Here is a 47,805-nt window from a genome sequence, read left to right as displayed (position 1 = left end):
CATGCCCAGATCAACCCGCTTCGCGAAGATCATTTCGCTGAGAAAACCTCACTGACCGGAGAACCACGACAAGGGTCGTCCACACGAGTTACCTTTCGAAAGCGCGGCGGAGCACGCCGGAGTAAACGCCACGCCCCCTGATCATGACCCGAATGATTTTCACCTCAGGCCCTTCATGTAAAGCATCACGCGAGTAGGTGACGAGTATGCGTATCGCCAACTTGAACACGTACAAACTCTCCGCAGCCGCACGCGGCAGCACCGGGTGGCGCGCCAGGATCACGACGATCCAGGAAATCGGCCCGGACATCCTCGGAATCCAAGAAGTGCGCGTGGACGAACGCACCATCCCTCGGAATGACTGGGACGATCAAGCAGCCAGCCTCATCCGGGACCTCGCCGAGGAATGCGGCTTGAGCGCTGCCACTGGTGCCACCGGCGGGTGTCCGCACGGCATCGCCATGGCGGCCAACTGGCATCGGGCCTGGTACACGGCTCTGCGGTGGAACCCCGACACGGTCGCCCTGGTCGCCGACAGCTACCGCCCGTACGGCGCACCCGACTTCTGACACGGCTGCACGACCGGCCGTTTCGACGTCGGAGCACGAGAACCTATCCTCGTCGCTTCCTATCACGGGGATCCGTTCCGCCCGAATGCCCGTGCCGGGGAGGCGCTGCGACTGAAAGGGCTTTTCCGTCAGACCGGAGGAGTCAAGCCCGGCTTCTGCATCGGTGATTTCAACTCCGTCTCCGCTGCCGAAGTGGACGACGGCCGCGGCGGGCGCCGGTACTACGACGACGAGCCGTACCGCGACCAGGACCACGACGATCTCGAATTCCAGGTCCAGTCCGGAACGATCGGCCGACAGCAGCTCGCGGACCGGGAGCCGACCCAAGCCCTCCTGCGCCGCGGTTACATGGTCAACGCGGCGGCCCACCTGAACGCGCCGTGGCAGCCCACGGTCGGCCACTGGGAAGACGGCCGGGGAGACCCCGACCCCTGGGGCCCGCGCCGCATCGACTTCATTCTCGCCACCCGGCCAGTGGCGCCCGCGCTCACCGGCTACGCCACTCACCGAAGCGCCGCCGCGCGGGAGGCGGCCGATCACCTGCCGGTGATCGCCGATTTCAACCCCCAGGCACATCCGGCAGAACTCCCGGGTGGCCTCCTCCTCGGAGGTGAACCAGCTCGAGTACACGTAGCCGGTGCCGAAACGACCGAGCATCGGGATCTTCCAGGACCAGCCCGAACTCATCGCTATCGAGGAGGTGAACGGTTCGACGCCGTGCTCGTCGTCGTGCTCCACCCTGGTCGCCACCGCCCGGTCGTTGAGCAGGTGGTCGCTCATGTCCAGGAACGGCTCTTTCATCACCTGGTTGATCAGGAGGCTGCGGAAACCGGAGCAGTCGATGAAGAGGTCCGCCTCCAGCCTGCGCCCTGCTTCCGTGGTGACGGCGACGAGGTGACCGCGCTGATCGGTCTCCGCCGCGACGAACTTGTCCTCGATGTGTGTCACCCCTTGCTTGGCGGTGGCGAACCTGCGCAGGAAGCCGGCGACGAGGTCGGCGTCGAAGTGCCAGGCATAACTCGCCACTCGGCGGCCGTCCAGGAAGCGGGGGGACAGTTTCCGGTCGAAGAGCGCCGGCTGCGGGTAGCAGGCGCGGTCGAACGGCTCATCGGTCAGTCCGTGGAGTTTCCTGTACGTCCAGTAGTGCGACAGCGGCAGGTCGTCGTGGGTGGGAAGCAGGCCGAAGAGGTGGTCGAACTGGTCCCCGTACCGCCCGTACGGCCGCGGGGCGGCCGTACCGGCGCCCGGGGTGCGCCAGTTGATGAACCTGATGCCCATCTTGTAGCTGGCGTTGCACTCCGGCATCCACTCCTCTTCGGTCAGGCCCAGGTGGTCGAAGAACACCCGCTGGAGATTGGGGATCGTGGCCTCGCCGACGCCGATCCTCGGGATGGCCGGCGCTTCCAGCACGGTGATGCGGACGGTGGAGCCGAGCGCCTTGCCGAGGTAGGAAGCGGCCATCCAGCCGGCCGTACCGCCTCCGAGCACGAGTACCTTCCTGATCAGATTGTCGCTCATGCGCGTCCAATGTCTCGATGGGATCGAACGGAGCCGCCTGCCGTTCCTCTGGACGCCCGCCCGGTCAGCCCGAGCCGGCGGAGCACCGCGCCACCCAGGTCACTGGCGGGATCGTCGAGGTCGAAGGTGATGTCGAAGTGGTTCCGGTGCGTGATCACCAGATCGTCGACGGCGGCCGTCCGAGGCGTGACCGCCTCGACGAGCTCGCGGTGCTGACGCGCGAACTCGTCGGTCTCGGCGCCGCCGCGCGCAACGACCAGCGGTGGCAGCCGGTCCGGAAGGTGGTGGATCGGGCTGAGCCGGGCCGCTGCCTCGGCGTCGAGCCCCAGCGGTTCGTTGACGTAGGTGAGCCGGACGGGCTCGAGGTCGTACACGCCGCTGAGCAGGACCGCGCCGGCGATCACGTCCGCCGGACGGGTGCCCCCGGGTATCCAGCCGTCGAGCAGCGCCATCAGCGCCAGGTGAGCGCCGGCGCTGCTGCCGGCGAGCACGATCCGCTCGCTGTCGACGTCGAGGTCCTGGGCGTGCTCCACCAGCCACCGGACGGCGCGCCGTACCTGGCCGACGATCTCGTCGAGCGGGTACCGCGGAGCCAGCCCGTAGCCGATCGCCGCGAACGCGGCGCCCGACGGCACGAGCCAGCGCGCGGGGAACGAGGAGTCGTCCTTGCCGAGTTCCTGCCAGTAGCCGCCGTGCACGAACACCAGGAGCGGCGCCCGCGGGCCGCGCGCCGGGAAGAAGTCGAGGGTCTCACAGGGCAGGGGGCCGTACGGGAGGCCGGCGTACACCGGCAGTTCTGCCCTCGTGCGCGCGCTGCGCGTCGCGTACGCGGCGAGGAAGACGGACATGTCGTCCACACAGGAGCTCGGGGAGTACTGCCGGTCCAGCTCGGCCCGGTGGTACGGGCCGTAGACGAGGAAACTCAATGATCGCCCCCACATCGCCCAGGGTTGGCGTCAGATTGCGGTGCGTGCGGCCAGCAGCTCGGGAAAGAAGCGGTGTTCGGCTTGTTGCCGAGCGCGAATTCGAGTTGCCGGTACATGTAGGACTGGACACCCGAGGCCGAGCCCAGTTGGTCGCGGAAGGCCGCGAACTCCGTCGGCGTGATGGTGCTCAGCGACTCCCACGTCGTCGTGAGCACCCGCTGGACGCCCTCGACCCGCCGCAGGTGACGAAGGGCCTCGTCGAGGTCGTCCGCCAGCAGCAGGTCCCGTATCCGGTTGACCTCGGTGAACAGCAGCTTGAACAGCAGTTCCTGGATCTGGCCGGTGATGTAGAACGGCAGTTCGGCGGGTTCGCCGGTGCGCGGGTGCTGGAGACCGAGCAGGACGTCCACGTGGTGGTACCCGATGTAAGCCGTGCTCTCGGAGTCGTTCGCGGCAGCGGAGTCGAGCATCGGCTCGCCGCCGGTGCTCTCCGCCCGTCGCCGTCGTTCCTCCTCGGTCAGCGGGGCGTAGGAGCGTGGGGCCGTACGCTCCGGCGTCATCGCGACATCAACTCCCGTCGTGTGTGGGCCGGCAACGCCGGACCGAGGGGCCGGTGAGGTGGACGAAGCCACGAAGCCCTGGCCGGAGCATCACACGCCGGCGCGGAGACCGATCGGCGATCTTTCGCTTCTCATTCACCGGCGGGCTTCCGGTCCTCGTCGCCCCCCGTGTCCGCCTGTCCTGGGGCACCGGCGGTGATCAGCCCCGCCAGCTCGGCGATCGTCGGACCGGCGTAGAACTCCTGCGGGTCGATCTCGACGCCCGTGCGGGCGCTGATCTCCACGATGATCCGGACGGCCATCAGCGAATGACCGCCCAGCTCGAAGAAGTCGTCGTCGACTCCGACGGGGGACGTCCGGGTCAGATCGCCCCACATCTCGGCGAGCCACTGTTCCACGGGAGTGCCGGGGCCGCGGTAGTCCGAACTCAGGTCCCCCCGGCCCGGCGGCTCGTACGCGCTCAACGCGTCCCGGTCGACCTTGCCGTTCGCCGTCAGCGGCACGGCCTCCAGCCACACCAGGGTCCCCGGGACCATGTACGGGGGGACGAGGGTTCCCAGGTGCGTGCGCAGGTGCTCGGAGACCAGCGGTTCGTCGGCCACGTAGAACCCGACGAGGGACCGCTCGCCCCCCGACGGCGTGGCGACCACCACGGCGTCCGTCACGTCCGGGTGCGCCCGCAGGGCGTGTTCCACGTCGCCCGGTTCGATCCGGAAGCCGCGGACCTTGATCTGCCGGTCCTCCCGTCCATGGAAGTCGAGCACCCCGTCCGCACCGCGGGATCCGAGATCTCCGGTGCGGTACATGCGGCCCCCCGGAACCGCCGAGAACGGGTTCGCCACGAACCGCTGGGCGGTCAGCGCCGGATCGTTGAGGTAGCCGTGCGCCAGACCGGCGCCGGCGGCGCAGATGTGGCCCTCCTGCCCGTCCGCCGCCATCCCGACGGCGTCGTCGAGCACGTGGACCTCGGTGCCGTCGATCGCCGGTCCGATCGGCACCCGCGGCGCCGTGACCGGCTCGACGAGGGCCGCGCAGCAGGTGAACGTGGTGTTCTCGGTGGGGCCGTAGCCGTTGATCAGCGTCGTGCCCGGGAGATCCGCCATGGCGGCGTTGACCGACTCCACCGACAGCACGTCGCCGCCCGCGAGCAGGAACCTGAGGCCGCGCAGCCGGGGCGTGAGACCCGAGGCGACCAGGTGGTGGAACAACCCAGCGGTCAGCCACAGGATCGTGGCGCCCTCGGCGCTGACCAGGTCGGCGAGGCCCCCCCAGGGGAAGCTGGTGCGCCGACGCCACCACCAGCCGTCCGCCGTTGAGGAGGGGCCCCAGATCTCCAGGTCGAGGCGTCGAAGGCGACGGGGGCCAGCTGCAGGAAGACGTCGTCGGACCTGATCGGCAGATGACCCGCTCCGACGACCAGCCGCACGATCGCCCGGTGCGGCACCATGACGCCCTTCGGTGTTCCGGCCGACCCGGAGGTGTAGGCGATGTAGGCCGTGCTCTCCGGCGACGTACGGGCCGTGGGGCGCGTCGCCGGCCGTCGCGCAGCGCAGGCCCGCAGCTCCGGCAGCGGGCACCACGGCGGCTCCCCGTCCGTGGCGGACGGCGGCTCGTCGTTGGTGACGACCAGCGCCGGACGGGCGTCGAGCAGGACCGCCGTCCGGCGCTCCGCCGGCAGGTGGTGGTCGAGCGCCAGGTAGACGCCCCCCGCCTTGAGGACGGCCAGCAGGGTGACGACGAGATCGGCGGAGCGGCGCACGAGCAGTGCCACCGGGACCTCGGCGCACACCCCTCGGGCGCGCAGTTTGTGAGCCAGCCGGTTCGTCCGGCGGTCCAGTTCCGCGTAGGTGAGCCGGCCGCTGGCGTCGCACACCGCGATCGCCTCCGGACGCCTCGCCGCCTGCCGTTCGAAGACCTCGACGACGGTTACCGCAGTACCGGACATGCAGGGTCCCTTCCTCGTGCGCCGGGCGGCCCGGTCCTCGCTGCGGGGCGTACTCCCGAAACGCCCGGCGCCACGCGGAGTCCGTCGTGACGAGGTCGACCCGCCGTCGCGGGGACACCGCGTCACTCGCCGTGCAGTGGGGTGATGTTGTGGGTGAACCGGAACAGGTTGTGCGGGTCGTGCAGCGTCTTGACGCGTCGCAGCCGCCCGTAGTCCTCGGCCGCGAAGAGTTCCCGCACCTGTTCCTGGGAGACCGGGGCGCCGTCGTTGTAGAGGGAGTTGAGGCTGCGGCCGACGGTCCAGGGCTTCAGGGCGTCGTAGACGCGCTGATGGACCGGCCGGGCGACCGTGGACGGCGCGGCCGTGCCTCCGGTCATCACGCGCAGCAGGTAGGCGGCCTCCCGGCCGCCGACCGCGCCCGCGTCGGGGGGCTGGCGGGCGAAGGCCCCGCCGAGGTGGCGGATCTCCAGGATGCAGGGCACGGCCGCATCGGGCCCGGCCACGTCCACGACGGTCCGTAGCGCCGCGGGGTCGAGTTCGCGCAGCAGGACGTTCCCGCCGAAGTAGGCGTGCGGGACGCGCGGGTCCTGGTAGATGGTGCCCGCCTGCGTGTACGGCATCTCCCGGACGGTGTCGGACAGCCGGGGGCCGAGCGCCCGCAGGGGCGCCACGAGCCGTTCGCCCTCCTCGGCGGAGCCCGTGAAGGCGATCCGAACGTGTGCGGCGTAGCGTCCGTGCAGCGGCTCGGGGACGGACGGCCACGGCGGGCAGGTCATGAGGCAGATCGAGGAGGTGAGTTCCTCGGGCAGCGTCAGGGTCCACGCCCGGTAGGCGTCCAGCAGGTCGAGGGGGTGGTCCGCGGAGAAGTGGAGGGCGCCGCCGTAGAGCCGTGTCACCGGCACGAGGGCGGTCTCGACGGCGGTGACGGCGCCGAAGTTGCCGCCGCCACCGCGCAGCGCCCAGAACAGGTCGGGGTCGGAGCCGGCCGTGACGTGACGCAGCGCGCCGTCCGCGGTGACGATGTCGACGGCGCGGACGTGGTCGCTGGCGTACCCGGTCAGGCGGCCGAGCAGGCCGATGCCGCCGCCGAGGAGGTAGCCGACGACGCCGACGTGTGGGGCCGAGCCGTTGACGGGAGCCAGACCGTGCGGGGCGGCCCGCTCGATGACCTCTCCCCATACCACGCCGGCCTGGGCCGTGACGGTTCCGGCCGCCGCGTCCACCGCGACGGCCTTCATCCGGCGGGTGCTGATGAGGACGCCCTCGCCGTCCAGGGCGGTGACGATGCCGTGTCCGGTGGACTGCACGGCGACGGGCAGCCTCCGCTCGGCGGCGAAGCGGACCGCGGCGCGCACGTCCTCGGGGCGGGTGGCGCCGACTACGGCGGCGGGGCGGTGCCGGAGGCCGGTCTGGAAACCGGAGCGTTCCTCGTCGTACTCCCGGCTGCCGGGCAGGAGGACGGGTCCTCGCACCTCGGCGGCCAGCGTCTGCACGTCCACGCTCATCCGTTGTTCTCCTTCCGTGGACGGCGTGGCCACCGCCCCGCGAGTGCCGCTCGGCCGACAGGTCCGCTACCGCAGGGACGAGTTCTCCTGCACCCAGTGGAAGCCGCGGCTGACCAGCGGGAAGGTGGTGAGGTCGCGGCGGCGCAGGTGCAGGCGGTGGTGGTGGCCGTCGACCTCGCCGTCCAGGATCAGGAGATCGTCGGCCGGGCGCTCGAAGGCGAACGTCACCTGCCACTTCGGATCGGCCATCTTGGTCAGGGCGACCGAACGGGCGTTCATGTCGATCGACGCCATGCAGGGGGCGAGCGAGTCGTCCATGTGCTGGATGGCCACGGCGTCCACGGAGTCCACGACGATCCGGCGCCAGCGCCGGTCGTCGGTCGTCACGGGCGGGAGCTGCTCGCCGTCCACGGAGAAGCCGGTGACGTCCCAGACGCCGTACAGCTCGGGCTTCTCCCGGCCGCCCCCGTGGTTCTTCCAGAACGCCCAGTCGTTGCGCAGTTGCGCGCCGAGGAGCAGGAGTCCGGCCCCGGCCTGGAGGGCGGTGGCGATGCGGTTCGCCCGGCGGGAACGGAAGAGATCCGTGGGGGCGGCCGCGGGGAGCGGGCGCTGCGTGAACGCGGCGTCGGCCAGGCGAGGCGTGTGCGGGGCCAGCAGAAGCAGGCCGAGCAGGAGCAGGTGGAAGGAGTGGACCTTGACGGGGACGTCGAAGGTCATGTTGAGCAGCAGGACCTGCGCCATCTCCACCGCGCACAGCAGCGCGCCCAGCGGCGCGGTACGCGGCACGATGAGCAGCAGCCCGCCCGTGATCTCGGCGCAGCCGAGCAGTATCTGGTACGGCTTCGAGGATCCCGTCTGCGCCCACAGCAGGCTCATCGGGGTGAGGCCGCCGAGCGGCTCGACGAGCTTGGACGGCGGCAGCTGGAACTGGAGGGGGACGGCCTTGGCCGCGCCGTAGGAGAACATCTGTCCCGCGAGGCAGAAGCGGGCGGCCAGGCGAAACCACTTGTCGAGGGCGGCACGGTCCGTCCGGCGCCGGTCGAGCACGGACCAGACCGGGGTGGCCGCAGCGGCGCCCGCGAGCCAGCAGACCTGTCCCGCCCAGGTGTGCGGGTCGTCGCCGCCGTCGAAGCGGTCGCCCAGCTCCCTGCCGAGGACCCGGACGGACATCCAGTTCCGCACCGGGCGTATCGCCCAGCGTTTCGCCCAGGCGTCGGCCGCTTCCTGCAGATGCCCCATTCCGCCCCCGCGCAGGGCCAGATAGACCTGCGGGCTGGTCAGGCAGTACAGGCCGGCGTAGACGCAGCCGAACCGGTAGGCGGTGCGGGCGGCCCCGGCCCAGTTCGGCGGGGCCGGGGAGGTGCCGGCCGGCGGGAAGGCGCGTCTGGTCGCCCGGCCGGCCGGTGAAGACACAACGGTCCGCAGCCACTTGTCTACTCGCACCTTCATCATTGATCACCCTCTCAGGCGCCGTCTTCGGTGGTCGCGGTCAGCTACGGCGGAAACGTCCGAGCCAGGCGTGCACGTCGAGGAGTTCCGACGTGGTCGGGATGATGCCGCGCAGGAGAGCCTCGTCGATCGACTCGACCGTCCAGCCGTCGGCGAAGCCGTCGCGTAGGTGGTCGGCGGAGCGCTTGAGGGCGGGCGGCTCGTCGTCGTCCGGGAGCGGTGCCGATATATCCTTTATGGCCTCGGCGAGCCGCACCTGCATCTCCGCGGAACCCCGGTCGCTGATCGAGAGGATGTGCACCACCGCCCCCGGGCGGCAGGCCCAGTGCAGGGCCGCCGCGTAGGCGCGCAGCGTGTCGCCCTCGAAGGTGTGGGCGAGTCCGGAGTCGATCACGGTGTCGAAACACCCTTCGTATCCCTTGAGGTCGAGGGCGTCGGCGACTTCGAAGACGGCGCCGAGCCCGCGGGCGGCGGCCTTATCCCGGGCGAGGGAGATCGCCGTCGGGGACAGGTCCAACCCCGTCACCGCGTAGCCCTTGCCCGCCAGGTGGAGGGCGTCCTCACCGGTGCCACAGCCGGCGTCGAGCACCGTGCCGCGGACGAGCCCCGCTTTCTCCAGAGCGACGTAGGCGGGTTGGGGCGCCCCGATGTCCCACGGCGGTCGCTCGCCGAACGGGCTCTCCCCGCGGTAGACGGCGTCGAACACCTCGGTCATCGCCGCGGGACCGTCGGGTGCACCGGCAGTTTCAGTCATGGCTGCCATGATTGCGTCGCGCCCCGGCGCCTCCTCGCTCTCTTGCGGACTTCTGTCACGGAGGCGTCGCCCGCCGGTCAGCGGGAGCCGTACTTGCGGACCGCGAGCGGGGCGAACACCGCGATCAGGCCGACCGACCAGGCCACGGTCTGCAGGACGTAGCTGGTCGCCGGGCCCCCGGTGAACAGTGCGCGCAGCGCGTTGACCGCCGCCGTCATGGGGCTGTGGGCGGCGTACGCCTCCAGCCAGCCCGGCATCGTGCCGGTCGGTACGAACGCCGAGGAGATCAGGGTGAACGGGAAGATCCACACCCCGCCGACCGCCTGGGCGGCTTCCGCGCTGCGCACCAACAGCCCGAGGTAGGCGGCGAACCACGACACCGCGTAGCCGAACAGCAGCAACAGCAGCAGGCCGACCAGCGCGGGCACGAGGCCGTTACGGAACCGGAAGCCGACCAGCAGGCCCACTCCCACGGTCACCCCGGCCACGCCGACGTTGCGGAAGATCTCCGACAGCGTGCGTCCGATCAGCACGGCGGTACGGCTCATCGGCATCGACCGGAAGCGGTCCATGAGGCCCTCGTGCATCTCGGCGGCGATCCCGATGGTGGTACCGGCGGCGGAGCCGTAGAGCGCCATCTGGACGAGGATGCCGGGCAGCAGGAACTGGGCGTAGCGTTCGCCGCCGACGTCGATGGCCCCGCCGAAGACGTACGTGAACAGCAGGATGAACATCACCGGCTGGACCAGTGAGAACATCACCAGTTCGGGGCTGCGCAGTACGTGCCGTACGTTGCGCAGGGTCATTTGCCACACGTCGGAGAACCACCACGCGAGGGCGTTGCCCGACGGCGTGTACGACGTGCCGCTCTCCCGGGTCACAGTGGTGGAGGTCATGGCCGCTCGGTTTCCTTCCCACTGATGCGCCGGTCGGTGCTGTGATCGGCGGATCGGCCCGTCACGGCGAGGAAGACGTCATCGAGGGTGGGCCGGCGGAGCGCCACGTCACCTATCGCGATCCCCGACTCCTTGAGCAGGTGAAGCAGGTCGGGCAGTGTGCCGCCGTCGGACAGCGGCGCGTGGACCTGCATCTTCTCGGGGTCGGCGACCGGGTCGGTGCCCAGCCGCTCCCGCAGGATCCGGACCGTCCGCTCCATGGCTCCCGTGTCGAGGAGTGTGATGCCGACCCGGTCGGGGCCCGCCTGTGCCTTCAGCTCGTCCGGGGTGCCGCTGACGATGACCGTGCCCCGGTCGATGACGGAGAGGGAGTCGGCAAGCTGGTCCGCCTCCTCCAGGTACTGCGTGGTGAGCAGTACGGTCGTTCCGTCCGCGACCAGTTCGCGCACGAGCCGCCACACCTCCATGCGGCTGCGCGGATCGAGGCCGGTGGTCGGCTCGTCGAGGAAGACGAGCCCGGGCCGCGCCATGAGGCTGGCCGCGACGTCCAGCCGGCGCCGCATCCCGCCCGAGTACGTCTTGGGCTGCCGGTCGGCCGCGTCCTCCAGGCCGAAGCGTTCCAGCAGTTCGCTCGCGCGTGCCCGGCAGTCGTACTTCGACAGCCGGAACAGCCTGCCGATCATGTGCAGGTTCTCGCGCCCGGTGAGCAGTTCGTCGACGGCGGCGTACTGGCCGGTGAGCCCGATCATCGACCGGACCCGCCGGGGGGCGCGGCGCACGTCAACGCCGAACACCTCGGCCACTCCCTCGTCCGGCGCGATGAGGGTGGCCAGGATCCGGACGGTGGTGGTCTTGCCGGCGCCGTTGGGGCCGAGCAGGCCGTGCACCGTGCCCTTGGGTACCGTGAGTTCGAGACGGTCGAGTGCGGTGAGCGAGCCGAAACGCTTGCACAGTCCGACCGTTCTGATCGCTGCTGGCATCTGCCGTGATTCCTTTCCTGGTCCGACGCGCCCTGGGCTGGGGGTCGGCGACCCGGTTCAGTGGTGCACGACACCGAGCAAGGCCGACATGTGGATGGCGTCGGCGACCGCCGCGCCCGCCGCGGTCGACGCGGTGACCGACTGTTTCCAGCGACTGGTCAGGTCCCCGGCCGCGTACAGGCCCGGCACGCTGGTGCACTGGGAGGCGTCGACGCCGACGAAGCCGGCGTCGTCGACCGTCAGCTTCAGTTCTTCCGCCGCCCGCTGCACGACGGGCTGCTGCCGCTGTCGCGGCGTCCACACCAGGGTCTGCCGCTCCAGGACCCTGCCGTCGGCCAACTCGATGCCGTACAGGGACCCTTCACGGTGGTGCAGGCGGCGGACCGTTCCCGTGACGACGTCCCCTCTTCTGCTGCGCGCGGTCGCGCGAGCGGTCTCCAGGCCGGGCATCGACTCCTGGCAGATCGCGATCGTGTCCTCGCTCCAGGCGCGGAAGGCAACGGCCGACAGTCCCGCGAGTTCCGCGTTGTCGGCGACCGTCGCCCAGCGCCGGCCGGCGTTCTCCTCACCGAGGCAGAACGGGCAGTGGATCACGCTGCGGCCCCAGCACTCCGCGAAGCCGTCCACGTCGGCCGGATGGACGTCGACGACACCGGTCGCGATCAGGACGGTTCGGGCCTCGACGGTCTCACCGCCGCCGAGGGCGACCCGGAAGCCCCCGCCGGGAGCGGAGGACACGCTGTCGGCGTCGTCCTCCAGCCGCTCCACGGTCGTGTACCGGGAGAGTTCCCGCCAGGCGCGCTCCCGGAATTCGGCGGGAGTGACGCCGTCCATTCCGATGTGGCCGTGAACGCCTGTCGACGCGCTGTTGCGCGGTGCCCGGGGGCTGTCCACGACGATCACCGGGTGTCGGTATCTGGCCAGGCCGAGTGCCGCGGTGAGCCCGGCGGGGCCGGCTCCCACGATCACGGTGGTGTGGTCGGCGTGCGAGGACATCGGTCTGATCCCTTCCGTCGGGTGGCATGGACGGGGTCCGTCCACCGTGGGAGCGGTCCGGCAGGTGCTCGGTGTGGGAACGCCGGAATCGGCTGTCGGCGGGCGGAAGCCGTCGGCCCGCATTGTCGTCGCCGCCGCGGTGGTGGGAAGGTGCGGGCGAAAGAGGTGAGCCAGACAGTCGTGCGCCTGCGCGGCACGGGCGATGCCGGCTTTCCGCCCGGGCACGAGCCGGCCGCGGTCGACGCCCCCGCCCCGAGTCACCAGGCGGGGGCAGGCGCAGGGCCGCGTCGGGTCAGGCGCCGACGTACTGGGCGAGGTGCTCGCCGGTGAGGGTGGAGCGGGCGGCGACAAGATCGGCGGGCGTGCCCTCGAAGACGATCCGGCCGCCGTCGTGTCCGGCGCCGGGACCGAGGTCGATGATCCAGTCGGCGTGCGCCATGACCGCCTGGTGGTGCTCCACGACGATGACCGTCTTGCCGGCGTCCACCAACCGGTCGAGCAGGGCGAGCAGTTGCTCGACATCGGCCAGGTGCAGGCCGCTGGTCGGCTCGTCGAGGATGTAGACGCTGCCCGCTCCGCCCATGTGGCCGGCGAGCTTCAGCCGCTGCCGCTCGCCGCCGGAGAGAGTGGTGAGCGGCTGGCCGAGGCTGAGGTAGCCCAGGCCGACCTCGGCGAGCCGGTCGAGGACGGTGCACGCGGCCGGTGTCCGTGCCTCACCGCTGCGGAAGAACTCGGCGGCCTCGGCCACTGGCATCGCGAACACCTCGCTGATGTCCCGGCCGCCGAGCCGGTACTGGAGCACCGAGGACTGGAACCGCTTGCCCTCGCAGTCCTCGCAGGTGGTGGCGACGCCGGCCATGATCGCCAGGTCGGTGTAGATGACCCCGGCGCCCTTGCAGGTGGGGCAGGCGCCCTCGGAGTTGGGGCTGAACAGGGCGGGCTTGACCCCGTTGGCTTTGGCGAACGTCTTGCGGATCGGTTCGAGCATGCCCGTGTAGGTGGCCGGGTTGCTGCGCCGGGAGCCCTTGATGGGCGACTGGTCCACCGTGACGACGCCGTCGCGGCCCGCCACCGAGCCGTGGATCAGGGAGCTCTTGCCGGAGCCCGCGACTCCGGTGACCACGGTGAGCACGCCGAGCGGGATGTCCACGTCGATGTCACGCAGATTGTGGGCGTCGGCGCCGCGCACCTCCAGCACACCGGACCGCTCGCGCACGGTCGGCTTCAGGGAGGCCCGGTCGTCCAAGTGCCGTCCGGTGACGGTGCCGGCGGCACGCAGGCCCTCGACCGTGCCCTCGAAGACCACCTCGCCGCCCTTGGTGCCGGCGAGGGGGCCCAGGTCGACGACGTGGTCGGCGATCACGATCGTCTCCGGCTTGTGCTCCACGACCAGCACGGTGTTGCCCTTGTCGCGCAGGCGCAGCAGCAGGTCGTTCATCCGCTGGATGTCGTGCGGGTGCAGGCCGACGGTGGGCTCGTCGAAGACGTAGGTGACGTCGGTGAGCGCAGAGCCCAGATGGCGGACCATCTTGACACGCTGGGCCTCACCGCCCGAGAGCGTGCTCGAGGACCGGTCGAGCGAGAGGTAGCCCAGGCCGATCTGGACGAACGAGTCGAGGGTCTGGCCGAGCACCGTGCACAGCGTCCTGACCGACGGGTCGGTCAGACCGCGGACCCAGGCCGCGAGGTCGCTGATCTGCATGGCGCAGGCGTCGGCGATGCTGATGCCGTCGATCTTCGCGGACCGGGCGGTCTCGCTGAGCCGGGTGCCGTGGCACTCGGGGCAGGCGGAGAACGCCACCGCCCGTTCCACGAAGGCACGGATGTGCGGCTGGAGCGTCTCCTTGTCCTTGGACAGGAACGACTTGCGCACCCGCGCGAGGAGGCCCTCGTAGGTGGTGTTGACGCCCTTCACCTTGACCTTGACCGGGTCCCGGTGCAGGAGGTCGTGCCGTTCCTGTTCGGTGTAGTCGCGGATCGGCTTGTGCGGGTCGAGGAAGCCCGACTCGGTGAACGACTGCACCACCCAGCCGTCGGGCTTCCAGCCGGGGACTGTGATCGCGCCGTCCGCGAGCGACTTGGAGTCGTCGAACAGCTGGGCGGGATCGATGTCCGAGACGGTGCCCATGCCCTCGCACCGCAGGCACATGCCGCCGACGACGCTGAAGCCTTTCTCGATCTTCTTGCCGTTCACCACGAGGACACCCGACGCGTCGGCCGAGGCGACGTTGAAGGCGAACGCCTTCTGCGAGCCGATGTACGGCTTGGCCAGCCGGCTGAAGAGGATGCGCAGCAGGGTGCCCGCGTCGGTGGCGGTGCCGACCGTGGAGCGCAGGCTGGTGCCCATCGGCTGCTGGTCGACCAGGATCGCGGTGGTCAACCCGTCGAGCAGGTCGACCTCGGGCCGCGCCAGGGTGGGCATGAAGCCCTGGATGAAGGCGCTGTACGTCTCGTTGATCAGCCGTTGCGACTCCGCGGCGATCGTGTCGAACACCAGGGAGCTCTTGCCCGAGCCGGAGACTCCGGTGAACACGGTCAGGCGTCGTTTGGGGATCTCCACGTGCACGTTCTTGAGGTTGTTCTCACGTGCCCCGTGCACACGGATCATGTCATGGCTGTCGGCGGCACACAGCGCAGCGGGCTGGGTGTCCGTCTCCGTGCCGACCGTCATGGTGTCCCTCCCGTGTGTCGGACGCGGCACGCCTTCGTCATGCGACGTGGTGACGAGTTCCTGAACGTCCCGGTTCATGGGCTCAAGCGTATATCTGCAAAGTCGGTTGAGAGTTGTGGTGAAGCAACGCGGATTTTTCTGGATAGAGTCTCAAACCGTGAAGTACCTGCGTCCATACGACCTCGCCCGTGAGCACGGCATTTCCACCCAGGCGGTCCGCAATTACGAGCGGGACGGGTTCATCCCGCTCGCCCGGCGGACCGCGTCCGGCTACCGCACCTACACCGAGGTCCACGCGGCGGCCCTGCGCGCCTATCTGGCGCTCGTGCGGGCATACGGATACGCCACGGGCGGCGAGATCATGCGGTCGCTCAACACCGGCGACCTCGACGCCGCGCTGACCGCCGTCGACCGCGGCCACGCCCAGCTGCTGCGCGACCGGAGCACGCTGGACGCGGTGGGGCGGGCGGTGGAGCACCTCACGCGTGGGCCGGCCCTCACCGAGCACACCTCCTCCGCCAGCGGCGAGCCGCTCAGCATCGGCGAACTCGCGCGCCGCCTAGGGGTGACCGCGGCGACCCTGCGGAACTGGGAGGCGGTGGGCATCCTCACCCCCGCCCGGGAGCCGGTCACCGGCCACCGTTCGTTCGGCGCCACGGACGTACGCGACGCCGAACTGACCCATCTGCTGCGGCGCGGGGGCTACCCGCTGGAACACATCCGCACGGTGGTCCGGCAGATCCGCACGGCCGGCGGCACCGAGGCGCTGTCCGCCGCCCTCGAGGACTGGCGGCGACGGCTCACGGCCCGTGGCGTGGCCATGCTCGACGCGGCGGCCCGTCTCGGTGGGTACGTGACCCTCCTGGACATCGCCCCGGCCGGACCGCTGGCCGCCGGGGAACCCGCTCCCGCGCCGGAATCCCCATCGACGGTTTGAGACCTCCCGATCCGGCGGATCCAGTCGCGGCGCCGACGGCACCGCCGTAAGCCTCAACGAGTCTTTCAATGATTCGATTGACAGACATGAGAAAGGACTTCCACGGCCTTCCCGTGGCCTCGTGCGCCGTACTGGCGCTCTGCGAGCCCACCCACCGGGAACCCGCCTTCGGGTGGGTACGCAACGAGTTGTTCGCCCGGCTGGCCCGCCTCGGTTTCCGCTCGATCGCCCTGGAGACCGACCGCGTGGCCGCGCTGCGCGTCGACGACTTCGTCAAGGGCGGCGACGGCGATCTCGACGAGGTGGCGCGGGAGGGTTTCTCCCACGACTTCGGCGACCTGGAGACCAACCGGTGCCTCGTCGCCTGGATGCGCGACCACAACGCGGGCCTGCCGCCGGAGGAGCAGCTGACCTTCCACGGCTTCGACCTCCCGACGGAGACCACCAGCGCCCCCAGCCCGCGGCGCTGTCTGGAGCAGGCCCGTGACTACCTGGGGCTCGACCTCGACCTGACCGGGCTGTCCGGCGCGGACGAGCGGTGGAGCCGTACGGAGGCGGTGATGGACCCGGCCATGTCGGTCGGCGCCACGCCCGAGGCCGAGCGGCTGCGGTCCCTCGCCGACGACATGCTCCCCCTGCTTCACGCCAACGCCGCCAACCGGATCGCGCAGACCTCGCGCGCGGAGTGGCTCCGGGCCAGGATCCACCTCACCGCCGGCCTCGGTCTGCTGCGCTACCACCGGCAGGCGGCCCAGCGCATGGAGAACAACGCCCGGCTGTCCCGGCTGTTCTCCACCCGGGACGCGCTCATGGCGCAGAACCTACTCGACATCCGCAGCATCGAGGGCCGCCGGGGCGCGACGCTGGTCTTCGCCCACAACGTGCACCTCCAGCGGACCCCGAGCAGCTGGAGCATGGGAGACCTGCGGGTCGACTGGCCCGGGGCAGGCACCATCGTGGCACCGCTGCTGGGCGAGCAATACGTCTTCGTCGCCGGCAGCCTGGGCGGCAGCGAGGCCATCGGGCTGGGCGACCCCGAGCCGGGCACCTACGAGAGCGTTCTGCAGGACCGCGTGACCGATTGGGCCCTGGCCTCCACCGGCACGGTCACCGCCGCCCGGACCCGAACGGACACCACCCCGCAGCAGGGCTACTTCCCGCTCGACCAGGGCCTCTGGGACACCGCCGACGCGGTCCTGCACGTCCGTGACGGCGCCGCCGTCACCGGGTCGGGGGACCTCCTGCGCGCCCTGGCCGGTGCCGGGAGCGCGCTCTGACAGAGACGGGAAGGATTCGCGGGCTCCCCGGGCGCCGGGGATTAGATTCGCCGTCGATCAGGGAACCTCCCGAAGGAGCTGACCGCACTTGAACACGGTTCCTGAACTGTTCGAGTCAATCGTCGCCCGACGGGGCACGGAGCCCGCGCTCATCGACGCGGAGGGCGCCCTCGGGTACGCGGAGCTGAACACCCGGATCAACCGGCTCGCCCGCAGGCTCATCGCGCACGGTGTCGGTCCCGACTCGCTCGTCGCGGTCGCGATGCCCAAGTCGCGGGAACTGATCGTGGCGATCATGGCGGTGCTCAAGGCCGGCGGCGCCTACCTCCCGCTCGACCCGGAGTATCCGGCGGAACGCCTGGCGTTCATGGTGTCCGACGCGCGGCCGGTGCTGCTGCTGCGGTCCTCCTCGGTGGCGCCGCTCGACGCGAGCCCGGAGGAACTCGTCCTCGACGACCCGGCGTTCCGTGCCGCGTGCGCGGCCGGGCCGGGGCACGACGTCTCCCAGGACGAGCGCCGCTTCGTTCTGCACCCCGATCACCTGATGTACGTCATCTACACCTCGGGGTCGACCGGAACGCCCAAGGGTGTCGCGGTGCCGCACGGCGGGGTCCGCGACATGGCCGCCACCCAGGCAGCCTTCCTGCGGGCGGGGCCGGGCGACCGCGTGCTCCAGTGGGCCTCCATCAGTTTCGACGCCGCCTTCTGGGACGTGTGCCTGGCGCTGCTGTCCGGGGCGGCCCTCGTGACAGTGCCTGCCGAGGACCTGCTGCCGGGCCATCCGCTGTGGAATACCTTGCTCAAGTACGACATCACCCACGCCACACTGCCCCCCGTGGCGCTCAGCGAGACCGACGCCGAGGACGTACTGCCCGGCGGGATGATCATGTCCACGGGGGACAGCTGTACGCCGCCCCTGGTACGCAAGTGGTCCCGGGCACGGCGGATGTTCAACGGCTACGGCCCGACGGAGGTGACCGTCGGGGCGACGATCGCCGGACCGGTGCGCGACGCCGGTGACATCGGGATCGGCACGCCGTGGTCCAGCAAGGAGGTGCACGTGCTCGACGAGCGGCTGCGCCCGGTGCCGCCCGGCACGGAGGGCGAGCTGTACATCGCGGGCACCGGGCTGGCGCGCGGCTACCTCGACCGGTACCCGGCGACCGCGGTGAAGTTCGTGGCCGACCCGTTCGGGCCGCCCGGTACCCGGATGTACCGCACGGGCGACCGGGGCCGCAGGGGGCCGGACGGCGAGCTGTTCTTCGCGGGCCGCGCCGACGGCCAGGTGAAGCTGCGCGGTTTCCGGGTCGAACTCGGTGAGATCGAGGCCCGGCTCGCCGCCCATCCGGCGGTGGACGTCGCCGTCGCCGTGGTCCGGGGCGAGCTGGCCGACGCGCATGTCGTCGGCTACGTCACCACCACGGGGCCGGTGGAGCCGGCCGATCTGCGCGCCCATGTCGCCGAGTCGCTGCCCGCCCACATGGTGCCCGCACGGGTCACGCTGCTGGAGCGGTTCCCGACGCTGGCCAACGGCAAGATCGACCGGGGGGCCCTGCCGCAGCCGGACGCGGGCGTACCGGGACTCCCGGACGGCGGGCGGGCGCCGGAGGCCGTCGAGGCGGACGACCGGGCGGCCGTGGTCTGCGCGATCGTGCGGGACATCCTCGGGATCGCGGAGGCGACGGTCGCCGACAACTTCTTCCAGCTCGGCGGGCACTCCGTGCAGGCGACCAGGCTGGTCGCCCGGCTCCGGGAGCGGTTCGGGGTCGCGCCGTCGATCCGGACCGTGCTGGAGGCGGCGACGATCGGCGAGCTGGCCGCGGCGGTCGAGAGCCGGCTGCCCGGCTGACGGCCGTCAGCGGAAGGCGACCGGCAGACTGGCGTAGCCGTTCAGGAAGTTGGAGTAGACCGGGGCGGGCTCGCCGCACACCTCGATCTCGGCGACCGACTCGGTGAGCGCGCTCAGCAGTGCGCGCAGCTCCGCCCGGCCGAGGAACGCGCCGACGCAGAAGTGCGGGCCGTGGCCGAAGGAGAGGTGCTTGTTGGGCGAGCGGGCCGGGTCGAACCGGCGCGGCTGGTCGAACACCTCCTCGTCGTTGTTGGCGGAGATGTTCCACAGCGTCACGATGTCGCCCGCGCGCACCCGCCGGCCGCCTATCAGCATGTCGCGGGTCGCGGTGCGGGCGAAGTGCCTGGCCGGCGTGGCCCAGCGCAGCACCTCCTCGACCGCCGTGTCGACCGCGGCCGTCCCCTCGCGCAGCGCCCGCCACTGGGCGGGGTGCTCGGCGAACGTTTTGACCGCGCAGATCGCGGAGACGCGGGAGGACTCGTCGCCGCCGAGCACGAGGCTGTAGCAGTTGAGCGCGGCTTCCTCCAGCGTCAGCGGGCGGCCTCCCGCCTCCGCTGTGGCGATCATGCTGATCACGTCGTCGCCCGGGTCTCGGCGGCGGTGCCGGGCGAGGTCCATGAAGTAGCCGATGATCTCGTTGCGGGCCTCCAGGGAGTCCAACCGGTCGGACTCGGCGTCGTCCGAGGAGAGGGCCAGCTTGTTCCAGCGCAGCAGCTTTTCGCGGTCCGCCTCCGGAATGGAGAGCAGATCGCAGATCGTGTTCATCGGGATGTGCTCGGCGACCGCCGCCGCGAAGTCGAACTCACCCTGCCGGGCGACGGTCCTGATGAGCCGTGACGTCCGTTCCCGCACCCTCTCCTCCACCGCGCCGAGGACGCGCGGGGAGAAGGCGCGCAGCATCAGGTTGCGCAGCTCGCGGTGGCGGGGCCGGTCGGTGACCGCGAGCATCTTGCCGCCCGCCGAGTCACCGCCGCTCAGCAGGACGTCCAGTACGGTCCCGCGAGCGGAACTCAGGGAGCGCACGTCGGCGTAGCAGGACAGCACGTCGGCGTGGCGGGCGACGACCCAGAAACCGGGATCTCCCTCGTGCCAGTACACGGGCCGGTGCTTGCGCACATCGCGCCAGAAGGTGTGGGCGTCGTGTCGTACGAAGGCGGTCGCGTCGGTCAGGTCCAGCTCGGTCGGGGTGGTCATGCCGAAATCGTCACATCGGCGGCGCCCACGCCGGGCAGCTCTTGCGCAGGTCTTTCGTCGTGAATGAGAGACGAAAGAATGCTGATCAGGCACTTCCTTCCCGTGCCAAGCTCAGGAACGTGGGTCGTTGGACGCGCCGGATCGTCCGGCTGCGGCCGGTAGACCACCTATGACGAGGAGGCGGCGTCCTGAGTACCTTGACGTATGGGGACTATCTCCACATGGAGACCCTGCTCTCGCTCCAAGAGCCGAAGGCCCCGAACACAGCCGGCCGCGCGGTCGTCCTGGCCGAACAGTTCTTCATCATCACCCACCAGTCCTGCGAGCTGTGGCTCAAGCAGCTCGGGGCTGATCTGGACGCCGCTGCCGAGGCGCTCCTGCCGCCCTGCGATTCGCACGACCTGGAGCTGGGGCTGGAGTTCCTGCAGCGGTCCGGTGAGTTGATACGGGTCCTCCAGCAGCAGTTGGCGGTGCTGGAGAAACTGCCACTGCGCTACTTCGCCAAGTTCCGGACCTATCTGGACACGGCGAGCGGCGCGCAGTCCGCTCAGTTCCGGCGGCTGACGGCGCTCCTCGGCAACAGCCATCATCAGGGCAGCCTCTACGAGGCGTTCGCGGCGGCGGCCGAGTACCACGGGCAGTCCGTGCACGACGTCCTCCGGCGCGGCGTGGAGTGCGGCGTGCTGCACCGCCTCGCCGAAGCACTGGTGGATCTGGGCAACGGCTACTGGCACTGGAAGGTGGCGCACCTGGCGCTGGTATCGAAGATGATCGGGGAGCAGGACGGGACCGGCGGCTCGAGCGGTGTCGACTTCCTCGCCCGCCGCGTCACCCGGCCCTTCCCCGAACTTCGCCGCCTGCGCGGGAAGGTGCACCACTCGTAGCCTTCCGGCCGCCGACGAGTACTCATGGATGAGGGGCTCCTGCGCCCGGGCGTGGATGGCGCGGTCCACACCGGGCCCAGGAGGCCCTCACGTGATCGTGCGTCCCGCACGTGTGTCACCGCCGTGCCGGGGCAGCCACCTAGCGTGATTCGATGTCCAGGGCGTAGCCGCGGCCCCAGGCGGTGCGGATCACCAGGTCGGTCGGTGTCAGACGGCGGCGCAGCCGCATGATGTGGAGGTCGAGCGAGTTCCTCGTCGGCCTCTGCACGCGTTCCGCGAGCCGTTGTGACAGTTCGTGTCTGTACACCACCTCCCCGAAGTGCTCGATGAGCAGCTCCATCAGTTCGGTCTGGACGCTGGAGACGGTGATGGAGTGCGAACCGAAGGTGAGTGTTCCGGCGGAGTCGAGGGTCGGTGTCTGTCGGCTGTCGAGCCGGTTCTGGAGGGCCCTGACCCGGGCGTCGAGATCGTCCCGGGAGATGGGCGCCCGGACCCAGTCCTCGAAGGGGTCGTTGCAGACCGGCGGGCGGGCACCCGCCTCCACCACGAGGAGACGGGGCACTCCGTCCCTCCTACATCGGTTCCGAAGGTCCGTTTGTGCCGGCCATCGGACGAACATGACATCGCTGGTCGTGCATTTCACAGCGTGCGCCTCCCCGTCGACGCAAAGAGATGATCACTGTCGTCGTCGGCCGACGGCGTTCTCGCGTCGGCCGAGCAGGCATAACAGACCGCAGGCCGTGGTGGTGTGGTTCGGTGCCACGGCCTCGCCCCGCAGCGGCGCCCCGTTCTCCCGCGCCGGCACCCGGAGCCGCGCCTCACGGCGCAGCGCTAGCCGTTCATCGCTTCCCGGAGACTGCGCGGTCGCATGTCGGTCCAGTGCTCCTCCACGTAGGCGACGCTCTCCGCTCGCCCGGCGGGACCGAATACGCTGCGCCATCCGGCGGGCACCTCGGCGAAGGCAGGCCACAGGGAGTGCTGGTCCTCGTCGTTGACCAGCACGTGGAACTGGCCGTTCTCGTCGTCGAACGGGTTGGTGCTCACCTTGCGTCCTCCCGAGGTCGTTTCAGCTCGTACGGGTTCGAACAGGGTCACTGCTGTCCGCTCTCAACTGCGCTGCCCGCAGAATCCGGTTGATGGTGCGGCTGATCTCAGCCGCGTTCCGCGGCCAGTACATCTCGTTGTGAGCGCAGGCGATGTCGACGCGCTGCACACGTCCGTCGACGTGTTCCTGCCAGAGCACGTCCAGGTCCTCGTCCAGTTGCCGCTTGTCGTGGGTCTCCGGGTCGAGGAGTGCGTTGAAGAAGACGACGTCACCCCGGTACCGCGGTGAGGTGAACCGCCGCATCTGCTCCATCTGTCCGATGAAGATCGAGGAGGCGGTGGTGACGAGCGAGGGGTACTCCTCCATCCCTGCCAGGTGTCCCATGTAGTTGGCGAGGTAGCGGCGGACCATGGACTCGTCCAGCGCCTCCAGGTCGGCGAAGTGGCTGGAGGGCGCGGCGTCCAGCAGCGCCAGGAGGGCCACCTCGTGTCCGCGACGCTGGAGTTCGGCCGCCATGGCGTGCGCGAGGGTGCCGCCGAAGGACCAGCCCAGCAGGTGGTAGGGGCCGCTCGGCTGGACCTGGAGCACCTGCCCGAGGTAGTCCTCGACCATCTCCTCGACGGAACCGGCCGGCTCGGTGGTCCCGTCGAAGCCGCGTGCCTGGATGCCGTACAGCGGCCAGGCCGGGTCGAGGTGGCGGGCGAAGCCGAGGTAGGGCCAGCTCAGCCCGCCGCCCGGGTGCAGCCACCACAGCGGCGGCTTCGGCCCCTCTGTGCGGATCGGCAGCAGGACGGCGAACGGGTCCTCGAAGTCGGCGTCGGCGTCGGCGGTCAGCTGTGCCGCCAGTTCGGCGACGGTCGGATACTGGAACACCGTGCGGATCGGGACCTCCACGCCCAGCTTCTCGTGGATCCGCCACACCAGGCGCGTCAGCCGCAGGGAGTGGCCGCCGCAGGCGAAGAAGTCGTCGTCGATGCCGATCCGGTCCAGGCCCAGCACCTCGGCGAAGAGCGCGGCGAGCTCCTCCTCGCGCGGGGTGCGCGGGGCCCGGTGCTCCCCGCCGACCGGGTCCGGCTCGGGGAGCGCGGCCCGGTCCACCTTGCCGTTCTCGGTGAGCGGCAGCCGGTCGAGGACGATGATCTCGGCGGGCATCATGAACTCCGGCAGCCGGCCGGAGAGCCGCTCGCGCAGCAGGGAGGGCAGCCGGGAGGCGCGGCGGGAGACCGCGGGGACGTTCGCCAGCCGGGCCGAGGGGGCGCCAGCGGGCCGGTACAGGCCGTCGCAGCAGACCGCGTCCACGTCGGGCACGACGGCCGCCTCGAAGCGGTCACCCGCCTGCGCCGACCACGTGCAGTACACCGCGAGCCCGCGCCGGGCGCCCCAGACCTCCAGTTCGGCCGGGTCGAGGGTGCCGCCCAGTTCGGCGGGAGCACCCCATTCGGCGGCCTCGCCCGCCAGGCGGGCGTTGGGAACGCCGGTGAGACGGAGCCAGCCGCCGTGCCGGGCCAGCGCGGTCTCCAGGTCGGCCAGTTCGCGCACCTCCGCCCCCCAGGCAGCCTCGGGCAGGTCGCCGAGGTTCAGTGGCTTCGCCGGTGCCTTGTGCAGCACGACCTCGTAGCGGTGGCGGGTCAGCTCGTTGTGGTGGGTGCCCTGCTTGAGGCGGATGTCGGCCGCGACGGCGTCCGGGCGGGCCTCGGCCCAGCGGGTGAAGAAGCCGGGGTCGACGACGAGTTCCTTCTCGGCGAGCACCGCGCGTTCGACGGCGGCCTGCACGGCGGCCGGGCCGTCCGCGGGCTGTCGGCAGCGGTGCACCGCCGCGGCGAACGTGCGCAGGGTGCGGTGGTTGCGGACGTCGCCGAGCACGACGCGTCCGCCGGGTGCGAGCCGGTCCATCGCGAGATCGAGCACCCGGGTGAGGTAGCCGGCGTCCGGGAAGTACTGCACGACCGAGTTGAGGATCACCGTGTCGAAGTACCCGGCGGGCAGGCCGTCGGCGTCGTCGGCGGGCTGGCAGCGCAGGGTCACCTTGCCCGACAGCCGCCGGTCGGCGCCGGTCTGGGCGCGCAGCCGCTCGATGACGGGCGCCGAGAAGTCGGTGCCCCAGTACTCCTCGGCCTCCGGTGCGAGCGGGCCGAGCAGCAGACCGGAGCCGACACCGATCTCCAGCACCCGGCGCGGGCGCAGGGACCGCACCCGCCGCAACACCGCCTCGCGCCAGGACCGCATCTCCGCCAGCGGGACGGGGCGGCCGGTGTAGGAGCTGTTCCAGCCGGTGAAGTCCTCGCCGACCGTGTCGGTGGCGACCTCGGTCCCGCCATACATGGTGTCGTAGATCTCGCGCCACTCGCTGACCTGTTCGGCGGCGTCTCGGCCGGTGGAAGCGGTGCTGTCGGGTACCACGTAGGCGACCATGCGGCGTTCGCCGAGCCGGTCCCGGCGCACGGCGACCACCGCGTTCGCCACGCCGTCCTGCTCGCGCAGCACCGCCTCCAGCTCGCCCGGCTCGACGCGGAAGCCGCGCAGCTTGAGCTGGTCGTCGCTGCGGCTGACGTAGTGAAGGCGGCCGTCGGCGTCCCAGCGCACCAGGTCGCCCGTGCGGTACACACGCGCTCCGGGCTGCGCGGACGGGTCGGGCACGAACCGGGCGGCGGTCAGGCCCGGGCGGCCCGCGTAACCGCGCGCCACGCCGTCACCGCCGATGTACAGCTCACCCACCACGCCGGGTGGCACCGGCCCCAGCCGGTCGTCCAGGACGAGGAGCCGGCTGCCGTCCATCGGGGCGCCGATGGGCAGCGGGTCGGTGCACTGCGCCGCCGAGGCCATCCGGTGCCGGGAGGCGAACGTGGTGGTCTCGGTCGGGCCGTAACCGTTGACCACGGTGACACCGGGGCAGGCGTCGAGGACCGTGCGGACGGCGGTCGGCGACAGGACGTCCCCGCCGGCCCACACCTCCTGGACGGCGCCGAAGCACTCGACGTGCTGTTCGGCCATCACGGCGAACAGTCCGGCGGTCAGCCAGAGCGCCGTCACCTCCCGCTCGGTGATCACCCGGGCGAGTTCCGCGGTGTCCGGCCGGCCGGCGCGGGCCACCACGGTCGTGCCGCCGCCGAGCAGCGGCACCCACATCTCGTACGTCGACGCGTCGAAGGTGTGCGGCGAGTGGAAGAGGACGCGGCGATGGGCGCCGGTGCGGAAGCAGCTGTCGAGCGCGAGGTCGACGACGTTGCGGTGGGTCACCTCCACGCCCTTGGGGCGGCCGGTGGAACCCGAGGTGTACATCACGTAGGCGACGGCGTGCTCGCCGACGCCTTCCACCTCGGGCGGCGAGTCGGGCAACCCGTCGAGGTCCGCCTCGGCGAGTCCCCCGTCCACGGTGACCGCCGCGTCGAGGTCCGCGAGCAGGAAATCGATGCGCTCGGGCGGGTGGGTCGGGTCGACGGGCGCGTAGACGGCACCGGCCTTGAGGACACCGAGGATGGCGGCGACCAGCAGCGGCGAGCGTTCCATCACGAGGGCGACGCGGTCGCCCGGGCGGGCGCCGCGGGCCACGAAGTGGTGCGCGAGGCGGTTGGCCCAGCGGTCCAGTTCGGCGTAGGTCCAGGTGCGCGAGGAGTCGGCGGAGACCAGCGCGGTCGCGTCCGGGGTCGCGGCGACGGCGGCGGCGAACCGCTCGGGAAGGGTGCCGGCCTCGAGCCCGGCGCCCCGGGCCGGACCGGACCAGGCGCTCACCGCCGCGCGCTCGTGCTCGGTCAGGACACCGACGGATCCGATGGGTGTGTCGGGCGCCGCGACCACCTGGCGCAGGAAGTGCAGCCACCGGTCGAGGAGCGTCCTGGCCGTCTCCACCTCGAAGAGGTCGGTGGCGTACTCCGCGAAGCCCTCGATGCGGGCCGGCGCGTCTTCCTCGTCCCGTTCGGTGACGCTGATGAACAGGTCGAAGCGCGCGGTGCCCAGGGAGAGCGGCTCCTCGGTCACGGTGAGGCCGGACAGGTGGAACTCCGGCCGCGTGTTGTTCTGCAGGGCCAGGCACACCTGGAAGAGCGGGTGGTGGGCGGGCGAGCGGACCGGGTTGAGCACCTCGACCAGGTGCTCGAATGGGATGTCCTGGTGGTCGTAGGCGGCGAGGCTGCTCTCGCGGACCCGGTCGACGAGCTCGGCGAAGGAGGGGGCGCCGGAGGTGTCCGCGCGCAGCACCCACGTGTTGACGAAGAAGCCGACCAGCCGGTTGAGCGCCTCGTCGGTGCGTCCGGCGATGGGCGAGCCGATCGGCACGTCCGTGCCCGCGCCGAGCCTGGTGAGCAGCGCGGCCAGGGCCGCCTGGAGCACCATCGACACCGTGGCGCCGCGCTCCCGGGCCATCCGGCGCACAGCGTCGGTCAGCTGGGGGTCGAGTGCGAGCGGCACCAGATCGCCGGCGTACGACGCGACGGCGGGCCGGGGCCGGTCGGTGGGGGGCGTGACGGTCTCGGGCAGGCCAGCCAGCTGGGTCGTCCAGTAATCCAGCTGCCGCCGGTAGAGGCTGCCCGGATTCTCGCTGTCGCCCAGCAGTTCCCGCTGCCAGAGGGTGTAGTCGGCGTACTGCACGGCAAGCGGTTCCCACTGCGGCGCCCGGCCCGCGCTGCGGGCCTCGTAGGCGGTGGCGAGGTCCTCGGCGAGCGGGAGGGCGGACCAGCCGTCGGCGACGATGTGGTGTGCGCCGATAAGGAACACCGCCTCGCGTTCGCCCGTCCGCAGCAGCCAGGAGCGGAAGGGGATCTCGGCCGCCAGGTCGAACGGACGGCGCGCCGCCTCGCGCAGGACGCCGGGCAGCTCGGCCTCGGTGATCTCGTGCTCCTCCCAGGGGACCTCGACCGCGGTCGGCGGCAGGATCCGCTGGTACGGCTGCCCGTCCGCCTCGCCGAAGACGGTGCGCAGGGATTCGTGCCGCTCGACGACGTCGTGCACGGCGCGGCGCAGGGCGGCCGCGTCGAGCGCGCCGCGCATCCGCAGGGCCAGCGCGACGTTGTAGGTCGCCGAGGGCCCCTCGAAGCGGTGGATGAACCACAGCCGCTGCTGGGCGTAGGACAGGGGCAGCCGCTCGGGCCGCGCCTGGGGTCGCAGCGGCGCGCGGAGGTGGTTCAGGGTGGTCAGGTGGGCCGCGAGTTCGACGACGGTGGGCGACTGGAAGACGGCCCGGATGGGGATCTCCACACCGTGCTCGGCCCGGATGCGGCTGACCAGCCGGGTGGCCAGGAGCGAGTGGCCGCCGATGGAGAAGAAGTTGTCGTCCACGCCGACCCGGTCGAGACCGAGGACCGCGGCGAACAGCGCGCACAGCGACTCCTCCTCCGGTGTGGCGGGGGCCCGGCCGCCACCGGCCGTGTAGTCGGGCGTGGGCAGAGCCCGCCGGTCGGGCTTGCCGTTGTCGGTCAGCGGCACGGCGGCGATGGGCACGATGGCGGCCGGGATCATGTACTCGGGCAGAGTCTCCCGCAGATACCCGCGCAGGGCGGGCAGCAGTGCCCTAACGGCGGCGGCGGCCGCGGGGTCGTTCGCCGGGGTGCGTCCGTCGGTGGCCGGCAGGTATGTGCCGGTGAGGAGGGTGCCGGCCGCCGGGCTCTCGCGCAGCACGACGACGTCGAGCAGGTCGACGGCTTCGGCCGACCAGGTCGGCACCGCGTCCCAGCCGTGCCGGGCGGCCCAGGCACGGATCTCGGCGGGGTCGAGCGGCGGCAGCTCGGGCGCGGCGGAGCCGTCGAGGGCGAGGGCGCGGGCCGCTGCGGCCTCATCGGTGAGGCGGGCGTTCGGGATTCCGGTGATCCGCACCGCCGGCTCCGGCCGGTCGCCTATGCGGTCGGCGAGCCGGCCCAGGTCGCCTTCCCAGGCCAGGGTGGGGACGTCGTCGAGCCGTCGCGGGGCGTCCGCCGGTTCCGTGCCCGGCTTGTGCAGCACGACCTCGTAGCGGTGCCGGGTCAGCTCGTTGTGGTGGACGCCGTCCTTGGTGCGGATGTCGGCTCCGGCCCCCCCGGCCCGGTGGGCCCAGCTCAGGAACCACTCGGGGTCGACCACCAGCTCATTCTCCAGCAGGACGGCCTGTTCGACCGTGGTGCGCAGGACGGCCGGTGCCGCATCAGGGTGCTTCGCCCGCTGGACGCCCGTCTGGAGCGTGGGCAGGGAGGCGGCCCGCCGGACGTCGCCGAGGACGATCCGGCCGCCGGGCGCGAGCAGTTCCCAGGCGCCGTCCAGGACCCGGGCGAGGTAGCGGTCGTCAGGGAAGTACTGCACGACCGAGTTGAGCAGCACGGTGTCGAATGCGCCACGGGGCAGTCCGGTGAGATCGTCGGCGGCCTGGTGGCGCAACCGGACCCGGTCGGCCAGGCCGGCCCGGGTCACCTGCTCGCCGAGCCGGTCGATCACGGCCCGGGAGAGGTCGGTGGCCCAGTACTCCTCCACCCGGCTGGCGAGGTGCGCGAGCAGGAGCCCGGTGCCGACGCCCAGTTCGAGGACGCGCTCGGGCGACCATCGCAGGACGCCTTCCACGGCGGCGTCGCGCCAGGCCCGCATCTCGTCGAGCGGGATCGGCTCACCGGTGGAGGAGTCGTTCCAGCCCGTGAAGTCCTCACCGAATCCGTGTCCGCCGTCGTCGGAGTAGGTCTGGTCGTAGACCTCCTGCCATTCCTCCACCTGGTCGTCGGTGCCGCCGGCGGGCGGGAGGGCTCCGGTGTCGGGGACGACATAGGCGACCAGGCGCAGATCGCCGGGCTGGTCCTCGCGGGCGGTGACGATGGCCTGGCGGACGGCCGGGTGCCGGACCAGGGCGTGCTCGATCTCGCCGGGCTCGACGCGGAACCCGCGCAGCTTGACCTGGTTGTCGGCGCGGCCGAGGAAGCAGATGTTGCCGTCCGGGAAGAAGCTGGCGCGGTCGCCGGTGCGGTACAGCCTGTCGCCCTCACGTGCGCTGAACGGGTCACGGACGAATCGTTCCGCGGTCAGTTCCGGCCGGTTGACATAGCCGACGCAGAGACAGTCCCCGCCGATGTACAGGTCGCCCTCGACGCCGACGGGGCACGGCTCCATGTTCTCGTCGAGCACGTAGTAGCGGGCGTTGTCGATGGGACGGCCGTAGGGGATGCTGCGCCAGGACGGGTCGATCTCCCGGACCCGGAAGTAGTTGGACCACACCGTCGCCTCGGTGGCGCCGCCGAGGCTGACGATCTCCGCGCCGGTGAACACCCGGCGGACCTCGTCGGGCAGCGACAGCGGGGTGTAGTCACCGGAGAGGAACACCAGGCGCAGGTCGCCGGTGCCCTCGTACCCGCCGTCCTCCGTGAGCAGGGATGCGACCTGGTTGAGGGTGGTGGGCACCGAGTCCCAGAAGGTGATCGGCTCCGTGAGCAGGACTTCCAGGAGCAGCTGCGGATCGCGCTGCTGGACAGCGTCCGCGAGGTAGACGCCGCCGCCGCAGCCGAGCAGGCCGAAGATGTCGAAGACGGAGAGGTCGAAGCCCAGCGAGGTGACACACAGGACGACGTCGTCGGGGCCGAACGCGAACGTGCGGTAACACCAGTCGATCAGGTTGTGCACCGGGCGGTGGGTGACAGCGACGCCCTTCGGCTTCCCGGTGCTGCCGGACGTGAAGATGATGTACGCCGTGTTGTCCGGTCCCGCAGCCGGTTCCGGATCGTGGTCGGCGCCGGGCGACCGGGCGTCGGCGAGTTCGGCGAGCCGGACGCCGTCCGGCAGGGACCAGCGTTCGGTGTCCGACGTGGACAGCACGAGGGAGCACCCGGCATCAGCGAGCATGCCGGCCACGCGGTCGGCGGGCAGCGCCGGCTCCAGCGGCAGATAGGCACCGCCCGCCTTGAGCACGCCGAGGACGGCGGCGATCATGGCCGGCCCACGGGGAACTCCGACGCCGACGACGGTCTCCGGGCCGACGCCGCGTTCCTTGAGGTCCCAGGCGACGCGGTTCGCCCACCGGTTCAGCTCGCCGTAGGTCATGGTGCCGTCGGCCCAGCGCAGGGCGGTGGCGTCCGAGCGCCGTGCGGCCTGCTCCTCGAAGAGCAGATGGACCGGTCCCGGGCAGTGGACGGGGTGGGCGGTGTCGTTCCACTCGACGAGGATCCTGTGGCGCTCGGCGGCGTCGAGGAAGTCGCCGGGCCAGCCGGCCCCGGCCTCGGCCGCTGCGCCGACGGTGGTCCTCGGGTCGGCCACCGCCTCTTCGACGACGGCCACGAACCGTGCCGCGATGTCCTCCACGGTGGAGCGGTCGAAGAGGTCGGTGGCGTACTCGATCTCACCGACGACGGAGCCGGTGGAGTCGTCCGGCGCCAGGTTGAAGAACAGGTCGAACTTGGCGCTGCCGGTGGGCAGCGGTTCCATCGTCACGGTGAGACCCGGCAGGTCCAGGTGCGGTGGGATGTTGTTCTGCCACGCCAGCACCACCTGGAACAGGGGGTGATGCGCGGTCGACCGCTCCGGCCGCAACAGCTCCACGAGCCGCTCGAACGGCACATCCTGGTGGTCGTAGGCGGCAAGCGCCTTCTTCCGTACCTGTTCAAGCACCCACTCGAAAGTCCGGTCCGCGGTCACCTGCACGCGCAGCGTCCAGGTATTGACGAAGAAACCCACCAGTTCACTCAGCGCCTCCTCCGTGCGGCCCGCGATCGGCGAGCCGACGGTCACATCCTTGCCTCCTCCCAGCCGATGCAGCAATACCACCAAGGCGGCCTGGAGCACTATCGCCGTCGTGACACCATTGGTTTGCGCCATTTTCTCTGCGGCGGCGCGCAGCTCGGCGGACAACCCGACCGGGACCGATCCGCCGCGAAAACTCGCCACCTCGGGACGAGGCCGGTCCAGGGGCAAGGGAAGGGGCTTGGACACACCGGCCAGTTCCTCGCGCCAATAGGCACTCTGCGTCGAGACGACGCTGTCCGGATCCTTTTCGTCACCCAGCATTTCCTGCTGCCACAGCGCGTAGTCCGAATACTGCACAGGCAGTTCGGGCCAGTCCGGTGCCGTGCCGGTCACCCGGGCCCGGTAGGCCGCCGACACGTCACGTGCCAGCGGGGCCAGCGAGCCGCCGTCGCCCGCGATGTGGTGGATCACCAGGACAACCAGGAACTCCTCGTCGCCACTCTGGAGGACGCAGCCGCGCAGCGGTACGTCCGTCGACAAGTCGAACCAGCTGCCGCTCACCGACGCCACCACGCCGGACACCCGCTCGGGGGCCACCCGGCCCCAGTCCTGCCAGGGCAGGTTGATCTCGGCAGGGTCGAGAACACGCTGGTACGGCTGGCCGTCGGTCTCCGCGAAGACCGTGCGCAGGACTTCGTGGCGCACCATCACGTCGCGAAACGCCGCCCGCAGCGCGACGGCGTCGAGCGGGCCGTGGCAGCGCAGGAGCAGCGGGATGTTGTAGGTGGAGGAAGAGCCTTCGAAGCGGTTGATGAACCACATTCGCCGCTGCGCGTACGACAGGGGGGTCATGGTTTCTCCTACCTTTCGGTCATTCTCCGCAGCGGCTTTCGAGTGGAGGCCGACATCTCGTTCCAGCGGGTGGTCAGTTCGGCCACGGTCGGGGCGGTGAAGAGGATGCGCATCGGGATTTCCACGCCCATTTCCGCGCGTACCCGGGCCACCAGCCGGGTGGCCATCAGTGAATGGCCGCCCAGGAGGAAGAAATCGTCGTCGAGACCGATCCGCTCGGCGCCCAGAACCTCGGCGAACAGCACGCACAGCGTCTCTTCCCGGGGTGTACGGGGAGCCCGGTACTCGTCCCCGGCGATCTCCGGGCGGGGCAGGGCGGAACGGTCGAGCTTGCCGTTGGGCGTCAGTGGCAGTTCCGTGAGTGTCACGAACGCGGCCGGGATCATATAGGCTGGCAGCCGCTCTCCGACCGCCTCCCGCAGGAGCTCCGTGGTGGGCGGGTCGGCACCGGTCTCCGGGACCACGTACGCCACCAGCTGGCGGTCCCCCGGCCGGTCCTCGCGGGCGGTGACGACAGCCCGGCGGACCGCGGGGTGGCGGGTCAGGATGTGCTCGATCTCGGCGGGCTCGATCCGGTAGCCGCGCAGTTTGATCTGGTGGTCGGACCGGCCGAGGTACTCCACCTCACCCGTGTCCGTCCAACGGGCGAGATCCCCGCTGCGGTACATACGGGCGCCCGGTGGCCCGAACGGGCAGGCCACGAACCGCTCCGCGGTCATGCCCGGCCTGTCGTGGTAGCCGCGGGCCAGGCTCTCGCCGGCGATCCAGAGGTCACCGGCAGCGCCGGGCGGTACCGGGCGCAGCGCCTGGTCCAGCACGAGGATCCGGGTGCCGGCGACCGGGCTGCCGACGGAGGGAGGCATGCCGGAGCGGCCGGGGAGCAGACGGGCGGCGGTGGCGTAGACGGTGGTCTCGGTCGGACCGTAGAGGTTGGTGACCTCGGCGGCGTGCCGGCACAGGGTTTCGGCAAGCGCCAGGGGCAGTGCCTCGCCGGTGGAGATCACCCGCAGCCCGGTCAGACAGCCCGGCGCGTGGGTGACCAGGCTCTGCCAGAGCGCGGGGGTGGCCTGCATGACGGTGACGCCGGACCGTTCGACCAGGTCCAGCAGTGCCGACGGCTGGGTGATGTCGTCCTTGCCGGCCAGTACCACCCGGCCGCCGGCGAGCAGGGGCAGGAAGAGTTCCAGCGCGGCGATGTCGAACGCGACGGTGGCGCAGGCCAGCAACCGGTCGTCCGGCGTCAGGGTGAAGCGATTCTGCATGCCGGTCAGCAGGATCGCCAGCGCACCGTGCCGGACCACCACGCCCTTGGGCGTCCCCGTGGAGCCGGAGGTGTAGATGACGTAGGCGGCGTGGTCCGCGCCGACCGGAACGCGCGGGCCGTGGGCAGGGTGAGGGGACCGGTCGGACAGGTCCACCCCGGCCAGCCGCTTCTCATCGAGGACCAGCACTGGTGCGCTGTCCTCGACCACGGCCCGCACCCGGGCGGCCGGATACTCCGGGTCCACCGGCACATACGTGCCGCCGGCCTTCCACACGGCCAGCAGGGCCACCACCAGGTCGGCCGAGCGAGGCAGCAGCACCACGACCCGGGACTCCGGGCCCACGCCCTGCCCGGCCAGCCAGTGCGCCAGCCGGCCGACCCGCTCGTCCAGTTCCCGGTAGGTCAGCCGGTGCCCGCGGAACTCGACGCAGACCGTGTCCGGCGTCCGGGCCGCCCGCGCCGCGAGCAGGTCGGGGATGGTCCGCTCGGGGGGCGGGACCGCGGTGCCGTTCCAGCCGTGCAGCACCTGTTCGCGCTCGGCGTCGGACAGCACGTCGAGCGCGCCGACGGTGGCCCGCGAACCGGCGGCGAACTGCAGCACCCGCACCAGCCGGTCGGCGAGCGCCTCCACGGCGGTCCGCTCGAAGACGTTGCGGCGGTACTGGAAGGAGATCCGCAACAGCGGGTCGGCTGCCGCAATCACGGTCAGCGGGTAGTGCGGCGGGGCGTACGGGCGGATACCGGTCACCACCGGTTGCGCCGACGCGCCTGCCGCCGCGTGTCCGGACCGGTCGACGGGGAACGACTCGAACACCACAAGCGTGTCGAACAGCTCGTTCAGCCCGGTCGCCCGCTGGATGTCGGCGAGCCCCACATGGTGATGGTCCAGCAGTCTCGCTTGGGCGTCCTGGAGCCGGCCGAGCACCTCCGGGACCGCGTCGGCCGGCGTGCATCGCACCCGCACCGGCACCGTGTTGATGAACAGGCCGATCGTGGTGTCCGCGCCCGGCAGCCCGGAGGGCCGGCCCGCGACCGTGGCGCCGAACAGCACCTCCTGGCCGCCGGTGTGCTGCGCCAGCACCATGGCCCACGCGCCCTGCACCAGGGTGTTGGCGGTGACGCCCCACTCCGCGGCGCGGCGTGCCAACCTGGTGGTGTCCTCGCCGGTGAGCGGCACGTCGATCTGCCCGCTGCCGCTGCCGGTCGGCCGGGCCCCTGGCGTCGTGGGCGCCAGCAGGGTCGGCTCCGCCACACCGGCGAGTTCCTCAGCCCACGCGCGGGCGGAGCGCGCCGTGTTCTGCCGTGACAGCCAGCTCAGGAAGTCCCGGTAGCCGTGCGGGCGCGCCGGTGCGGTGCCGACGCCGTCGGCGATGTACAGGTCCATGAGCTCGTGCTCGATGAGCGGCACCGACCAGCCGTCGAACAGCACGTGGTGGGCGGTGAGGGCCAGTTCGGCGTACCGGGGGCCGATCGTGACAAGGGTCAGGCGCAGCAGCGGTGGGCTGTCCGGGCGGAAGCGGGCGTCCCGCTCCTCGGCGAGAATCTCCTCCAGCCGCGTGGCGGCGTCCGCCTCGCCGGTGAGGTCGAGGTGCCGCCAGGGCAGCGGGACGTCGTCCACGACGACCTGCACGGGCTCACCGGTGGCGCTCGGCTGGAACGCGACCCGGAGGTTCGGGTGCCGGTCGAGCAGGGCCTGGCCCGCCGCCCGCAGGCGCGCCGGGTTCACCGGGCCTTCGAGCCGGAACACGAACTGCGTCTGGTATGCCTCGGACGCGCTCTGCGCGAGCATCGTGTGGTACAGCAGCCCGCCCTGCAACGGCGTGAGCGGCCATACGTCGCTCACGCGTCCGAAGCGCTGTTGCCATTCGTCCAGTTCTTCCTGGCGGACGTCGACCAGCGGGACGTCGGACGGGGTCAGTCCCCGCCCGCCTGACTCGACCAGGTTCCGCAGGCCGCGCAGGGCGGCGCACCAGGTGCGGGACAGAGCGCGGACCTCGTCCGCGGTCAGAACTCCGGTGGCGAAGGTGAACAGGGCCGTGAGGCGCGCGTCGTCGCCCACGCCGGTCACTAGGGCGTTCAGTTCCAGCGCGCTGGGCGTCGGCATGTCCGCAGCCGGCGCGGCGACCAACTCGGCGCATTCGGGCGCGGAGGTCCATTCGGAGCCACGGGTGAGGTCCTGGCCGGGCGCCTGCTCCGGGCGGTCGAAGGAGAAACGGCCCAGGAAGTTGAATCCGATGTCGTCCGCCGGGTACCGGCGGAGCAGCGCCGCGGTGTCGTCGTTGACGTGGCGCAGGAGGGTGTAGCCGATCCCCTGGTCGGGCAGGGCCCGCCGCTGCTCCTTCACCAGCTTCAGGGCGTCACCGGCGGCAGCTTCTCCGGTGATCGCGGCGTCTACGTCGATCTCCGAGACGTCGAGGCGTACGGGGGTGACCGTGGTGAACCAGCCGACCGTGCGGGACAGGTCCGCACCGGGCACCAGCTCCTCCTGTCGGCCGTGCCCTTCCATCCGTACGACGGCCGTGCCGCCGGTGAGACCTTCCCGTTCCCGGACCAGTGCGAGGACGAGGGCGGTGAGCAGGACGTCGTCCGCGCCGCTGCGGTAGGCCGCGGGGACGGAGGTCAGGATCGCGTTCGTGAGGTCGGCCGGGAGCTCCACCCGGACGGTGTCGGTGGTGGAGGTGAGGTCCCGGCCCGGGTCGAGCGGCCGGGAGCCCACGGGGGCGACGGGGGCCGCGAGCAGATCGCGCCACAACGCCACCTCCGCCACCCGTTCAGGACGGGCCGCCTCGTCGGCCAGGGCGTGCAGCCATCGGCGCAGGGAGGTGCCCACCCGCGGCAGGGCGGGGATCCGGCCTTCCTGGACCTGGCGCCAAGCCGCGGCCAGGTCGGGCAGCAGCACCCGCCAGGACATGCCGTCGACGACCAGGTGGTGGGCCGCGACCAGTAGCCGCCCGGGCCCGCCTGCGGCCCCCCGGAACAGGACCAGCCGGAGCATCCGCCCAGCCCGGGCGTCGATGTGCCGCACGGCCTCGGCGGCCTCGGCGCGCAGCAGGGTCTGCCACGCCTCGCCGTCCCAGTCCCCCGGGCAGGCGACCCGGCCGACGAGCGCGCCGGCGTCCACCGTGCCGGGCGGCTGCACGAGCAGGCCGTCGTCCGTCAGCCGTGAGCGCAGGACGTCGTGCCGGTCCAGGACGCAGCGCAGGGCCGCGGTGAGGCCGGGGAGGTCGACGGCTGCGGGCAGCTCCAGCACCAGCCACTGGGCGAGGCGGTCCAGGCCGGGACCCCGCTCGGCGTACAGCCGGGCCATGGGGGGCAGCGGCAGCAGGCCGACGCCCCCGCCCTCGAGTTCGGCGAGGGTGGCCGGGGCGGTGTCGCAGGTCGCGGCCTGTGCGAGCGCGGCGACGGTGCGGCACTCGAACACGGTGCGCGGGCTGAACGCGAGACCGCCGGCGCGGGCGCGGGCCACCACCTGGATCGCCCGGATGCTGTCGCCGCCCAGAGCGAAGAAGTCGTCGTCCACCCCGATGTCGCTCAGGCCGAGCACCTCGGCGAACGCCGCGGCCAGAAGGCTCTCCTCACCGGTCCGGGGCGGCCGGTGGGCACGGCCGGTGATCTCCGGCTCGGGCAGCGCGGCCCGGTCCAGCTTGCCGTTCGCGGTCACCGGCATGCGGTCCAGCGCGACGAACACGGCGGGCACCAGGTGGGCGGGCAGCCGGGCCGCGACGAAGCCTCGCAACTCGGTGAGGTCCAGACCGGCGTGCAGATCCCAGTCGGTGCCGGTCGGGCCGCTGCCACCGGAGGTGGCCGGGACGACGTACGCGACGAGCTGGGCGGCTCCATCCGCGCCTCGGCCGGGCCGGGCGACCACGGCCGCCCTGAGCACTCCGGGGTGGTCGGTCAGCGTGTCCTCGATCTCCTGGGGCTCGACCCGGAAGCCGCGGATCTTCACTTGGTGGTCGGCGCGGCCGGCGAACTCCAGCTCACCGTCGGCGTTCCAGCGCGCGAGGTCGCCGGTCCGGTACATGCGCCGCCCCGGTTCCCCGAAGGGACAGGCCACGAAGCGCTCCGCGGTCAGGCCCCGGCGGTCGTGGTAGCCCCGGGCGAGTCCGGCGCCCGCGATGTAGAGGTCGCCGAAGACACCGGGCGGCAGCGGTCGCAGCCAGCTGTCGAGAACGTAGAGCGCAGTGTTCCAGATCGGGGTGCCGATCGGTATCGTGCGCGCCCCGGGCCGGTACTGCCACGCGGTGACGTCCACGGCCGCCTCGGTCGGCCCGTACAGGTTGTGCAGCGGCGCGCCGAAGGTCCGGTGGAACCGCGCGGCCAGCTCGGCCGGCAAGGCCTCTCCGCTGCACACGACGCGGCGGAGACCGGTGCACGCGGCAGCCGTCTCCTCTGTGACGAACTCGGCCAGCATCGACGGGACGAAGTGCGCCGTCGTGACGCCGGCCCGCCGGATCACCTCGGCGAGGTAGTCCGGGTCGCGGTGCCCGTCCGGCCGGGCGACCACCAGGGTGGCGCCGGTGATCAGCGGCCAGAAGAACTCCCAGACGGACACGTCGAACGAGGCGGACGTCTTCTGCAGGACCCGGTCCGTGCCATCGAGCCGGAAACGATCCTGCATCCAGAGCAGCCGGTTGACGATCGCGGCGTGCGTGACGACGACGCCCTTGGGCCGTCCGGTCGATCCCGACGTGTAGATCATGTACGCGGGGTGGTCGACACCGTGCGGGGCAGAGGTGACGGGCCCTTCGGTGAGCGGGGCGTCGTCGACCATGACCACGGGGACGTCCGTGCGGGGCAGCCGGTCCGCGGTGTCCTTGACCGTGAGCAGCAGCGCAGGCCCGGCGTCGGCGAGCATGAACTCCACCCGTGCGGCCGGGTAGTCCGGATCGACGGGGATGTAGGCGGCGCCCGCCCTGAGGACCGCGACCAGCGCGACGACCAGTTCCGGGGAACGGGGCACCGCGACCGCGACGAACCGCTCGGGCCCGGCGCCGCGCTCGGTCAGCAGGCGGGCGAGCCGACCGGACCTCTCGGCCAGTTCCCGGTAGGTCATCCGGGAATCCTCGAAGGTCAGCGCGATGGCGTCCGGGGTGGCGCGGGCCTGCCGGTCCAGCAGTTCGGTCAGGGTCGCCGGCGGCGGGGTCACCGTGGGTCCGGCGTACTCGGTGAGCAGCGCGCGGCGTTCGGAGGGGTACAGCGCGGTGACGGTCCCGACCGGGGCGTGCGGGTCGGCCAGGGCCATCCGCAGAAACGTCACGAACCGCTCGGCCAGCCCGGCGATGTCCTGGTCGTCGTACTCGGCCCGCGGCGCGTCGAACCGGACGTACAGGTCGCTTTCGGCCGTTCCGTCGGTGTAGACGCAGACCATCACCTCGTCGATCACGCCGAAGGTGCCACCCGCGAAGCGGGCCGAGGCTCCCGCCAGGTCGAGCGCCTCGACGGAGGGGAGCACGTTGACGACGGCGCCGAACGGACTGCGTGCCTCTCCGGCGTGGCCGGTGGCCCGTTTGATCAGAGATATGTCGTGCCGTGCGTGCCGCAGGACACGGCGCCGCTCCCGGCCAAGGGCCTCGGCCAGTTCCACGAAGTCGGCAGCCGGGTCCACCCGCGAGCGCAGCGGCACCCGGTTGGAGAGCAGACCGAGTGAGCGGTGCAGTGCGCCGACGCGGTGATTGACGGTGATGGTCAGCAGCGGCTCGGACAGACCGCACATGTGCCCCAGAAAGGCGGTGGCGGCCGAGGCGATCAGGTCGAGCACCGAGGTCCCGGCCGCAATGGAGGCGTGTTCCCATGCGGCGAGTTCGGCGACCGGGACCGTCGCGGTGCGGGTGGACATCCCCTGCGGGGCGGTGAGGCCGTCCCAGTACCCGGGCTCACCGACGGGGGCGCCAGCGCCGGGCCGGACACCGACGGGCAGACGGGCGGCGGGCAGGTCACCGGCGAGGTAGTCGGGCCAGAACCGCTCGGCGTCGGCGAACCGCTTCGACGCCCGGTAGGCGGCGTCCTTCGCCGCCGCGTCCTCCGGCGGGTTGGGGGCGCCCTCCGGCAACGCGGAGCCGGCGCGCAGCGCGCGGTAGATCTCGGCGATCCGCCGGGACAGCAGGGTGAGAACGCCGAACGCGTCGGTGAGGATGTGGTGGAAGACGAGCACGAGCAGGTGACGGCCGGGGCCCAGCCGGATGGAGCCGATCCGCAGCAGCGCGTCCTCGGTCAGGTCGAAGGGCCGGCGCACGAGATCGGCGACGACGGCGCGGGCCGCGTCGGCGGGGTCTGAGGTGTCTCCGACATCGAGGCGGAACGGCTCCCACGCCCCGAGGTCCCGGGCGACCGGCCTCAGTCCGTCGTCGTCGCGGCGGAAGTTCACCCTCAGCGCGTCGGCCTCCGCCACCGCCGCCCGCAGGGCCTCGGCGAGCAGGGCAGTGTCCAGGTCACTGTCGATGTCCCAGAGAGTCGCCACGTTGTTCGGTACGTCAGGGGTGAACTCCTGCGCAAGCCACATGGCTTCCTGCGCGGATGTGACGCCGTTGCAACCCATCCAAATGCCCCCAGCAAAGTGGTGTCCCGGTCAACGGCCCCTCGCCGTGCCGATGCTTGTCGTGGCCCATGTGGTGGAACAACCGAGATGAAAGATGTTGGCCAGAGACCGAAAAGGAATTGGCCATCACCCGAAACAACTCCGCCACACAGCGCGGGCCAGCGTCCGTCCGGAGCTCGCCGCAACTGCCCTGGAAGGCCGTCCTTCGCTCCCGGACCCGATCGTTCCCACGGCCGTCCTCCGCCTGCTAGCGCGGCTCTTCGGCCGTTGCGTCCGGGCTCCGGTTGTCGTGTGCGCTGGTCCGGACCACCTGGGCGACGGTCAGCTCGTAGGCGGAGTACCAGTGCTTCCTGCCCATGTGCTGCGCCACCTGGTGCTCGGGGTCGTGACGCCACTTGTCCAACGTCTCCTCGTCGCGCCACGTCATGACGGCGAGACGTTCACCGTCCTCCCCGGTGTAGTGCTTGACCTCCACCGGGTCGGACCCGGCGATGGCGCGGACCCGCTCCTGCATCCGCTCCTCGGTGGCGTAGTACTCCTCGCCGGCCTGCTCGGACAGGTGCGACTTGAACAGGATCACGAACATCCGGAGTCCTCCAGGGTGGCTGTGGTCGGGGTGGGGGGAGGGGTGCAGGCGCGCAGCCGGTCGTCCGGAGCCGAGACCAGTCCGGTGCCGTACCGGGCCAGCAGATCCGCCACGAGCCGGTCCAGACGCCGATCGTCGCGCAGTACGGAGGCGTAGCTCTCCTCGCTGAAGGCGCACCGGTCGTACAGCGGCACGAACCGGTCGGGGAAGAGGGCCGTCAGCCGCCCGCGCAGCACGTCCGCCGAGGTCTCCTCGCGAGGTGGGTTGGCCATGGTGAAGTAGTGCCGGTAAGAGAGCCGGGAGATCGCGTCGGCGTCCTCGGTCCGCGACTTCTCGTAGGCGGCCAGGCCCGCCGCCCAGTCGGCGGAGGCGTCGAGGCAGGCGACAAGGACCCGGGCGTCCTCGAAGCCGCAGTTCATGCCCTGCCCCATGAAGGGCGCCATCGCGTGACAGGAGTCACCGAGCAGCGCGAAGGTGTCTCGCCAGACCCATCGGTCGCAGCGGACGGTCGTGAGGGTCGAGACGGCCTTGGCGGCCAGCTGTTCCGCGATGTCGGGGATGATCGCGGTCGGCTCGGGAAAGTGAGCGGCGAACATCTCGGACAGGTCCTGGCAGCCGCGGGCCGCCGCGTAGGACGGGGCGGGGCCGTCGAGACGCATGAACAAGGAGCCGGAGAGCTTCCCCGACGGCAGGGGGTGCGCGGCGAACATCGCCTTCCCGGCGGGCCAGAAGTGCGTGACGCCCGGGTCCAGCCGCCCGGCCGGCACGTCGATCTCCTGGTACGCCAGGTCCAGTTTGCGCACCTCGACCCGTGCGCCGCGCGCCTCCAGGGCGGCCCGGACGGCGGAGTGCGCGCCGTCGCACCCGAAGACCCGGCGGCACGTCAGCCGGCGCGAGCCGTGCCGGTCCTCCACCAGCACCGCGGGTTCGTCCAGATCCACCGAGCGCACCCGCTGCCCGAAGCGGATGCGCACACCGGGGGTCGCCTCGGCGGCGTCCAGCAGGATCTGGTGCAGCCGCCGGCGCTCCACCGCCCAGATGGGCTGTCCGTCCCGGCTGTAGGGAGTCAACCACGTCCGGCCGTCGGACAGGTGTCCGCGGCGTCCGTGCAGGGGGACGCAGATGCGGCGCACGGCGTCCGCGACGCCGAGGTCCGACAGGGCGCGCCAGCCGCGCGCCGACAGCATCACGACGAGTGACCGGCGTTCCGGAGGGGGCTCCAGTCTGGGGTCCGCCCGTTTCTCCAGCAGGGTGACCGTTCCGAAGCGGGGGGCGAGGTAGCAGGCCGTGACCGCGCCCACCAGACCGGCCCCCACGATGACGGTCTCCGGGTTCCCGTCCGTGTGGTTCGTGCCGTTGCCGTTCATGCTGTCCCCGCCCCTCGTCCGTCGTTCCGCCCGCGGTTCCGCGGTCGTGTCCGCGTCCGCACCTGGCTACGGCCGCCGCAGTTTCGCCAGGACCGCGGTGCCCACCTCCTTCGTGCCGAGGGATCCGCCGAGGTCGGGGGTGACACAGCCGGTCGCCACGGCCGCGGCGACCGCCCGGCGCACCGCGTCCGCCTCCTCGGTCCGGCCCAGGTGCTCGACGAGCAGGGCCACGGAGAGGATCGCGCCGAACGGGTTGGCGGTGCCGGTGCCCGCGATGTCCGGGGCGCTGCCGTGCACGGGCTCGAAGAGCGCCCGTCCGGTCGCGGGGTTGAGATTGGCCGACGCCGCGACGCCCAGGCCGCCGGCGAGCGCGGCCGTGAGGTCGCTCAGGATGTCGCCGTAGGAGTTGTTGGTGACGATGACGTCGAAGGCGGTCGGATCGGTGGCCAGCCGCAGGGCGGCGGTGTCCACGTAGAGGTGGGACGCCTCGACGTGCGGGTGCCTTGCCACCGCCTCGCTCCAGCAGCGCTGCCACAGCTGCCCGCCGTTGCGGACGGCGTTGGCCTTGTCGACGAGGCACACCGACCTGCGCGCCACGGAGAAGGCGAAGTCCAGTACGCGCGACACGCCGTGACGGGTGCTGAGGTCCACGTCGATGGCGACCTCCTGGGGGCTCCCGGTGCGGGTGACGCCTCCGATGCCGCTGTAGAGCCCCTCGGTGTTCTCCCTGACGATCACGCAGTCGATCGCCCGGCGGGATGGGTCGCGCAGCGGACTGAGCCTGTCGTGCCAGAGCCTGGCGGGGCGGTAGTTGACGTAGAGGTCGAGTTCGAGGCGCAGGGTGGTGAGGACCTCGCGCACGTACGGGGTGTCACCGAGCCGGGGATCGCCGACGGCGCCGAGGAGCGCCGCCTCGCCGGACCTGATCCGGTCGAGGTCGGCTCCGGTCAGGGCTGTTCCGGTGCGCAGGTACGCCTCAGCGTTGACGTGGTCCAGGACGTCCGTGCGCACTCCGAGGCCGAGGGCGTCGAGGACGTCCAGCGCCGGCCCGATCACCTCGGGGCCGATGCCGTCACCGGGGATCACGGCGATGGTGGTCAACGCCGCCTCACTTCCGGCCCTGGCTCAGCACGTCCACGACGAGTTCCGCGACGTCGGCCGTCACATGGAAGTGCCCGCCCCGCCGCGCGGTTTCCGTGAAGCCGCCGGAGGTGATGCCCGCCCACCCCGCCAGCTGGGCCTGCTCCACCAACGGGTCGCCCTCGCCGTGATAGCAGCGCACGGGGCAGGACAGCGAACGGGCGCCCGGGCGGGGCCGATAGGTCGCGTGGGCCCGCAGGTCCGAGCGGATGACGGGCAGGAGGAGGTCGCGCAGCTCGGCGTTCTCGGCGATCGCGGGTTCGATGCCGCCCAGCGCGCACAGCGTCGTCCAGAACTCGTCGTCGGGTGCCAGGTGGATGCTTCTGTTGTTCATCCGTCCGGGCGGCAGAGCGGCGGACACGCAGAGCGCCAGGGGTTCCTCGCCGGCGTCCCGCAGCAGCAGGGCGGTCTCGTAGGCGACCAGCGCGCCCAGGCTGTGCCCGAACAGAATGTGGTCGCCCGGCGGCAACCGCAGCAGCTCCGCCGCCACGCAGCTGGCCATCGCGGCCACGTCGTCCACGGGCGGCTCGCCGAAGCGGTCGCCGCGGCCCGGGTACTGAACGGCCATCAGCGACACGCCGGGCGGCACCGCGGCGGACCACTCGCCGAAGGTGATCCCCGAGCCCCCCGAGTGCGGGAAGCACACCACGCGCACGCCGAGCGGGTCACCGGTGATCATCGACCGCACCCATCCGCGTTCCCGTATGCGGCTCATCCTCTTCGCCCTCCTGGCCGGCCGTCGTTCCGTCCGCACCATGTTTTCCATTCGCCGCGGATTCGCGCGGGCCCGCGACAGATGTCGGCAAGAGATCGGAGGGCGGCTGACCGGGGAGCCGACGATGCCAAGGAACAGGACGACAAGGACCGCAGGTACGCCGCCGCACGGGGCCGGGCTCACGTCGCGTGCGGACGTCGCGCACCACCGTACGGACACCGCCCGCCACCGAGTGGGGGCACCCGCCCTCCGGCCGCGTCCCCGCCGGACCGCGGCCAGGACGGACCGAGCGCACCCGCGGCGGCTCCCGGACGGCCGTGCCCCCGATCCACCCCACGACCGACCGCTGGAAGGGAACGCGATCATGCTTGACGGTTTTGTGCACTGGCCCGAAGAACTCGCGGCGGAGCTGCGCCGGACGGGGGTCTGGCGCGGCCGGCCGATCGGTGACTTGCTGCACGAGTCGTGCCGACGCAACGCCGAGCGGGTGGCCGTGGTGTGCGGCGAGCGCCGGATGACCTACGCGGAGCTGTCCCGGCGGGCGGACGGACTGGCGGGCGGCCTGATCCAGCTGGGCATCAAGCCCTTGGACCGGGTGGTGGTGCACCTCCCCAACGTCCCGGAGTTCGTCGTCCTGGTCTTCGCGCTGCTGCGGGCCGGTGCCGTCCCGGTGCTGGCGCTGCCCGGTCACCGCAGAACGGAGATCTCGCATCTGTGCGCCCACTCCGGCGCTGTCGCCTATGTGGTGAAGGACGAGTTCGGCGGGTTCGACTACCGCACGATCGCCCGGGAGATCCCGTCGGTCCCGCACGTGATCGTCAGCGGTGACGCCCAGGAGTTCACCCAGCTGGAGTCACTGGACTCCCGTGACGTCGCGCTGCCGCGGGTGGACGCGTCCGACCCCGCCCTGTTCCTGCTCTCCGGTGGCACCACCGGACTGCCGAAGCTGATCCCCCGCACCCACGACGACTACGAGTACGTCATGCGGGCCTGCGCGGAGGCGATGCAGGTGGGCGAGGAGGTGGTGTACCTGGCCGTCAACCCGGTCGCGCACCAGGCGGCCCTCGCCTGTCCGGGCGTGTTCGGCAGTCTCCTGCTGGGCGGGAAGGCGGTCCTCACGTCGAGCGTGCGGCCCGATGACGTCTTCTCACTGATCCGCCGCGAGGGGGTTACCGTGACCACTGTCGTGCCCTCGGTGCTGCGGCTGTGGGCCGATTCCGAACGGCCGCCCGGCGAACTGTCCCACCTGCTGATTCAGGTGGGCAGCGCGCCGCTCGACCCGGCCTTGGCGCGCCGTGCGGCCCAGGTGTTGGGCTGCCGGATCCAGCGGTGGTACGGCATCAGCGAAGGGCTGCTGACCCACACCCGGATCGACGACCCTGAGGAGGTGGCCGTCAACACGGACGGCCGCCCGATGTCACCGGGTGACGAGGTCCGGATCGTCGACGAGTCGGGGAACCCCGTGCCCGAGGGCGAGGCGGGCGAGATGCAGGTACGGGGGCCGTACACCATCCGCGGGTACTACCAGGCCCCCGAGGAGAACGCCCGCTCGTTCACGCCGGACGGCTTCTTCCGCACCGGTGACCTCGTGCGGCGCGACCCGGACGGCAATATCGTGATCGTCGGCAGGATCAAGGACGTCATCAACCGAGCCGGCGAGAAGGTCTCCGCGGAGGAGCTGGAGCGGCATCTGCGCACCCACCCCGCCGTGCAGGACGCGGCCGTGATCGGCGTGGCGGACAGCGTGCTCGGCGAACGGACCTACGCGTTCGTCGTCCTCGACGAGGCGGACGTCCGTCCGTCGGCCATGAAGGAGTTCCTCAGGGGCCGCGGCCTGGCCGCCTACAAGATCCCCGACCGACTGATACCGATGCCGCAGCTTCCGCGCACACCGATGGGCAAGGTCGACAAGAAGGCGCTGCGCGCGGGGATCGCCGCCTCGGAACGCTGACGATGCCCAAGCCGGGGGACGGATTCTGCGTCAGTTCCGCGCCCACCTCGGCCGGTTGGCCACCTCATCCGGCCGGGATCCCACCGGGCACCGGGACCTGCCCGACCCGGCCGTTGACCATGCCGCACACCGGCCCGTGACCGGCGGATGAGCAGCTCACTCGGCGCCGCCGGGCCACCTCCAAGTGCGGCAATTGACGCCTGCATCAAGAGGTGACCGGCGGCCCGGGCACGCACCGCTTCACCAGCCCTGACATACACAACCTGACGCTCCATCGAGGCGAGCGTCAGAACAGCCCGGCCCCCCGAAGGCCCGGGGCACCACCCGTCCGCTTCCCGTCACCGACCCAAACCGCAGGTCAGCCGACATCCGTCCGGCATGCGGCCTGCTCCACGGCGTGTGCCCATGGAAACATGTCAACGCTTCCCGCCCGGAACCTGGGAAATCAGAGATAGCAGGTCAAAGGCCCTTCTTGGCAGGCTCCAGAATGGCCACGCACTCCACGTGCGAGGTCATCGAAAAAGTGTCGGCCTGGACGGCTGTGCACGAAACAGCAGGTCATGCATCGATCTCATGGGTCGCTGGGCAGCGGTCGCGGTCCGACCCGGCGGGCCTGCCGCCCGCTCAGTCACCGCGCCGACAGTTGGCCCGCGGGTCCTTCGACTCCGGGACCGTGCCCGTAACGGGAGTCATCGACACAGCGGCGGTTGCGCTCCATCTGCGGGGCATCGCCTTACTGGCTCGGCGTGAGCAGCAGGGCCATACGGCTGCAGCCGCCTTCGTCGGCGATGTGGAGCATGCAGGTCACCCCGCCCCGGGACCGTTCGGACCCGTCGCCGGGGCGCTGGCGCCGGGGCCTCGTTCCTTCTTCGGACCTGTGGCCGGGCCTTGCGGAACCGGCCGCGTGCGGATGCGCCCGGCAGAACATCGAGTCGGCGCCGACCACCGACCAGACGATCCGCCCTCCAGGCCGGCGTTTGCCCGGACCGGCTGCGGGAGCCGAGCCGCTCCCAGGTGTCGTCCGCCGACCATGGCAGTGCCTGGCTAGCCGTCCGTCGCTTTCCCTCGCTCCCGCAGGACCTCCGGGGGCCAGAAGTCGTCGGTGCCTCTGAACCGCTTGAGGTTGGGCAGGAGCAGCAGGTCATCGAGGGAGCGGACGCCTGGAGCGGTGACCCGCGTATACGCCGTCCGTCACAGCCGTGGCGCTTGTGGCCGGCCTGTTCGAAGCCGGTGACGATGCCTGGAGCGCAAACCGCCGGGTAAAGCCGAAAGAGCATCCGTCAGCCGTGGGAGCGCTCTGGGACTTTTCTGGGACTTTCGGCTTCATCAACCGGCACGAGCGTGAAACAACTGAAAGGCAATTCTCCAAGGTCAGCTGTCGGCGTCGGCTGAAAAGTGGACCAGTAGCGACGCGTGAAAGTTGACCCCCTTCGAGGGGTCTGGCTCGTTGAGTCAGGCCGGGAGGAGTGGTGATCAGCGTGGAGGACTGGGCGGAGATCCGCTGGCTTCACCGGGCCGAGCAGATGCCGGTGCGGGCGATCGCGAGGAAGCTGGGGATCTCGAGGAACACCGTCCGCAGGGCAATCGCGGATGACGCGCCGCCGAAGTACCAGCGGGCGCCGAAAGGCTCGATTGTGGACGCGGTCGAGCCGCAGATCCGTGAACTGCTCGAGCAGTGGCCGGAGATGCCTGCGACGGTGATCGCCGAGCGGATCGGCTGGGACCGCGGTCTGACCGTGCTCAAGGACCGGGTCCGGGATCTGCGGCCAGCTTATCGGCCTGCGGATCCGGCTTCGCGGACGGTCTATGAGCCGGGGGAGATCGGCCAGTGCGACCTGTGGTTTCCACCCGCCGATGTCCCGCTCGGCTTCGGCCAGGTCGGGCGGCCGCCGGTGCTGGTCATGGTCGCGGGCTACTCGCGGTGGGTCACCGCCCGGATGCTGCCCTCCAGGTCAGCGGCCGACCTGATCGCGGGGCACTGGCGGCTGCTGACCGAGCTGGGTGCCGTCCCACGAGTGCTGGTCTGGGACAACGAGGGGGCCGTCGGCTCCTGGCGGTCCGGCGGTCCTCGGCTGACCGATGAATTCGCCGCGTTCGCCGGGCTGCTGGGCATCAAGTTGGTGCTCTGCAAGCCGAGGGATCCGGAGGCCAAGGGCCTGGTCGAGCGGGCCAACGGCTATCTGGAGACATCGTTCCTGCCCGGTCGGGTGTTCACCTCGCCGGCGGACTTCAACATCCAGCTCGCCGACTGGCTGACGAAGGCCAACCGGCGCATCCACCGAACCTTGCAGGCCCGTCCATCGGACCGGCTGGAAGCGGACCGCGCCCGCATGCTCACCCTGCCGCCGATCGCCCCGCCTGGCTGGTGGAGGCATCCCTGCGGCTGCCCAGGGACCACTACGTCCGCCTGGACACCTGCGACTACTCGGTCCACCCGCTTGCCATCGGCCGCCGCATCGAGGTCGCCGCCGACCTCGACCAGGTCCTGGTGACCTGCGGCAGCGTCGAGGTCGCCCGCCATGCCCGCAGCTGGGCCCGCCACCAGACCATCACCGACCCGGACCACGCTGCCGCTGCCGCGGCCGTCCGCAAGGCAGCCGCCGGCACGAAACCGGCGCCGGCGGAGGAGACGGAGGTCCAGGAGCGGTCGCTGGACACCTACGACCGGATCTTCGGCGTCATCGACGGCGGGCTGAGCACAGGTGAAGGAGCAGCGTAATGAGCACGAAGAACGGCGCGAACCAGACAGGGACCAGCCGCGATGTCGGCTCCGAACTGATCTACCTGACCAAGGCGTTGAAGGCCCCGGCCCTACGGG

At 71.4% G+C, this 47,805-nt stretch carries 26 protein-coding genes and 1 pseudogene; 6 read left to right on the top strand and 21 right to left on the bottom strand.

Features of this window, described 5'->3' with window-relative positions:
* Positions 1 to 185: 185 nt before the first annotated feature.
* The 12 genes from DEH69_RS32750 to DEH69_RS15320 all read right to left on the bottom strand — a co-directional run bounded on the left by DEH69_RS32750 (position 186) and on the right by DEH69_RS15320 (position 14,769).
* Positions 186 to 2,087 (bottom strand): tryptophan halogenase family protein, encoded by a 1,902-nt coding sequence (locus tag DEH69_RS32750; protein WP_113687537.1) that lies wholly within the window; start codon positions 2,085 to 2,087, stop codon positions 186 to 188.
* Positions 2,084 to 2,935, bottom strand: coding sequence for an alpha/beta hydrolase (locus DEH69_RS15365; protein ID WP_258534687.1), 852 nt, complete (start codon positions 2,933 to 2,935; stop codon positions 2,084 to 2,086). The genes DEH69_RS32750 and DEH69_RS15365 overlap by 4 nt, the downstream gene beginning before the upstream one ends.
* Before the next feature lie 74 nt (positions 2,936 to 3,009).
* Positions 3,010 to 3,573, bottom strand: coding sequence for a tryptophan 2,3-dioxygenase family protein (locus tag DEH69_RS15360; protein ID WP_113687535.1), 564 nt, complete (start codon positions 3,571 to 3,573; stop codon positions 3,010 to 3,012).
* Positions 3,574 to 3,704: 131 nt separating this feature from the next.
* Positions 3,705 to 4,781, bottom strand: a complete 1,077-nt coding sequence (locus tag DEH69_RS32085; RefSeq protein WP_220131273.1) for a non-ribosomal peptide synthetase — start codon at positions 4,779 to 4,781, stop codon at positions 3,705 to 3,707.
* 8 nt (positions 4,782 to 4,789) lie between these two features.
* Entirely contained in the window at positions 4,790 to 5,518 is a 729-nt protein-coding gene (locus DEH69_RS32080; RefSeq protein WP_220131272.1) for an AMP-binding protein, read from the bottom strand.
* Positions 5,519 to 5,640: 122 nt separating this feature from the next.
* Entirely contained in the window at positions 5,641 to 7,023 is a 1,383-nt protein-coding gene (locus tag DEH69_RS15350; protein WP_113687534.1) for an FAD-binding oxidoreductase, read from the bottom strand.
* A gap of 66 nt (positions 7,024 to 7,089) precedes the next feature.
* Positions 7,090 to 8,436, bottom strand: a complete 1,347-nt coding sequence (locus DEH69_RS15345; RefSeq protein ID WP_113687533.1) for a DoxX family protein — start codon at positions 8,434 to 8,436, stop codon at positions 7,090 to 7,092.
* A gap of 76 nt (positions 8,437 to 8,512) precedes the next feature.
* Positions 8,513 to 9,226 (bottom strand): class I SAM-dependent methyltransferase, encoded by a 714-nt coding sequence (locus DEH69_RS15340; RefSeq protein WP_181727446.1) that lies wholly within the window; start codon positions 9,224 to 9,226, stop codon positions 8,513 to 8,515.
* 77 nt (positions 9,227 to 9,303) lie between these two features.
* The gene (locus DEH69_RS15335; protein ID WP_113687531.1) at positions 9,304 to 10,122 is read right to left on the bottom strand and encodes an ABC transporter permease; all 819 of its coding nucleotides are present in this window, start codon (positions 10,120 to 10,122) and stop codon (positions 9,304 to 9,306) included.
* Positions 10,119 to 11,102, bottom strand: coding sequence for an ATP-binding cassette domain-containing protein (locus DEH69_RS15330; protein WP_113687530.1), 984 nt, complete (start codon positions 11,100 to 11,102; stop codon positions 10,119 to 10,121). Before DEH69_RS15330 ends, DEH69_RS15335 begins: the two co-directional genes overlap by 4 nt.
* A gap of 57 nt (positions 11,103 to 11,159) precedes the next feature.
* A complete protein-coding gene (locus DEH69_RS15325; RefSeq protein WP_181727445.1) occupies positions 11,160 to 12,098 on the bottom strand; it encodes an NAD(P)/FAD-dependent oxidoreductase in 939 nt (312 codons plus the stop codon).
* A gap of 292 nt (positions 12,099 to 12,390) precedes the next feature.
* The gene (locus DEH69_RS15320; protein ID WP_113687539.1) at positions 12,391 to 14,769 is read right to left on the bottom strand and encodes an excinuclease ABC subunit UvrA; all 2,379 of its coding nucleotides are present in this window, start codon (positions 14,767 to 14,769) and stop codon (positions 12,391 to 12,393) included.
* Between the two features lie 157 nt (positions 14,770 to 14,926).
* Here DEH69_RS15320 and DEH69_RS15315 point away from each other — a divergent pair, with 157 nt between their 5' ends.
* From DEH69_RS15315 to DEH69_RS15305, 3 genes are all read left to right on the top strand, one after another.
* Positions 14,927 to 15,706: a TioE family transcriptional regulator gene (locus tag DEH69_RS15315; RefSeq protein ID WP_113687528.1), complete on the top strand. Its 780-nt coding sequence runs from the start codon at positions 14,927 to 14,929 to the stop codon at positions 15,704 to 15,706.
* An 86-nt stretch (positions 15,707 to 15,792) separates the two neighbouring features.
* Positions 15,793 to 16,983 carry an erythromycin esterase family protein gene (locus tag DEH69_RS15310; protein WP_113687527.1) on the top strand — a complete coding sequence of 397 codons (1,191 nt, stop codon included), beginning with the start codon at positions 15,793 to 15,795 and terminating at the stop codon, positions 16,981 to 16,983.
* A gap of 88 nt (positions 16,984 to 17,071) precedes the next feature.
* Positions 17,072 to 18,832, top strand: coding sequence for a non-ribosomal peptide synthetase (locus DEH69_RS15305; RefSeq protein WP_113687526.1), 1,761 nt, complete (start codon positions 17,072 to 17,074; stop codon positions 18,830 to 18,832).
* A gap of 6 nt (positions 18,833 to 18,838) precedes the next feature.
* Here DEH69_RS15305 and DEH69_RS15300 read toward each other — a convergent pair whose 3' ends face one another.
* Positions 18,839 to 20,026 (bottom strand): cytochrome P450, encoded by a 1,188-nt coding sequence (locus DEH69_RS15300; RefSeq protein ID WP_113687525.1) that lies wholly within the window; start codon positions 20,024 to 20,026, stop codon positions 18,839 to 18,841.
* 197 nt (positions 20,027 to 20,223) lie between these two features.
* Between DEH69_RS15300 and DEH69_RS15295 the strand changes: the two genes are divergently transcribed.
* Positions 20,224 to 20,910, top strand: a complete 687-nt coding sequence (locus DEH69_RS15295) for a tryptophan 2,3-dioxygenase family protein (RefSeq protein WP_113687524.1) — start codon at positions 20,224 to 20,226, stop codon at positions 20,908 to 20,910.
* Positions 20,911 to 21,049: 139 nt separating this feature from the next.
* Here the strand turns inward: DEH69_RS15295 and DEH69_RS15290 are convergent, their stop codons facing one another.
* The 8 genes from DEH69_RS15290 to DEH69_RS15255 all read right to left on the bottom strand — a co-directional run bounded on the left by DEH69_RS15290 (position 21,050) and on the right by DEH69_RS15255 (position 43,036).
* A complete protein-coding gene (locus DEH69_RS15290) occupies positions 21,050 to 21,472 on the bottom strand; it encodes a winged helix-turn-helix domain-containing protein (protein ID WP_206281307.1) in 423 nt (140 codons plus the stop codon).
* Positions 21,473 to 21,741: 269 nt separating this feature from the next.
* Positions 21,742 to 21,954 carry an MbtH family protein gene (locus DEH69_RS15285; RefSeq protein ID WP_113687523.1) on the bottom strand — a complete coding sequence of 71 codons (213 nt, stop codon included), beginning with the start codon at positions 21,952 to 21,954 and terminating at the stop codon, positions 21,742 to 21,744.
* A gap of 22 nt (positions 21,955 to 21,976) precedes the next feature.
* Complete coding sequence (locus DEH69_RS15280; RefSeq protein ID WP_113687522.1) at positions 21,977 to 31,426, bottom strand: non-ribosomal peptide synthetase; 9,450 nt, start codon at positions 31,424 to 31,426, stop codon at positions 21,977 to 21,979.
* 8 nt (positions 31,427 to 31,434) lie between these two features.
* A complete protein-coding gene (locus DEH69_RS15275) occupies positions 31,435 to 39,228 on the bottom strand; it encodes a non-ribosomal peptide synthetase (protein ID WP_113687521.1) in 7,794 nt (2,597 codons plus the stop codon).
* 247 nt (positions 39,229 to 39,475) lie between these two features.
* Positions 39,476 to 39,814, bottom strand: a complete 339-nt coding sequence (locus tag DEH69_RS15270) for an antibiotic biosynthesis monooxygenase (RefSeq protein WP_113687520.1) — start codon at positions 39,812 to 39,814, stop codon at positions 39,476 to 39,478.
* Positions 39,805 to 41,181 (bottom strand): NAD(P)/FAD-dependent oxidoreductase, encoded by a 1,377-nt coding sequence (locus tag DEH69_RS15265; RefSeq protein ID WP_113687519.1) that lies wholly within the window; start codon positions 41,179 to 41,181, stop codon positions 39,805 to 39,807. Before DEH69_RS15265 ends, DEH69_RS15270 begins: the two co-directional genes overlap by 10 nt.
* Positions 41,182 to 41,247: 66 nt before the next feature.
* Positions 41,248 to 42,282 carry an isocitrate/isopropylmalate dehydrogenase family protein gene (locus tag DEH69_RS15260; protein ID WP_113687518.1) on the bottom strand — a complete coding sequence of 345 codons (1,035 nt, stop codon included), beginning with the start codon at positions 42,280 to 42,282 and terminating at the stop codon, positions 41,248 to 41,250.
* Between the two features lie 7 nt (positions 42,283 to 42,289).
* On the bottom strand, positions 42,290 to 43,036 hold the full coding sequence (locus tag DEH69_RS15255; RefSeq protein ID WP_181727443.1) for a thioesterase II family protein: 747 nt from the start codon (positions 43,034 to 43,036) through the stop codon (positions 42,290 to 42,292).
* Between the two features lie 364 nt (positions 43,037 to 43,400).
* Between DEH69_RS15255 and DEH69_RS15250 the strand changes: the two genes are divergently transcribed.
* Together DEH69_RS15250 and istA are read left to right on the top strand one after the other, a co-directional pair.
* Positions 43,401 to 44,987, top strand: coding sequence for a (2,3-dihydroxybenzoyl)adenylate synthase (locus tag DEH69_RS15250; protein ID WP_113687516.1), 1,587 nt, complete (start codon positions 43,401 to 43,403; stop codon positions 44,985 to 44,987).
* 1,469 nt (positions 44,988 to 46,456) lie between these two features.
* Positions 46,457 to 47,706, top strand: a pseudogene (gene istA / locus DEH69_RS15240) (IS21 family transposase).
* The last annotated feature ends 99 nt before the right edge of the window (positions 47,707 to 47,805 follow it).

The sequence above is a fragment of the Streptomyces sp. PT12 genome (assembly GCF_003311645.1).
Lineage (GTDB): Bacteria > Actinomycetota > Actinomycetes > Streptomycetales > Streptomycetaceae > Streptomyces.
Note: the sequence above shows the minus strand (reverse complement) of the source record. Positions and strands in the feature narration are given on the sequence as shown.

What these genes read in the sequence shown, in the direction of transcription:
- DEH69_RS32750 (WP_113687537.1), bottom strand. Translation starts at nt 2,087, where the DNA reads ATGAGCGACAATCTGATCAGGAAGGTACTCGTGCTCGGAGGCGGTACG.
- DEH69_RS15365 (WP_258534687.1), bottom strand. Translation starts at nt 2,935, where the DNA reads ATGTCCGTCTTCCTCGCCGCGTACGCGACGCGCAGCGCGCGCACGAGG.
- DEH69_RS15360 (WP_113687535.1), bottom strand. Translation starts at nt 3,573, where the DNA reads ATGACGCCGGAGCGTACGGCCCCACGCTCCTACGCCCCGCTGACCGAG.
- DEH69_RS32080 (WP_220131272.1), bottom strand. Translation starts at nt 5,518, where the DNA reads ATGTCCGGTACTGCGGTAACCGTCGTCGAGGTCTTCGAACGGCAGGCG.
- DEH69_RS15350 (WP_113687534.1), bottom strand. Translation starts at nt 7,023, where the DNA reads ATGAGCGTGGACGTGCAGACGCTGGCCGCCGAGGTGCGAGGACCCGTC.
- DEH69_RS15340 (WP_181727446.1), bottom strand. Translation starts at nt 9,226, where the DNA reads ATGACTGAAACTGCCGGTGCACCCGACGGTCCCGCGGCGATGACCGAG.
- DEH69_RS15335 (WP_113687531.1), bottom strand. Translation starts at nt 10,122, where the DNA reads ATGACCTCCACCACTGTGACCCGGGAGAGCGGCACGTCGTACACGCCG.
- DEH69_RS15330 (WP_113687530.1), bottom strand. Translation starts at nt 11,102, where the DNA reads ATGCCAGCAGCGATCAGAACGGTCGGACTGTGCAAGCGTTTCGGCTCG.
- DEH69_RS15325 (WP_181727445.1), bottom strand. Translation starts at nt 12,098, where the DNA reads ATGTCCTCGCACGCCGACCACACCACCGTGATCGTGGGAGCCGGCCCC.
- DEH69_RS15320 (WP_113687539.1), bottom strand. Translation starts at nt 14,769, where the DNA reads ATGACGGTCGGCACGGAGACGGACACCCAGCCCGCTGCGCTGTGTGCC.
- DEH69_RS15310 (WP_113687527.1), top strand. Translation starts at nt 15,793, where the DNA reads ATGAGAAAGGACTTCCACGGCCTTCCCGTGGCCTCGTGCGCCGTACTG.
- DEH69_RS15300 (WP_113687525.1), bottom strand. Translation starts at nt 20,026, where the DNA reads ATGACCACCCCGACCGAGCTGGACCTGACCGACGCGACCGCCTTCGTA.
- DEH69_RS15280 (WP_113687522.1), bottom strand. Translation starts at nt 31,426, where the DNA reads ATGACCCCCCTGTCGTACGCGCAGCGGCGAATGTGGTTCATCAACCGC.
- DEH69_RS15275 (WP_113687521.1), bottom strand. Translation starts at nt 39,228, where the DNA reads ATGGGTTGCAACGGCGTCACATCCGCGCAGGAAGCCATGTGGCTTGCG.
- DEH69_RS15270 (WP_113687520.1), bottom strand. Translation starts at nt 39,814, where the DNA reads ATGTTCGTGATCCTGTTCAAGTCGCACCTGTCCGAGCAGGCCGGCGAG.
- DEH69_RS15265 (WP_113687519.1), bottom strand. Translation starts at nt 41,181, where the DNA reads ATGAACGGCAACGGCACGAACCACACGGACGGGAACCCGGAGACCGTC.
- DEH69_RS15255 (WP_181727443.1), bottom strand. Translation starts at nt 43,036, where the DNA reads ATGAGCCGCATACGGGAACGCGGATGGGTGCGGTCGATGATCACCGGT.
- DEH69_RS15250 (WP_113687516.1), top strand. Translation starts at nt 43,401, where the DNA reads ATGCTTGACGGTTTTGTGCACTGGCCCGAAGAACTCGCGGCGGAGCTG.